Source organism: Halorubrum trapanicum, from assembly GCF_017873555.1.
Lineage (GTDB): Archaea > Halobacteriota > Halobacteria > Halobacteriales > Haloferacaceae > Halorubrum > Halorubrum trapanicum.
Genome location: NZ_JAGGKE010000013.1, coordinates 1 through 57,671, shown reverse-complemented (window position 1 = coordinate 57,671; position 57,671 = coordinate 1). Strand labels below are relative to the sequence as shown.

The following is a 57,671-nucleotide window of genomic DNA, read 5'->3' as shown; positions in this document are numbered from 1 at the left end:
AGTTCGTCTTTGATTGCGAGCCCGTGTGGGTCCTCAAGCCCGGCAATAACATACAGGAGATCGCGCTGAAAGCCAGTGAGATCGTACATCGTTCGCGTCTCGAGTTATATTCATGAAATACTATCGATTTCTGGTATATCGGAAGTAACGAACCATCTGGGGAAGATCTGTTGTGTTTGGTACAGGCGTGAACTAGCGATAAGAGAGAGAGAAGAGTCTGATAGACAACAGACGTACCAACTCGTCACGAGCGTGGTGGAATCCGAATTTCGTCACCAACCTCATACAGATACCCCTTCAGGAGTAGCTGTTTGATTATATCGCGTCCGTCGGCAGGCTTGATTCCGTGATCTTCGAGGTATGTGATAGCTATCTCACGCGTAAGCGGGTTGGTATCGCCCAGTTCTTCGAGATATGCCTCAAGATGATTGAGGACATTTTCTTCAGCTGGTGCGATGGGCCGCCGCGAATTCGCCATTGCCAGTACCTATGAAACGCAGATAGTAGGACATTGGGATCATCGCCAGACCCCCACCTCCACACCGGTTTTCCAGTGTTCTCACTAGATTTCACGACTCTGTAATTTCGGTACACGGTGGCGGATTTCACGGGTATCGGACGCTCCGGCGAAGGTTATAAATGGTGTCTTTCAGCAGCATTTCGCGGAACTTTAGTGACGGTGTCGCGTTGGTAGCGGGTGCGGGGTCGGGGATCGGCAGAGCGACTGCGGAGCGATTCGCCGACGAGGGAGCCGATGTCGTTGTCGTGGATATCGACGACGAGGCTGGCGGAGAGACAGTCAGCCGCATCGAAAACGACGGCGGGAACGCAACGTTCGTCCGCACTGATGTCAGCGACTCCACTGAGGTCAAGGCGATGATTGAGCGTGCGCTTGAAGAGTATGGCCGCCTCGATTTCGCAGTGAACAACGTCGCCACCGGAGCCGATCCCGCGCCAGTAACCGACATCTCCGAGCAGGATTGGGACCGCGTCACCAGCATCTCCCAGAAAGGCGTGTGGCTCGGGCTGAAACATGAGATACCGGCTCTTCTGGACTCCGGTGGCGGGGCTATCGTCAACACTGCCTCACACGCCGGGATACGGGGCAGTCCCGGTCGGACGCCCTACAGCGCGAGCAAACACGGCGTTGTCGGGCTCACGCGGTCGGTCACGCTCGAATTCGCCGCAGACGGTATCAGAGTTAATGCAGTCTGTCCGACAATCGTTAACACACGTGCCCTCCAGTCGATGTCTCCCGAGGAGCAGGATGAAGTCACCGCCGGCGTGCCGATGGGTCGACCGGCCGATCCCGCCGAAGTGGCGAGCGTGATCGTGTGGCTCTGCTCGGACGACGCTTCGTTCGTCACTGGGCACGCGCTTCCCGTCGATGGTGGCCAGACGCAGCGGTGAGTGACGGATCCAGCCGGTCACGAGAGTCGGTACTGTCCGTCGTGCAACTGTTTGAACTCGTCGAGGAGATCCGGCGGAGGGCTAACTGAGGGGTAGTTTTCGTCGGTTGTTGTTCTAAACCAGCAGGGTGGTCGTCGAACCACACCTACGAGCATGCCTCCGGGGAAACATCTACGAAATCACGCTGCAGCGCCGCAACGTACGTCTCCTCAAGGAGCTCAGTCATGGTGATAATTTCTTCCCGGACGTCCGATGCCCAGTGTAGTCACACTCCGTGGTGAATTGCTTGGATGTCAAACCACGTGGCTTTCACCTACACCGTTTGTAATAATCTGCGTCTTTGGGCTTGTGAACATAATTGGCTCACCGTGAACGTCCTCCGGTTCTGATTCAGGGCGACCACTCCCCCATAGCGGATGACTTACGGGGAGCGCTCACCGAAAGAGTAATAGAGCGAATGGAATGGATACGGAAACTCCGGAACTCGCCAGCAACAGCCGTGATTTTCGCGAGTACGCTCGTCGCTGTCATGGGTGTCTCACTCATCAGCCCTGTACTCCCAGCGGTCCAGGAGGCATGGAACATTTCGGAGGCACAGGCCAGCCTCTTGCTGTCGGCGTTCACGCTCCCCGGGATCTTTCTCACTCTCCCGATTGGACTGCTAACTGACCGCATCGGTCGAAAACCGATTCTAATCCCGGCGCTTGTTGTCTTCGGACTCAGTGGGGGCGGTATCATCTTCATTTCCGACTTCACCCTGATCTTGGTCCTGCGAGCCATCCAAGGGGCGGCGAGTAGTGCGATTGCGATGCTCACGGTCACGCTCCTCGGCGACCTCTATTCCGGTGAACAACGACGAGTGCTAATTGGGACCAACGCGGCGATTCTCGCGGTGGGTGCTGCTGGCTATCCGTTACTCGGCGGTGCGCTGGCGACAGTCGCTTGGTCGGCTCCCTTCGCGTGTTTTCTCCTCGCGCTGCTCGTCGCTGTACCCGGCATAACCTTGCTCGAGGAGCCACAGCGCGACGAGAACAATACGAATTCGAGTATCCGTGCATTCCTCACCGGACCCACATCGATGACCCCCTTCGTCGTGCTCTATCTCGCTATCTTCGGTATTTTCGTCATCCTCTACGGCGCGCAACTCACCGCCGTTCCATTCCTGCTCGCCAACGAATATCACCTCTCATCAGCGAGTATCGGCCTTCTCGTGGGATTACCCGCGGTTACGATGGGAGCGACAGCAATGCAAGGTGATCGCGTGCTTCGGTCGCTCACGAGCTTCCAATCGATCGCGCTCGGATTCGTGAGTTACGGGATCGGACTCGTCGGCGTCGCCGTCGCAGACTCTATATACGTAGTTGCTGGTGCACTCCTTCTATTCGGACTTGGTCAAGGACTTGCAGAGCCGATTACGGATACGGCACTCAACGAACGAGCACCGGACGAATTCCGCGGGAGCATTATGAGTATTCGGACAAGTGTTCTCAGACTCGGCACGACGGTCGGTCCGCCGCTTAGTGTCGGGGCTGCAGCACTGTTCGGCTATCGTCAAACCCTGTTAGTGTCTGGTGCCGCTGCCTTCTTGATCGGAGTAACGTGGTTTACGGTGAGACGTCAGTGAACACTCAAAGTCAGCTAACAGATTGGAGACGGAATGTGTTCATTGGTGGGTATCCAGAATTCGACGTACGGTGACCTCGGCAAGCTGTGTGAACCCCACTGTATCCGGCATAACATCAACAGCGATCCCATGCTTGTCGACAGCACGTTTTGTTGTGCTCCTATCGCTCCAACAATCGTCTCCTCTAGCTCGCGTTGGAGTGCAGCGACAGCGTCACGTTCAGTCGCAATTTGAACGAAGTGCTCTATCGTCTTTGGCGAGGTGAACAGTATACCGTCCAGCTTACCGTCTACCGCAAGTGAAACCGACTGTCCCGCAGTCTCCGGTCGTTTCAGGCGATATAAGGCTGTTTCGCTGACAATTCCACCAGCTGCTTCCAGTCCTTCAACAAGTACTTCGCTGCCGTGTGCACTCCGAGCAAGTTCAACGGTTTGGCCCTCGACTTCAGTAGATAACTCGTCGACGAGTCCTGTGGATGTGAACGTCGATGGAACGATATCGACTGAATAGCCCCGATTGCATAATGCGGTTGCAGTCTGATCTCCGACAGCACAAACAGTGGTGCCTCGTTGTTTCCATCCCGCTGTCGCAGCTAGATCGACACCGGTCTCGCTTGTGAAGATACAGTAGTCCGCATGTTGGGGGAACCTGACCGGTCGGTGTGATTGCCAGCATTGGGTCTGGAATCGGGGATACATCGAGTGACTGGAGATACTCGACCGCCTCAACGATACGGCTGTCGTCGGGTCGGAGAACAGCCACCGTCGGCTGGGACATATTGAACAGTTAGCTGATGCTGGACTTGTGTGTATCGAGAATCGGCGACCCGTCTCGAACGATTCAAACCGGCATCCTGCTAATTGCCGGTATGGACGAGGAGTCTCACGACCACGTTGTTCCGGGAAGTGCTGAAGAGTTGACCACGCCAGACGTGCAGGGCTACGACTTCCGTGGCGAATTCGATTTTCAGGAGATGCTGGAAGCGTATGCAACGACGGGCTTTCAGGCGACGCAACTCGCAGAGGCCATCGACATCGCCGAGCAAATGCAAGACGCCGATGCCACGATCTATCTCACATGCACGTCGAATATCATTTCGTCGGGATTGCGTGAAGTCGTCGCCTACCTCGTTCGTGAAGGGTACGTCGACGTGCTTATCACGACCGCGGGATCGCTGGCGGAGGATGTTATCAAAACGGCGAAGCCGTTCAAAATGGGAGAGTGGGATGCGGATGAAGCAGTTCTCCGGGAACAGGGAATCAACCGTCTTGGGAATCTGTTCGTCCCTTCCAACCGTTACGTTTGGTTGGAGGAGTACCTATACGACTTCTTCGAGGAGTTCTTCGCTGAGGAAAAGGTTCGGACGCCGACATCGTTTGCCCGAGAGTTAGGGGAGACACTCGACGATCAGGATTCGGTTCTGAAACAAGCAGCGGACAATGATGTTCCCGTCTACTGTCCGGCACTGACGGATTCCGAGGTTGGGAATTTTCTCTACTATTACCGACAGGGGTACGATTCGGAGGTCGGAATCGAGATTCTCGACGATTACGACTCGCTCATTGAGGACGGAATGCTCGCCGATACGACGGGTCTGATCGCAGTTGGAGGTGGCGTGCCGAAACACCACGCGATTATGACGAACTTGTTCCGCGGTGGGGCCGATTACGTCGTCTATATCTCGACCGGTATGGAAGGGGATGGGTCACTCTCTGGCGCACCCCCGAACGAGGCAGTATCGTGGGGGAAGATCAAAGATGATGACCGGACAAATTATACGCAGGTCGAAGCAGAGGCGACGCTCGTCTTCCCACTGCTCGTGGCGGGTGCTTTCAGCGAGTAGAGATGATACACCCGAACATGAACCACGCAGCCGGCTTGTTGCGTGATCAGTCACGAGACGGATGGGACTTACCAGTATCCTGTACAGTGAACCGACCGGCCATCGGTAGCAAGCCCCTGTGTCTGGATCCACTTGAGCAGTTCTTGAGAACAATATAATAAGGTGGTGGTGCGCCTGTAGGCCGAGCGTCTAACGTGTTTGATACTTGTGCGGCGCTGAATCCTTCCCTACTCGCTCGCTCCACTTGCTCGTTGAGGAAGGGGCCTTAGCGCCTCAATTCAAGTAACCAATTTCTTCCGTATTTCAAACTATTTATTGTTTTTATAGAAGATTACTTACTATCTCAGTGAAATATGCTTGGACGGCTCCGAATGTGACTCGCATGGTAGCGGCCCCAAATCCAAGAGCGATGAAACTCACCACGACAACGAGATCAGCCTTCGAATCGTTGGGACTAAGCAAGAGCGTGAGCGCCACAAGCGTCCCCGACATCGTACTGATGAAGAGCCCTGTTAGAAATGACAAACTCGTGAAAAATGGATCAGTGAAACCCATAACGGAGTACGTTGGTTCATAGATTCCGACGTAAGATAAACTGAAGCCGATGACGACGTATCCGATAAAGCAGATAGTGATGAGGATAGTCCCGGGGCTAACGAGTTGATACAGTCCAAACAGTCCCCGTTCAAACGGGGTAGTTGGCTGTCGGATCCGTCTGAGTGGGCGATAGTCCATCTCCCTACGGCCAGAGCCCCCGTACCTCGTGGGATTCAGCGATCCGTGAGAGCGCAACAATATAGGCTGCATCACGCCACGTGACATCGCGGTGCTCGTATTCGTCTGTGACTGCCTGCCAAGCGGCTTGCATCTCCGTTTCGAGTTCGTCGTTCACCCGTTCGAGCGACCACGATCGGCGATTGATATCCTGGAGCCACTCGAAGTAGCTCACCGTGACTCCGCCAGCATTAGCGAGAATATCGGGGATAACTGCAATGTCTCGCTCTGCGAGAATCGCACTCGCCGTCGAAGTGGTGGGACCGTTTGCGCCTTCAACGACGAGGTCAGCGGCGATCGCACTCGCATTTGCTTCGGTGATCACGTTTCCGAGAGCGGCAGGGATGAGTACGTCAACATCGAGTGTGAGCAACTCATCGTTTGAGATCACGTCGTCTGCGTATTTCGTGACGGCTTCAGGCTCCTCGTCGTGTGACGGGACGGTCGCCGTCTCGATCCCGTCTGGGTCGTACATTGCGCCGTTCACGTCACTGATTGCGACGACCATTGCTCCCCACTCATCAAGCAGCCGGGCGGCGTTCGCACCGACACTCCCGTAGCCCTGGATTGCGACCGTTGTTCCCTCGAGATCGCTCCCATAATATTCGCAGGCCTGCTTGGTGATGATCGCGACACTCCGTCCAGGCGCTTCCTCACGACCTTCACTCCCCCCGATGACTGGTGGCTTCCCGGTGACGACTCCCGGTATCGTTTCACCTTCCTGCATCGAGTACGCGTCCATCAGCCACGCCATCGTCTGTGGATCAGTACCCATATCCGGCGCGGGAATATCGCGATTCGGTCCGATAACATCGCGAATTTCCTGGGCAAACCGACGAGTGAGTCGCTCTTTTTCTCCCGAACTCAACTCTTTCGGGTTGACTGCGACGCCACCCTTGGCACCCCCGAACGGGAGATCCATAACAGCGCACTTCCAGGTCATCCACATGCCGAGTCCGACACACTCGTCTCTACTCACCTCGGGGTGATACCGGAGCCCTCCTTTAAACGGGCCTCTGACACTGTCGTGTTGAGCTCGGTAGCCGGTGAACACATCGACCGTACCGTCATCGCGTTCGACTGGGACTGTTACTTCGTGGACTTTCTTCGGATATCTGAGCCGTTCGACGATACTGGGGTCGATATCCAAGTGACTGGCAGCATGATCCAACTGACGGCGGGCGGTCTCGAGTGCCGACTCAGGCTCGATTGGTTCTGCCGCCTCGTCGTCCGATCCGTTGTGGGTGCTCTCAGATTTTGATGCCATAATTATTCAAGTGACATTCGCCGGTTTCGCATCGGGCCGCCACAGTCGGGACATTGGCCTGGGCTGTCTTCTGCGATGATGATGCTGCCACACTCGAAGCACTCGTACGGGGTTTTTTCGTCTGATTCAGGGTCGACATCTATCATAGTGGGTTCACGAGTGCCAGCCGGTAATATAGGGCACTCTATGTACGTGTAATAAGTGTATAAGGGAATATTCAGCTGTTAACCACCAAACACCCTCTGAAATTTGGAGTTAGTTATTGAACTCTTCGATTCCCGAAATTGAGATATTGTGCTCCTCGAAGAGCGTTTCGAACAGTTTGCGCTGGACAGTCCGAGAGTGTTTATAAAATGCTGGAGGGGAGATTCCGAGTGTCTCCGCAACATCTTCGCCTGTGTTCTCGCGTGGTGACTCGAAGAACCCGCTGTAGTATGCCGTCTGGATCACCTCGAGTTGCCGTGAGGTCAGTTTCTCGAGGAACTTCGAGTACAAGTCGCGTTCCATGGACTGATCCAGCGTCTGCTTCGAACGGAGTTCGACGGTGGAGAACGTCTCTCGGACGAGTTGGGTGATGGTCCGGACATCGATACTGTCCGGAATATCGATGACGAGGCTTGTGGATGTCGGGTCGGCGGTTGCCTCGTGGAAGACAGCACCATGATCGGCCAGCTCGAGAGCGAGAAACGGTTGGGTAAGCCGCAACCGGAGCACACTCCCCTCACCATCCGTACTAATCTGTTGTACGTCGTCAATCCCGACCAACTGCGAGGCGGCGTCTACAACGTCAGTTACTGCTCCGTCGTCGACAGTCACAAACACGTAACTTCCCTCTGTGGATTGTTGGACTCCACCTCGATACGAGAGTGTACACGCTGCGTCTCGAGCGAGCCGTGAAAGGATAAACGCAGGATCATCGATGCCGAATTCGACCCGCGTCACCGATGTCGTGAGCAGTGCATTCTTTCGTTCAATAGCACTGAGCGCAGACGCGATAGTTTCGCCGAGTTCAGCGAGGACAGCCTTCGTCGTGTCGTCGAACGCGTCCTGGGTCGGTGCGTAGACAGTCAACACGCCGTGCGTAAGGTCGTTGTACACGAGAGGGATGCTCAATACAGAGAGGTAGTCACGAGCCAGTGCGGCCTTCCGCCACGGCTCGTCGCGGAGACCAGCGGCGACGTTCGTCACTATCGTCACGTCGCCAGTGGCCGCGGTTTGCCCGGCTGGCTCCCCAGCTGATGCGTCGATAGCGAATGCTTGGCTATCCAGATATCCCTGTTCGCTGCCTGCCCAAGCCCGTGGTTCGACGGAGTCAGTTATCCGGTCAATCGTCCCGATCCAGGCGAATTGGAATCGGTTCTCGCCGGTCAACAGCTCACAGACAGTATGGTCGATTTCCTCCCGTGTTTCCGCTTGCACGAGAGCTTGATCGATCTCCCGGATTGTCTCGTTGATCCGATTCAGCTCGGTCAGCTGTTCGTTTTGTTCCTGTAGTGTGCGATCTTGCTTTCGAAGTCGGGACTCGCGTGTGACGCGGTCAAGGGCTGCCTCGGCGGTTGCAGCGAGAAGATCAGCCAGTTCCCGGGTTACGTCGTCGAAGACGCCGACTCGGTCCGAGCCAGCGACGAACACGCCGTGGTTACCGAGTGGAATGTAGGCTGTACTGCGGAGGTCAGTCACCCGGTTTTCGAGCCGGTCTGCCTCATGAACATCGTCAAAAAACAGCGCTTCGTCCTCGACGAAACTGTAACCCGGAAGTGTTTCGCCGTCGGCGTGTACGGTGGGGAGCGGACCGTTGAGTTCTTTCATCGTCGCCGAGTGCGCTGTGGGTCGAAGCTCGTTGGCATCAGCATCAAAGAGATAGAACGCACTTGCATCCAGATCGAGGACGACAGGTGTGTCGTCGACGACATGCTGGGCGATTTCCTGATGCGTTTCGGCGTACAGAAAATCACGGGCGGTCTCTTGGAGGGTCGCAAGCGCCTCCTCGCGTTGCTTACGTTTCGTGATATCCCGACAGCTGAAGAGAAGCGTCCCGTCTTGAATCGAGACCTCGCGAACGTTGATCAGAAGCGTGTGCTCACGACCCGCTTTGTCCGTCGCGGTCGTCTCGATGTTCTTAAGCACGCCGTCTTCTGTGAGCTCCTCACAGTCGAAGAGGTCCGTACCGAGGAGGTTGTCGATCGTCCCTTGCTCGTGAATCTCGTCGGCCGTGTAGCCGAAGATGAAGTGGACGTTGGGACAAACATAGGTGTACTCGCCGGCCTCGTTCGTGATGAGGACGGTATCGGTCATGTTGTTGAGCGTGACGCGGTGGAGCTCCTCTGATTGTCGGAGGTCGCGTTCGAGATCGACGCGCTCGGTGATGTCTACGCCCTCAACGACGATTGAAACGAGATCTCCACGCTCGTTCTCGACTGGACGCACGGAGAGATCGATGACGCGTGGATCCTCGACGTGTGGCGGCTGTGTGACGACCGCGTTGCCGAATCTCCCATCGAACGCGTTCTCCACGATTTGTTGTACGTCCGTGCTCTTCGTACCGGTCTTTGCCCACCACGGAAGCGTCCAGAACGGTTCACCGACGATCGTTTCAACATCCACATCGCTCATTTCCCGTGCTGTCTTGTTCACACGCGCAAGTGAGCCAGCAGGATCGAGCACCCACGTCGCGGTCCGCGAATCGTTGAATATGGCGTCGAACTGTCTGGCCCGGTCCCATCGCGTGGCTGTCCGCCGTGCGGATCGGACGGCACGCTCGGTTCGTTCGATGAGTTCGTCGGTCATCTCTTCTACCGGCTCCGTGAGCACGATGTAATCCGTGACACCAGCCTTGATAGCGTCGCTGGCAATAGCTTCGCTCCCAGCGGCGGTACAAAGTACGACCGGGAGCGTCGTGGTTTCGGTGCGGATCTCCTTGAGGAGTTCCAGCCCTGTTGCCCCTTCGAGCGTGTCTCCGGTGATGAGACAGTCAATGGTCCGATTTCGGACTATATCACTCGCTTCCGCCTTGGTTCCAACTGTATGTACAGTCGCGTCAGTCCGTGTCTCAAGCGTAACAGCGAATTGCGTGAGCCAGTTATTTGTTCCGACGAGTAGTACCGTCGACGAATTGAGGACTAATTGAGAAGCGACCATTATTCGATCAGTTGAATACAGGGAACGCTTCCCTCGAGCCCGGTTCGAATTCGTCCCCAATTCTGCTGCTGGCCTAGGCCAGAATGAATGTACATTGGTGGTTAACCATCTAACAGTAAGAGAATAAAAGGATTTACCATCTAACCCTTAAAGGTATGCGGAGAGATACATAACATGGATACACTATCGTCAGAATTCGTTACAGGCACCTGTCGATACCCGATTTCCGTGGTTCACCGTCCGTCCACATTCTCGAGTAATGACTACCCAACCGACCCCCCAGCATCAAGAACCCACTAATAGCGATCCACACCAGAAACATCAGTCAACGTGGGGTATCGTCGCCGGCGCGAGCCTCATCTCGACAGGGTTGGCAGCCTACGAGATTGTGCCCGCGAGCGTCTCCCCGCTTATTCGTGACTCGCTGGGTATCGGGCCAACAATCGCAGGCTTCCTCGTTGGAGTCATGTTCGGTACTGCAGTGATTGCAAGCCTTCCAGTTGGTGCGGTGCTTGACCGGACAGACTCTAGAAACGTGATGGCACTCGCCGTTCTCACACTACTTGTCGCCGGAACGTGGGGATGGATCGCTGGACGGCAAGGGAACTACCGATCAGTGATTGCGTCGCGAGCGCTTGGGGGGGTCGCCTACGTCGTCGTGTGGAACGCTGGCATCGATATCGTGAGTCGAGCAGCGACTAGCGGGAATCGAGCAACCGCTGTCGGCATTTTCACCGCAAGTGGCCCGATCGGATTCGCGCTCGGTCAAGGAACCGGGCCACTCATTGCGCATCGATTCGGGTGGCCTACAATCTTTATTGCGTTCACGGGGCTCACAGTCATGGGTCTCATCGTATTCTGGCCAGCAAGTCGAGGGATCGGGACGAGTCAGGGAGATGCCCCCTCGGTTCAGGAGTTTGGTGCAGTTCTTCGGAACCGGGAGGTCTGGTCTGTCGGATTGCTCGGGTTTCTCGGCTATTCGCTGTACTTGTTCGTGAATAGCTGGGGCGCGTCGTATCTCACGACCGAGGTTGGCCTGTCACTCGCTGTGAGTGGACTCCTGGTGGCAGTGTTCCCCGCAATCGGGGTCGTCTCTAGAATCAGTAGTGGCCTCCTGTCTGACCGCGTCTTCGGTGGTCGCCGCCAACCCATCGTTTTCGGGTCCTTCGCAGCTGCTGCTCCGCTCGTATTGGTGTTCACTCAGTTTCGGTCACTTCCATTACTCGTTGCGCTCCTGCTGCTCACCGGGTTCGCGGTTCAGCTTACGCTGGGGCTGTCTTTCACGTATGTCCGGGAAGTCGTCGATTCAAGAGTCGCTGCGACAGCCGTCGCGTTCCAGACGAGTGTCGGGTTAGCGGGGGCGTTCCTTGCCCCGATTGTAGGCGGCGTTGTTGTCGACCGAGCGGGGTTCGATACGGCATTTCTACTCGCTGGAGTCGTCGCTATCTGTGGAATCGTGGTTGCATGGCGAGCTCCAGAGCCAGGTTACTCGTAGAAAGGGTTCAGCAACTGTCTTTCACGCTGTCAAGTCGTGGTACTCGGCGCTGAACAGCTGTTGGTGCTCTTCAACTGGAAAGGATTCTGCGACAGTTCGGCTCTCGGTGATGAACGTCGGTACGTCGGTGGCGCCGTTTTGACGTGTAGGTTGAAACCCTCTGAAGTTGATAGTTTTTCATCCTCAATCGCTCAGTACAGGGGACTCATGAATCGCTCAGTACAGATGAAGTATACAGCGAATCAGGACAACCGAGAAGACATTTCACTTCCCAGTCCAATCAGTCTAATATGAAGCGTCGGAACCTTCTCCAGATGAGCGGGTTGAGTCTTAGTCTTGCGATTGCCGGATGCTTTCGGGATGATTCCGATGAGAGTGAGCAGAGAGAAGTGTTCGAGGATCCAAACCCACAATTGTTCGACGGTGAAGGTCCTACGATAATTGAGGAGGTACGTAACGAAGGTGGCTTCTTTGCAGTCGAATACGAGCACGACGGCGACAGCGATTTCACTGTCGAACTGCGCTCTGAGGAGGCCTCACACTCACTCGTACTCGTAGATCGAGAGGGCGCTGTCGAAGGTCGGTGGGCAGAAGGGACATATGATGCTGAATACGTCATAGAGGTTACCGCAACCGGTGACTGGCACCTTCGTGTTGAGCAACCACGTCCCAGTCAGGAGGATGTGTTCTCTCTTCCGGCATCGCTATCCGGCGAGTGGCCAGATTACGCGTCCATATGAGTTCACTGGACAAACATCGATCAATGCAACGTATTCCGGGGAGGGCCGGTTTGTCGCTCGTATTCTCGGCCCTCACGGCAACCCTCGTAAACCCCTCTTCGAAACGGATAGCTCATTTGAAGGAGAAACGACCGAAACCTACGACGGCGCTGGGTGGGTGTATATCGAAGCGTATGATGAGTGGACACTCGAAATCAATCGATAACTTCACACTATTCAGTAACCGGCTATCTCAGACGAGAACATATCTGAAGAAAAGGATTTCAACAGAGCCACATATCCGGCTCTGTTGAACCCACATTCTTCAGAGATACGATAGGCTGAAACAGCCGGTTGGTGAGAGCTGCGTGTGTTTCGTCGCTATCCGATGACGAAGAACCCGCTCCACACGAGGATAGAGGCGAGGATCGCGGCGATGAACACTACCGCCGTAATCACCTGCGAACCCCGACGGTTGTATTGACGAGCGGCCACGATTGCCGGAATAGCAGTCACCACTACAGCAGGCACCACCGTATAAATCACTGTACTGGGAATGAATTGGTCGAGTCCGATGGTATCGAAGACGATCAGTGAGACGAATTGTACGGGCAGTATCGCGGCGACCGACACGATACACAGGAGGGAGAAACCGACATCACGCAATCCCACATTGAGGGTCTTGGAGGACATCGCCATATGAATAATCCATAGTGCTCCGACAAATACTTACACCCGAGAAAATCGGTCGGCTTTAGGTAGGTTAACTCCCTGTGTTGACCGCAACCGGGCCAGAATATATCATTTGTTGAGGATTTCAACAGAGCCCCAGAAGACGTCCCGAAACGTATCTCCACTGCTGTCTTCCTCGACTGCAGTCGAGAGTGCTGCTTCGAATTCGACGACTGCGTAGTGTAGGGCATCCACGTCACCGTCGGAGAAACGATCAAGCAGGTTATCGAGTTCGGCAACCTCTTTGTTCCGTTTTTGGCTTGGAGATGAGTCAGATTTAGACCTCCCCGAATCGGTCGAGGTCGAGAACGTGTCCGATTGGACATCGCCACAGTCGTGAAGTCGGAGATGAGTGAGTGTCTCGAACGACTCCCCGCAATCGTCGCACTCGTGAGCCATAGTCCGACTAGAGGCATGTGGAGGAAATGTGTTCCCCCTGGAACCGGATTGCGGAACTAATCTCTCTCCCCTAGCGAGTACCGACCTTCCCCAATCTCGATGTCTCTTATCGAGATGGACGAGGACTTCTGCGTGTCCGAGTCAGTATCTCGTAGTGGCTTCGACTCCCGAGTCTCGTCGAACGATCTTTCGACGTATCGCTCAGCGATCGTACGTTGAGTGGCCGGCGTATGATTCGACACCACTGTATGACCGAACGTCGCTCGCGGGACTGGAATCAGATGTTCGGACGATTTCGGAGACGTGGTTCTGCCACGAGTGCCACAACTCGGTCGAAAAGTTCGTCTGTTCGCTGCCGCTCGCTTACTTCAAATTCGAGACCCATGACCGCTATGCGGGATCGACGAGCTACGAGATGGACACCCTCTTTCGAGTGTTCATGTTGAAAGAACTCCACGGATGGGACCACGAGACAGCACTCGTCGAATTCCTCGAGTGCCACCCTGAATTGCGTGAGCAACTCGGACTCGAGAGCGTTCCGAATCAGTCGACGCTCTGGCGTAGCTGGCACGAGCGCTTCACGGGTGAGTTACGCGAGACGGTTGAGACGGCTGCCCGGACGGCCCTGATCAATGCCCAAAACGCGGGTGTGAGCGTTCCGCGTGACCCGGACAGGACGCTCCCTCAGCGAGGAGACAGTACCGGAGACTCCGATCCGGACGAGCAGACCGTGCTGGAACAGGCGGGAACGATCACGGATCACGTCAGTCGCGTTGTCTTCCCGGCGTTCTCGATGGATCGCGGAGAGGGCTGTGAGATCCACGAGAATGCCTACTGGGACTTACAGACCTATCTCGGCCTCCGCGAGAACTTAGCTGCCAATGAGGGGGCTCGGAGCTTCATCTACGAGTCGACGCGTAGTCGGACACCTCTGGGGCACGCCCATCGTGATCAGATTCGTGACCTCTCGATAGCGGAGATTCGTGAGATGTACCGTCAGGCCGTGAAACGGCTATTGGATGAAGTCGCGGAGACAGAGCAGTTCTTCCGAGCCGGAATCGTGGCCATCGACATCACTGAAGCTGAGCCCTTCACCGGTGATAGAACAGGTCACGAGGATGAGATCATCGGGACAAAAGAGAAGACCGACGAATACGCCTATCAGTGGGCGACCGTCCAGCTCGTCGGTAATGCGGTCCCGATTGTCTTAGACGCAAGGCCGGTGCGGCGTGGCGAGAGTCGGCTGGAAATTGTCGAGGATCTACTTGACTCGGCTGAGGACCTCGTCCACGTCGACAGCGTGCTGATGGACAGAGAATTCGACAGCCAACACGTCTTGGAGATGATTAGCCAACGCGGGCTCACGTACGTCGTCCCAAAGCGGATGCACACGAGCGAGAGAGCCCAGGCGAAACGACTCTTGAAGAGTGAGACAGATCGATACGTGAACGACCGTAAGCTCCACTTGGGCAAGAATGAGTGGCACCAGACGACGCTCGTGTACCGTCGAAACGAGAATTCTGAACACACTGACCACCGGCAGTATTCGGTGTTCATGTGCAACGGTAATGTGGGACTGCTGAGTGAGTACGGCTATCGCTGGGAGATCGAGAGCGGCTACCGGAGCATTAAGCGGTTCATGGCCGCGACAACCTCGAAGAACTTCGTACTGCGATTCTTCTACTTCGCGTTCGCCTGTCTGCTGTACTCAATCTGGCGGGCCGTCGACCTCCTCGTGCAAGTCGAGTTGACGGGTGAGTACGAGCATTCCCCGATTGTGACTGCGGACAATACGCTCACACTGTTGAAGAAGGAAACTGGAGTCGGGTAATCGGCGATATTGAGCCAGTGAGAACAGGAGTAACGAGCGGCAGCGCTGTTCTGATCTCTTCAAATACGCAGTTCTAGTTGGGATACTAACTGGAAGTGGTGTCCCGGCCCGAGTGTGAACCGTGTCAAGTTCGGTGGTTCGGCTGATATCGTGCATACCAGCGGTGCTATAGCCGCCGTAGTCTCAACTTCCCCGCCCACGAATTGGTATAGCCATATGAAGTTTATATATCTCCGAATAGCGGAATTGTAGGCTGAGACCGCTGAATTTGGCTAGTACGCCCAAAACAACAACTGGACGTGATTAGTATAGTAATCACGACCAGTTTGAAGTACCCCGCCGCCGTCGGTGAAGCACGAATGCTGCAACCGCCTCACGACGGCGCTTCCCCCGGGGTAGAACTGCCAAGAACGGGGTTTGAGATTTCTCTGACTCTCCTCAGCCGAGGTCGAGGCGATGGCGAAGAAACGCATTCGATATAGAACTAATGACCTCAACCTATATTAAGATAAAGCGCGAACGTTGTTGTATGTCCGAAGACGAATCGAACTCCGAGGGCCTGATGGAACGCCAGACCACGGGTGAAGACCGCGTGAGGATGACCGCCCGGCAGCTTTCGGAGCCTCAGACGGCGAACTGGATCGCCTCGGAAGCGGGCTGGTCACACGAGCCGACCAAACGCGTCCTCGATCGGCTCGTCGACGATGGCATCCTCCACCGTGACGAAAGCGGGACTCACACCACGTATTACCCTGATTACCGCCGCCAAGCAATGCAGGAGGCGATGCGGCTTCGAGACAGCGGGCACACTGTCGAGGAACTCACGGACCGTCTCGCCGATATGAAGACGCAGATTCGCGACTGGGAGAATGAATTCGAGGTCGAGTCACCGAACCAGCTTCGCGGGACGCTCGCTGACGAGTCTCTTGACGCTGAGGAGGAAGATCGTCGCCGTGAGATTGCCCGCGAGTGGGAGCACCTTCAGCGGCGTATCCAGATCGTTGGCTTCGCCATCCGCGAATGGGACTTCCTCGCTCCGACGACAGAGCCCGCTGAGGCCAGCAGCTAACGAATGTCGGTCCCGCATCCAGGTGGTGATCCGAACGCGAACCTCTACACCCAATTGAAGCGGGACGTCCTCGACCGTGTTCCCCAGATCACGGCCGTCGAGTACGTTCCTGACGATATCGAGGCCAAGCAGCTGCGGGCGATTTTCGATCCGGCCCGTCTGGATCCCCCGACAGGCCCTGATTCGCCGGAGCTGACCGTCAAGTGGTATCGGCAGGACCCTCACGATTGGTTCCGTATCAACTACACCGACCCGAACACGGGCTTTCACGCCGGCTGGCACCAGGACGAGGACCATCCCGATCTCGGACGGGCGCATTTCCAGTACTCAGTCGCCGATACGGAGGATCGCTGGGAGATTACATTCGAACACGAGACCCCTTCCCTGGTTCTCTGGGAAATCGTCGAAGAGCTCCTCGAGGACGTCCGTCCGACCTACCAGTACGCGAACGAGGAACCATGACACCCCGAGAACGCGCCGATCAGTCACTCAAGAATTTCTTCGAGCGCTACCTCCAGGATAAGGGGAAAGGCCGCGGTGGCGACGGCGGGAACTACCGACGTAACGCTGCACGCGAGCTCGAGCGGTTCGCCGAGTGGGCCGCCGGCGACCGCGGCGCCGACGACTGGACCGGGATCGTATCCGACGACGTCGACCAGGAGCCCACCTTCGAAGACCTCGATGAACGCGTCTTCCGGGAGTACGCCCGGCATCTCGCCGGCGATCGCGGGCTCAAACAGAATACCGTACAAACCTATTATCGCTATATCTCCGCGTGGTGCGGGTGGTGCGTCAACGAGGGATATCTCGAAGCCCATTACGCGCAGCGGGCGAGTGCGATGGCGCCGCTGCCGGAGGACGACGGTCGCAAGCCCGGTGATCAGCAGGCCTGGACGTCCGAGCAGCGCCACGCCCTGACCCGGTACGTCGACGAGCGAGCCCGTGACGCCATCGAGACGTTCACCACACTCCCGGGGGATACTGACCCTCTTGACAGACAGCGAGCGCGCTACGCGGCGCTGAAGGCGGCTCGTGACCGGGCGCTGGTGTTCGTTCTCGCGTACACCGCTGTCCGCGTCGGGGAACTGCTCCGGGATCCGAACGACCCACGCCGGCGCGGCGTCCGGTGGGAGGAAATTTCGCTCGACGACGGTAGTATGGATGTCTACCGGAAGAAGCAGCAATGGGACGCCGCCAGTCTCCCCGACCCAGTAATCTCTCCACTGCGGAGCTATCGAAGGCTGATGGACCCACCGACGGAACGCTGGCCGGTGTTCCCGACGTTCGACCAACGGACGCTCGCAGGACTCATCCAGGATGAGCTAGCCGAACGAGGGGAACTCCCGGAAGCAATTACTGAGCGCCGTGAAGAATACGCTCGCGATCTACTGCTGGCGCTCGATGAGGACATTCGGCCGCCGTCGATTACGACGGACGGCGCACGGACGATTCTCCAACGGCTCTCGGAGGCCGCAGAGGTCGATATCGACCACCCGAAACACGATTATCTCGCGCCCCACGGTGGTCGACGTGGAATGGGCGAGGTACTTGTCCGCGCGTTTGGGTACACGGTGGCGGCCCGGTATCTCGATAACTCCGAAGAGATGGTTCGAGAACGGTATTCACATATCGAGGCAGGGGAGTTAGGTGATGTTGCTACAGAAGCTCTGGAAGAGGTCGATTCGACTGAGCGCTAACTATACTAATCACTTTTCGATGAGATGCCTAAACGCGGAGAGTGTATTTTTCCCCTCCTCGGTAAGATCTACGTCCGTCCTTCGCCCCACGTCTTTGGTTTCAACGAAGCCCTTCTCGGTTATCATTCAGTGGATCACAGTCTCGTCGACCGCAACGTGATCCGGATTTACCCCATCGAGCGACTGGAGATCTGTCTTCAGTACCCAGTTGTGGATGGTTGACGGACAACGGTTGACCTCACCGTATGTTGTATAAAAACAATTTCCTATATTCACTTAAGCTAAATAGGGCACATACCGAGCTTCATCGCAGGTTTGGGTATTGCCTCGCGCTCCAGAAAATCTAACTCGAAGCAGTCGCTATCTCCTCGAGGCGTGCGATTTCGAGGAACCCGTAATCTCGGCAGGTTCATCATGGAAGACAGGGCTAACCAGCTGGATGAGAAACGTCGGTGCGAGGAACGTCGAAAGGAGTACTGTCACGTCTACAGCTCTGTTCGCGACGATCACCACGCGCAGTATTAGGAGGATCCACTCAGGGGCAACCCCGGAGCTCTCCTGTGCTTTCTCAAGTGTCTTTCGGACATCCACTCTTCGTATCACTTTCCGGAATTTCACTGCCAATTCTTTGGTGGACAGTGTCCGACCGACCGTCTACATAACCCTGCGATAGGCGCATCGTGGAAGTATAGATTCAGTCCTTTCAAAAGACCCCGAGGATGAACCCGATCCCCATCACGATGAGGATCGCTGCCGTAAATGTAGGGAGGTACTCGACATATCCTTCGAGCCGCTCTTCGTACCGCTCATAGCCGGCCACAAGCAGGAGAGTCACTCCGACGAGGGAGACGATGACGGCGAGCGAGTAGAGAAGCATCAACTCGAGACAGTATGCCGAGCCGGTACAGATGGCAATAATGTCAAACTCTTCGTTGTGTGTGAAGCCAAGCGCAAACGCGAGTGCAACCATCCCGTAGAGGCCACGCTCGGGCGTTTCGTCGACGCGACCGTGCGAGTGGTCGTGGCTGGACTCACCGACGAATGGGAGGGCGCGTCGAATGCGAGCCCCCCACGTGGACGTCTCTTCAGTGCGATGTGTGTGCTCGTGGTCGTCCGCGTGATCATGGGCGTGCTTATCTTCCTCTTCTTCTCCGTCGTGATTAAATCCAGTACCGTGGTCATGCCCGTTGAAATACTGCCAGATTCCGAGCCCGATAAGTAGCGCGCCCGCCACGTAATTCATCCAGCTGAGTTGTGTGAGCCCGAAGTACGAAAGCGCCCAGAAGTAGACCACCACCATCGCTATACTACTGATGAGGTGGCCGATCCCGAGGATGAGACTCGATGCAGCGCCGTAGAACCACTTGTTCGGTTTGTCGAGTGCATAGCTCGCCGCGATTGCCCACCCGTGGCCCGGGGCGAGCCCGTGAGAGAGCCCGAGCACACTCGCCCCGAGTGCAAGACCAAGTACTCCAGTCACCATATAGAAGAATACGAGACTGACGGACTGATAGGGGTTGTTATGGCCGATTCGGGGATCCCGTAATAATGAGTTTCATAGGCGTCCCCGGCTAACATTCCCTTAATGCGAACCAGCCTGAATATTCCCGGAGAAATTCTCGAGTCGTTCGACGAAACGTGGCAAGACGAAGGACTCGAATCGCGCTCGCGTGCTGTTCGGGAGGCGATCCAAGAGTATATAGAGCGTCATACCACCCTCGAAGGGCTTGACGGGACCGCAGTCGCTGCGCTCGCCTTCGACTACGAGCACACGCTCGTCATCGGGGATCTCCACACTGTCCAACACGAGTTTGATGATATCATCGGGACGACTCAGCATATGCATCATGGCGAGTGGTGTCTCGAAACAATCTTCTGTGAGGGGTCAGCTGGACGGATTCGCGAACTCGTCTACCAGCTTCGCGATTTCGACGCTGTGGGGAGAGTCAACGTAATGTTCCTTCAGCCGGACCACGATAATCAGACGGCCGACTGATTACACACCAGGAGTGTGGCGTATCTCTGTATTCGTGCGTTGGTCGTGGAGCTGGTCTCCGGATCCGTCAGACTCGACGGGTGAGCCGTCCTCGTCGGCGTCCTTCCACTCGTCCGTTCCTGCCGGATCAAGATGGACGTGTGCGTCGCCGACGGCGGGGAGATCTCGAAGCCTGTCGATAAGCACTGTTTCGATTTCGTGGGCAGTGCGAAGTGTGTAGTCTCCGGGAACCTCGACGTGGAGTTCAACTTCGAGATTAGCCCCCATATAGTAGACGGCAGTGTCGTGGACACCTTCGACGGCAGGGTGTTCACGAACGCAGTCTTCGACGCACTGTTGGACGCCGGCTGGCGGGGCTGCGCCAGACAGATACGTGACGTTCGCCCAGCAGATGACGGTCGTGTTAACTTAGACAGGCTGTGTTGAATCGCTGTAAGGCGTAGTGATTCACTGTTTAACGAAGCGCTTGATGTTATAGACGACACACATCAGAGCGATTTCTCGGAACTCACGAAACTACGTCTGCGCTCGCACGGCGAAGCCGAGCGAGCGCTTCACAGCCGAGTTCACGGTTTCGGTCATAGAGCGCTGATTGTAGCTGTTATCGTCAATTCTGGCGTTGTGTGCGTGGTCGTACGGAGCGAAGATACGGTGCTTGATCAGCGGTCTGATCCCGAGGTCGCGTAATCCTTCACGAAGCGATTGCTTGTCATAGCCTTTATCGGCCGCAAGAGACCGCAGATCGCCCGCGTTCCGGCGGGCGATCTGCTCAGCAAGGTCTGCGTCGCTTCCTTCCCGGTTCGTTGAGCAGTGAACGTCAAGGACGGCTTAAGACGCTGTATCGACTAATTTCGTGACTTTGAGCTTTTGAACGCGGTAGCTAATTCGCTGGCAGTAGTGGCGGCTCGCTGCTGAGCGTTCGTAGAACGTGGCGTCGATCGCGGCGTGTTCAGAGAGATCGTGCAGCTGCGCCGACTGGCGCAGCAGCACTCGACACACGCTCATACTGATCCGGTCGAACGCCTTACACAACGTGGACGGCGCTGGGAGATCGGCCGCGTTGAGGCCGATCTCTCCGGTTATTTGTGGCATTTCTTTGAGCAGGTCGATCGTAATGCGGTACGATGAATCGAGGTAAATCCGCAGACAGTGAAGGGAAACGAGTGCATAGTCGGCGAATCCGCCGCCGCCTTCCGGGGCGGCAGATTCGCCTCCATCGCCAGTAACTCTTTGAGCAACCGGCACAACTTCCCCGATGAAGCGGGAGATTTGTGTCACAGGCAACCGGATCTTCCCGCTTCAACTCCTTTGATTTAGTGGCCTACCCCGCTGCTGTATGGTGATTCAACACAGTCAAATACGGTGACTCCGCCGCTGTCCTCAGAAGAGGTAGAACAGCGGGAAGATGAACACCCAGACGATGTCGACGAAGTGCCAGTAGAGGCCGAAGTACTCGATCGGCCGCTCGTCCTCTAAGTAGTGCCCCTGATACGCCCTGACGAACAGGAAGATGGCGATCACGAGGCCGATAACTACGTGGATCCCGTGGAGCCCCGTCGTCACGTAATAGATCGACGCCTGGATTGGGTCACCGTGGGCGTTCGCCGAAATCGTCACGCCCCGCTCGAAGATCTCTTTGTTCCACTCCCAGAGCTTGATACCCAGGAATGTGAACCCAAGCACTATCGTTGCGCCGAGTGACGCAAGCAGGCCCTGCCGGCTCTTCCGGCGAGCAGCGACCAGCGCCAAGATCACGGTGAACGATGAGGTGAGCAGCACGAACGTGTTGATCAGTCCCGGTAGTGGTTCGGCCAGTGGCTCCCACGTCATCCAGCCGGCGTTGTACCGGACGAAGATGGCCGCGGAGAGGAACGCGCCAAAGACGATCACGTCCGACGCGATGAAGAACCACATCCCCAGCTTGACTTTCTCGACACCTTCGAACGGCCACCGTTCGGCGAACTCGGTCGGTGGGGCATAGAAGTCCTCGAGGCTCCACTTCACCCCGGTCCAGACGAGTCCGACCAATCCGACAACGATGAGTATCGGGTATACCGGATTCGAGATCGTCACGCTCGTCGATGCGAGCGACTCGCCGACCTCGAAGACAACGTTATCGCGGAATCCGGTAAGCCCGAGGAACAACACACCAACTGCAAACGAGAGTGTGAGCGGCCATATGCTTGCGTGGCTCGGGTGCTTGTCCCAGTACGGGTACTCCTTGATGTGCTCGGAGTGGGTGTCACCACCGTCAGTCGCCCCGTTCCCGTTGGCGTCGGTCTTCACTGCCGGACCTCTGTCGGGCACATAATCCTTCACGAATTCGAGCTTGCCGGACGCGTAGGACGGCCGGTTTGGCCAGTTCTGGAGCGGCGGCGGTGAAGAGATGGCCCACTCGGCAGTCCGCGAGTAGTCCCACGGGTTGTCGCCGGCGGGCTCGCCGGAAACGTACGACTTCGCGAAGTTGTAGAACATGATGAAGAAGGAGAATCCGAGTACGAATGCACCGATCGTCCCGAACTGGTGATAGATCTGGAGTTCGGGGTTGTACTCGAAGACACGGCGCGGCGTCTCCCAGCCGAGGAACATCGAGAAGTAGACGGCGTTAAACCCGATGAAGAACAGCACGAAATGGATCTTCCCGAGGAGTTCATCGTACATCTTCCCGGTTATTTTCGGGAACCAGTAGTACGCAGCGCCGATCAGGGCTGTCGCCCCCCCGAACATCACGTAGTGGAAGTGCGCGACCACCCAGTAGGTGCCACGGAACTCGTAGTCGAGGACGATGGCGCCGAGGAACACTCCGGTGATGCCGCCGAGGATGAACAATAGTAGCGCCCCGAACGCGAAGAGGAACGGTGTCGTGAACTGTATTCGTCCCTTGATGAGCGTGTAGATCAGCGAGAACACGATCAGGTCGAAGGGTAAGGAGATCCCGATAGTGGTCGCCATCATCAGCGTCTTGATCTCCAGGTTGATCGTCGTCAGGAACATGTGATGCATCCATACGAGGAACGACTGGACGGAGACAAGACAGATGGCGATGATCACCCACTTCCGTCCGACGAGCCGGCGCCCTGAGAACGTCTGGAACAGCTCCAACATCGCACCGAGAGCCGGGAAGAAGACGATGTACACCTCCGGATGGCCGAAGAACCAGAACAGGTGGCCCCATAGCAGGGACCCGCCCTCTGTTGCGGAGAAGTACACCGACCCAAGCACGCGGTCGGACGCGAGGATGAGTCCCGCAGCGAGCAATGCAGCGAACGCGAACAGCATCATCCACACGGTCGCGAGGATGGTCCAGGTAAACATCGGCATATCCATGATCCCCATTCCTTCGGCACGCGAGTGATGAATAGACACGAGGAAATTCACCGACGAGGCGGTGACTCCGATGGTGAACATCGCGAGTGCCAGTATCGCTCCCGTTGAGCCGATACTCGGTGTGTACGCGGGTATGTTGAGCGGAGCGTATATCGTCCAGCCAGCGCTCAGCGTGCCGCCCTGGAAGAAGCTGATTGACAACAGTACGCCGGAGAACAGGTACATCCAATAGGAGAGCGCGTTAAGCCGTGGGAACGCAAGGTCGTCGGCACCGATCTGGAGCGGCACGAAGTAGTTTGCAAAGCCGAAGGCAAACGGGGAGAGGAACCAGAACACCATTATCAGTCCGTGGGCCGTGACGGCCTCGTTGTACGCGAGCCCAGACAGGATCTGATTCATCGGGTCCCAGAGCTGGACACGGATCAGCAGCGCAAGGACACCGCCGAACAGTAGGAAGAACAGGGCAGTAATCGTGTATAGGATGCCGATGTCCTTGTGGTTGGTCGTGACGAGCCATCGTTTGACGGAAGTCGTTGGCGGGAGTTCGCTCATGCGGGGGCACCTCGAATGACTGCGTTGTCAACGCTGGAGGCATTTCCGGCGCCAGCGCTGTCGACACTAGAAGTGTTTTCACCTTGGGTTCCAGCATACCATTCTTCCCACTCGTCTTGCGGGAGCACCGTGATTTGACCAGTCATCGCAGAGTGGCCCGCGCCGCAGAGTTCGAAGCACTCGACTCGGTAAGTTGCTTCGCCACCCTGTGCTTCAACGTCCTCGGAACTCACGGAGAACCAGGTACTACTGTACTCTCCGGGGATGGCGTCGGATTTTATCCGTAACTCCGACGAGCCGAAGTTGTGCCACACGTCGCGTGAAGTCACGTTGAGGTCGATCCGCTGATCGGCCGGAACGATCATCTCGCCCCTCGTGGAGTAACCGTTCGGATAGATGTACTCCCAACCGAACTGGTACCCCTCGACGGTGATTTCGATATTCCCCGCGTCGCTCGTGTCTGGACCCTCTTCGACGTAGAGGAGGAGTCCGTACGCGTACACGACAAGGCTGATGACGACGATCGCGCTCAATCCGAACGACAGGAAGAGCTTCTTCGCTTTCGGACCGCCCTGTCCGGTCGGGAGTTCACCGACGATCGGCGCGTCAAAGTCCTCCTTCGGTTCACTGCCGTCGTCGCGATATTTGAACACGTTCCACAGCGTGTACGCGACGACGATTGTGCCGACGAGCGTACCGAGCGCGAGGAAGACGAAGAAGATCTCGTCGAAGACCTCCGCCTGCGCGCGCCAGTCGCTCCCCTGTTGCAGGATAATTGGATCTATCATGTTTGCCTTTCGACTCTTGCGCGCCCCTTCACGAGGGTACACTTATTATTTTGTATCGTCCGGCTAGAATGGCCGCACCGAACTCTCGGACGAGACGTTACGGCGACGCCGACAGAGCAAGATTGTAACAGACGATTTGCGCAATCAGACACGCATCCGAAACCGAGACAGATACCCTTCCGTCGCGCGTTCGATATGACTGTATTCCAGCTCATGAACGACGTTCCAACTGTATCAACGACCACCATTTCGACGCGGTCGCCATCGACGAGAGCCTCCACGTGTCTCCTTCTCTCCCCCTCGGTTTTGCGCTCGTGGGATCTTCTGCAGTTGAGACTAATTCACTCGCTACATATGGACCAGAAATGGCCAGTGACTGTCTCACGTTGTCACAAAATTGTCTATTGTATTCCCAATCTATCTCTTTAGTGTCATTACAATAAGCAACATCCTTAGGATGGCTCCCGACACAGACGCAACAGAATGGATTTCGTCGAGAAGTACCAGAGTGTATTCGTTATTATTGCGATTCTGAGTGGGTTAGTGCTCGGTCAGATCGCTGGTGTTCCGCCGATTGCGGACTCACTCATTCTCCCGTTCTTGATGGTGATGCTGTTCGCCGCGTTCACCGGAATCCCACTCTCTCGCCTCCGGGCAGCGTTCGGAAATCGTCGTGTAGTCGGGTCTAGTCTTCTGGTCAATTTCATCTGGAGTCCGCTGTTAGCGGTGGCACTCGGCGCGGTTTTCCTTCGAGATCACCCTGCCCTGTGGGTCGGACTCATCATGCTGATGGTGACACCATGTACGGATTGGTATCTCATTTTCACCGATATTGCGGACGGAGATGTTCCGCTGGCTACCTCTATTCTCCCGTACAACCTCGTTCTCCAGTTGATACTGCTTCCACTCTACTTGTACGTCTTCGCGGGCGAACTGGTCGCGTTACCGATGGAGCTGCTGATCGAAAGCGTCGTTCTCGTACTCGTCGTCCCGCTTGTGGTTGGTGGACTTGCTCGGTGGGCATTGACCCGACAAAAGGGGACGCAGTGGTTCAAGCAGCACTTCCTGCCGAAATTGAGTCCGCTCCAGATTATTTTCCTCAGTCTCGCCATCGGCGCAATGTTCGCTTCGCAGGGGGAGCTAATCCTCGAAAACCCCGGATTACTTGCTCTTCTCGCGGTTCCCGTTCTCGTCTTCTATGCGATCAATCTCGGCATCGGGTTTGGCGTCGGACAAGTACTCTCGTTCTCCTACAAGGAGATGGTCTGTTTCAACAACACGATCCTCTCACGGAACTCACCGACGGCCCTCGCAATTGCCGTCGTCGCGTTCCCGAACGAGCCGCTCATCCCGCTCGCACTGGTTATTGGGCCGCTGTTGGAACTTCCGCTGTTAGGCTTCATTGCACAAATCCATTTGGCGATCCGAAACCGCGAGTGGTGGCCGTTTGATCCAGCAACGGTGTTTAGCAGAGACTGAATGAAGACTGGCAAGAATCATTACTCCCTGATCCTGAGCGGTCTGTGAATCATATGTCTTGACCACTCAGAGTGATCGGTCGATGTTGTGACTGAGACAAGCGATGGTGAGTTCACGGAACTGCTTCCACCATCGTCGTGAGCGGACGAACGCACCGTACTTCCGCTTGAGCGTAGAGTTGACTGTCTCGGATTGACTCCGCTGGCCATAGAGATCAGCATCTAAGCGCGCGTTCCATGCCTTATGGAGCGATGTGAACTCACGATGCTTGATCAGTGGACGAACCTCGTGTTGACGAGCAAGCCGCCTGATCTTCTGGTCGTCGTAGCCCTTGTCACCGAGCAGAATGTCGATATTCTCGGGATTGCGTTTGATCAGTGACGGCGCAACCTGGCTATCGTGTTTCCGGGTCGTCGTCACGTGTAAATCTAGGATTGCGTTCACCTTCGCATCGACCAGCAGCGTCACTTTGAGCTGCTGAATCGTGAGCTCGGCGCGTTTCGTGTAGTGTTTCGAAGCGTGACTGCGGTCGAACCCTGATGCATCAACTCCAACAACTCCGCTCGTCGGAAGTAGCGTCGCTGAGAGAGTCAATATGATACGCCATACGGTCATATCAAGTCGATTGAACGCCTTACAGAGCGTTGAAGGAGTAGGAAGTTCAGCTAATCCAAGAGCTCGACGGATGCGTGGCATCTCGATCAGTTCGTCAAGCAAGCCACGGTAGGTTGTGTTCTTTTGAACTTTGAGACACAACAGAACAACGTGTTGGGGAAGTGTATAGCGGTGTTTAGAAAATTTCGAGGAGTATCGGGAGACCGCTCGACGCGCCAGATGGATCGCCTTCTCAGCAAAACGGAGAATCTGCGACTTCGGGAGGGCCTTCATTTCGTCGAATTACAGGCTAAACATGTAACTCTTTGAGGATTTCAACAGAGCCGCGGCGCTGTATCCCCTCCTTACTCGCTCCCTTCGGTCGCTCGTTGAGGAAGGGGCCATTCGTCTTTAGTTAAGCCCAGTAGTAATACTTGAGTTTAAATTATGTCTAAGAGTATTAGATGTAGTAGAAATCACGGCTGAGATTCTGTTGTTGCTGATATCGAACGACAAGCAACCCTCAAAACCGCCATTTTCCACCTATTGCCGGCACGAACGTGTCGAATCTGGATCGAATATGAAGCTACTAAGTATTACTAAGAGTATTAACTAAAGACGAATGAGGAAGGGGCCTTAGCGCCTCAATTCAGGTAATCGTCGAGAATCCGCGACTGCTCGCTGTGATGGCGATTCCCGTGATCGCCTTTTACGTGATCAACCTCGGTGTCGGATTCGCTATTGGTCGTATGCTTGATTTCTCGTACGAGGAACTCGTGTGTTTCAACAACACTATCCTGTCGCGAAACTCACCGACTGCACTCGCGATCGCCGTCGTCGCGTTCCCGAATGAACCACTCATTCCGTTGGCGCTTGTGATCGGTCCGCTCTTGGAACTGCCCCTGTTGGGGATCATCGCTCAAGTACACATAGCGATCAGCGAGCGAGGGTGGTGGTCGCATATTTCCGAGGATGCTACGTAGGTGTGGATACGACTGATTGACACAGATCCACCACAGAGAGTATCAACAACCACATAAACACGACCCACTTACCGAATCATAAGCGACAGACACCCTATCATCCGAATACGTTCTATAAAAAACATGGTTCATAGTGTCCATTCAGACCGGTGTGCTCTCAGACAGACAGCATGAACCACTCCCACTAATATATGACTGAAAAATGTTATTTGTGTGGTCGAGAGATTCAGTCTTCCACGTTCGAGGCTGATGGTGAACGCTCGTTCTGTTCGAGCGGGTGCCACGATGTACACACGACGCTTGGGGCTCCCGATTCTCTCGATGTCACCCAGACCACAACTGAGAACAAGATTGATGAGGGAGACGACACTGTTCCTCCCGATCAGTATCGTTCTCGGACGTTCCTCCGGATTGACGGCATGTACTCCGCGACGTGTGAGGCGTATCTTGAATCTCTCGCTGAGAAACAAGAGGGAGTGATCAGTGCCGAGGCGAGTTACGTCACCGAGACGATCCGAGTTGAACACGACCCAGACACTGTTTCGAAGGAGTCGCTGCGTGATGTATTGAGTACCCTCGGGTATACGGCGTATCTCCGTGAGGATGCCTCGTCAGACGTGAGCGAAACCGGTGGGACGACGCGCCGAGCACGAGAGATGGGTGGAATTCGAAAGCGTCGAGACGACCAGCTGTTGGGAATGCGATACTCCGTCGGATTCCTCTTCGGTGCGTTTCTGTTGGTCCCGTACGTCGCAATTATCTATCCCGCTCACCTTGCGTCAATATTTGACTGGCAAGCGCTCGAAATATTCGAGGGTGCCTTCCGTCTAGATAGCGAGGGAGCGTTCGTCTTCCTCCGGCTGTATTTCGTGATGACCGGCATTATTCTCCTCTTCACCGGTCTCCCGGTGTTGCGCGGCGCATACCTCAGTCTCAAAATGCGACGCCCGAACACCGACCTGTTGGTCGCGATCACCGCGATCAGCGCGTACACGTACAGTACGGCCGCTGTCATCCTCGGACAAAACGACATTTTCTACGACCTCGCGATCGTCGTCACGGCCGCAGTCACCGCGATGGTGTTCTACGAGTCGTCGATCAAGCAGCGCGCCCTTGATCGCCTCACCGAACTCACGATATCACAAGTCGAGCGCGCACGAACGTATGACTCGGACGGGAAGACTGAGGAAGTTCGCGTGGAGGACCTCAATTCAGGGGATGTCGTGCTCGTTCGACAGGGTGAACGAGTCCCAGTAGACGGTGAACTGGTCGAAGACAGCTGTACCGTCGACGAAGCGATCGTCACTGGCGAGTCGCTTCCGGTGCTAAAACGCGCCGGCAACGAGATCATTGGTGGATCGATCGTCACGGACGGCGCGGCCTTGGTTCGTGTCGGCACGGACGTGACGAGCAGTATCGATCGGATAACCACAGCCGTGTGGGACCTCCAGAGCGCGACTCACGGCGTCCAACGCCACGCCGACCAACTCGCGTCGTACGCGGTACTTCTCGTTGTCGGAGCCGCCGTTGCGATCGGTGGTGCCAGTGTAATCGCGTTCGACATGAGCATCCCGGACGCGATCCTCCTCGCACTGCTGGTCCTCCTCGCCGGTTCGCCGTGGGCCCTCGGACTTGCGACGCCGCTCTCGGTCGCGAAGAGCCTCGCAAGTGCACTCCGTCGGGGGATCATTATCTTCGACGAGACGGTGTTCGAACGACTCCGAGACATCGATACCGTTGTTTTCGACAAGACGGGGACCCTCACGACCGGAGAGATGGAGGTGATCGAAGCGGACGCTCCTGCGGACCTCCTTGACGCCGTCGCAGCGCTCGAACAACGAGCATCACATCCCGCTGCAAACGCCATCACAACGGCTTTCGCCCACAGGAATGCGACCGACCAAGGCCTTGACGATCAATCGAACTCGGACAATAACGGTAATGAGACAGAGAAAACAGGCCAGATAAGCGAGTTCACGAATCACCAGTCCGGTATCGAAGGGGTGATCGATGGAACTCCGTATCTTGTCGGAAACCTCGATCTCTTCGCGGAACAGGGGTGGACCGTGGACGACGACATCCGGTCTCGTGTCGCCGACGCTCGGGGCTTCGGTCAGCTTTCGGTCGTCGTCGGTCGCGACGGGACAGCAGAGGGGCTGATCGTCGTGGGCGATGAGCCGCGGGACGGCTGGGACGACACCATCTCTCGGCTCGGAGCACGAGACACGGACATCGTCGTCTTGACCGGTGACGACGAGGAAGCGACGGACTTCTTCAAGCAGCACGAAGCCGTGACGCACGTCTTCGCGAAGGTTCCACCGGAAGGAAAGACGGCGACGATCCGGCGACTCAAATCAGACGGTCAGGTCGCGATGATCGGGGACGGTACCAACGACGCCCCGGCACTCGCAGCCGCCGACCTCGGTATTTCGTTGGGCGGCGGCACGGCGTTAGCTGCTGACGCCGCCGATATCGCTATCGTCGACAACGACATCCGCTCCGTCGAAACCGCCTTCGACCTAGCGGGTGCGGCTCGTCGTCGCGTGAAACAGAACAACCTCCTCGCGTTCTCCTACAACGGAATCGCTCTCTTGGCGTTGGCCGTCGGGTTCTTCAATCCGCTGTCAGCAGCGATCGCAGTCATTGCCGGCGGCGGTCTAGTCGCTGTGAACACCCGACGAAAGTTGCTTCAGTAGCATGTACGAGCCAAGACGAGAACAGAGTTGAGTCGCTCGGTTGAAATCCTCAGGAGTTGATAGATTTTTCGTGCTAAATTCAGAGGATGACGGCACCGTAGAAAGGTGTATTGATGAGTTACCTGAGTTTTCTATGTGACTTCAATTGAGGTGTCTAAAATAATATTTGTAAGTTATTTACATCAGAGTTTCGTTAAGTCAATAAATTGGGTAATAACGTGTTTAGAGAAAATACTGAACATGAGCAAGAGATGCTCTTTTCGCCTTTGAAAGACCTTTCAGGCAGGATACGAAAGAAACTGCAGAATCACTGGTCTACTCACTTCTGCGAACATGTTTTCACCCAAATTGATGAAACAAAGTTCGAACGGCTATACCACGACGGGTATAGCCGTCCGAACAAGCCAGTCAACGAGCTTGTCTCCTTGGAGATTATCTAACACCTGCCGGTATGTCCGACAAAGAGCTCGAACACGCCTACGTCTTCGACTTTCGCGTCAGGAACGTATTAGGAAAGGAGACACTCGGAGACAATATTTGTGAGAAGACACTCACCAATTTCCGCCGTCGGTTGATGGAATACGAAGAAGAGACCGGTCACGACCTGCTAAACGAGGTTTTCGAGAATCACCGTACCTACTTTCAGGGTGAATTTGAGATTGATGCGAGTACTCAACGGATGGATTCGACGTTCATTGAGGCCAACATCAAGCAACTGTCTCGTGTCGATCTCCTCGCTAAAGTGCTTCACAATTTCCTGTGCGATCTCCTTCGGGAGATCGCACAGGAACTTCCTGCTGGAATGACGAGTTCGCCGACATCGAGAACTTAGAGCTGTCCTATCATCTTGAACCGGGCGAAATTCCCGCAACGATGGAAACGCTCGCCGAGCATACTGCGTGGCTTGTTGATCGATTCGGAGACGAGGATGAATACGCCGGGTTGAACAGCTTCGCTCATCTACAGCGTGTCCTCGACGAACAATGCTATCGCATTCCTGATCTCGAAGACGATGACGATAATCAGGATTCTGCTGATCAGGGCCATCCCGGTGACGAGTCACCGGGCTGGCAGCCACTCCAAACGTACACCTCTTCAAGTGACTCTACAGAGACTGCCGAAGATGAACCCGACTCCGAGTCGTTAGAAAGAGACGCCGAAGACAGACACGATCACATCGGACTGGAAGAGTCCGACGAGATCGACAGCAGCTCACTGCAAAACCCTCACGACGACGAAGCGACGTATCGTTCCAAGGACGCGGAAGATTACTTCGGCTACAAGTCGAATATCGCTGAGACATGCGATGGTGAAAATCCGTTTCGTCTAATTACGGCGGTTCGAGTCGATACGAACAACACGGATGATGGAGACCTCTTGGCCGAAGACGCGAGGAATCTCGCCGAGGAAACGGGATTACGTGACCTGCTCGTAGATGGTGGGTACACGCACAAGGAAGTAGAAAAGTGCTGCCGTGATCAGGAGATCACGCAGCACTTCACAGGAATCACGGGTCAACGGCCTGCGGCGGAGAAGATGTCGCTTGCCGCCCCAGAGTGGGATGGGACGAGAATGGTTGCGTGTCCTGCCGGACACGAACCATTCGAGCAGAACCATTACGAGACCGGCCGTATCTCGGGGAAGATGGACAAGAAGTTCTGTGATGGCTGCCAGCACCAAGAGAACTGTTTCGTCGAGGAACAGCAAGAACACTATAGCTACGGGTTCAGGGAACGGCGGGTAGAAGTGGCTCAGCGACGGAGGCGGTTGGATGATCCAGCGGAACAGGAGTTCCTGAACTTACGTGCCGGAGTTGAGTCATTGATGAACGAGATGTATCACAAAGACGGTGAGAAAACGAAGTTCACGGGGAAAATCAAGGTGAAAAACGCCTCGATAGCGAAAGCAATGGGGAGAAACCTGAAGCGAGCCTCCAGATTCCTGGAATCGGAGGCGAAGCAAGAGAAATCGACAGGATAGCCGGGCAAGAAGTGTCGTTTGTCGCTGTCAGCTGGTCCCTGTGTGGTGACGGCTCCGTTTTGATGAGAGAATCACCGGTGATCGGGCCGGGGTGTTCTCGTCAGAACACCCCTTTCTACGGTGCCATCAGAGGATCTATGTAGCACTCGGCCAGTGTGATTTCACGGCGATAATTGTAAATCAGTTGATCATCAGATTTGCTTTCTTAAACACTTTGTTTGTCCAGCCACCATTCCTGATATGGAATTCGACTTCACGCGCTCGGTGATTCCACTTGCTGTGATCGTCGCCGTCGCAACAGTCGCGCTAACGGTTATGATGACCCCCTCGACGGTCTTCATGATGGTCCTCCCCTCAATGATCGTCTTCTCGGTCATCGCGTTCTTCTTCGGGATGAAGCACGGTGAGTTCCGCGCTAGTCCGTAGTGGTACAGCCCAGTCCGTGAGATTCACAGGGTCGAGATCCATGCTCGCCCTGCGTTGTCTCTATCCGATTGATATTGCTGATCAATACGCTCTTTATTTCAACAAGACCTCGGTGAACAATCACCGACAGAGGATATCAACAGATGTAGTTGAGTCTATCTAATCCGCACTAACCTCAAACACGTCTTTTCGGGTAGGTGTAGCGGAATCGATCGAATAGATGAGCGTCCCGGTGAATAGCGCGATGCTACCCAAGAGGAATATCGAGTTGAGCGGCGACGCCGAATCGACGAAGATCCAGTATATCGGCGCCGCAATCGTGGGACCCGCGGCGATTACTGCGACTTGGGAGACGAGCGGCCCACAGCATCCACACGTACACGCACCGACGACCGTCGCCGTCCCGGCGGTGCCCTGTGTCGCTCCTGCCTCACGATTGAGACGCCAAGAGTGAGCAACGGCGGCCGCATTCAGGCCCACGAGAACGCCAAGCGATCCGAGTACCAGTAGTACTCCCGGAGAGATAGCGATGAAGAACGGAACGTCCGGAAGGAGTATTTCGAGTGTGGGCCACCGTACGATCTGATACAGTACGGATAAGACGGCCACAGTTGTCTCTTCGGGGGCACCTTCCTCACTGAAGAACGACAGATACCCCGATGTCGCCATAAAAAAGATACTCACCATGGCTCCGATACCGAATCCGAACCGACGTGCTACCGGATCCTGAAGAATCACGGACAGCGTCGGGCCCACATCTTTCCAGAGAATATATCCAACGAGCAGTGGTGTTGCGAGGACAATCCCGTAACCTATCGGATTCGTGTAGCCGCTAAAACCCGGAAGTAGGTACGGATACAGTATCCATCCTCCAAGTATCATTCCGAGAACCATGTACCGGGGACATGTTGTCCAACGCACGACCCCGACGATGAAACTCACAACCACGACCGAAAGACCCGTTACGATCGCGAGCGGCTGATACCACGACCGGGGGAACGGCATCGAACTGGCCTGATACGTCGGGTCCGGGGCCAGCCCCTCGAACAGAATCGCTCCGGCGACAGTAATCCCGATGCCGACCGCAATCCCGTACAGAGCGGCTGTCGGAGAGATTCGCCCGCTTCGTTTGAGCAGTACGAGAGTACCGACTGACAGGACGCCGATCAGAACGATCGCCAGTCCGTGCGATTGCGAGAGGCCTGACGCTTCGGAGCCACCGTGAGCGGCCACGGTCGGGATCAGAGAGAGGAGGATAACCCCGACTGAAAACAGGATACATAAGCGGGAGAACCTTCGATGAGAGCCCTCTCTGTCACCGTCTGTATCCTGTTGGCGTCCTCTCGGAAGCATTACCCAAGTTTAGCGATCCGCATACAATTATCTGTCTCTTTCGGCCCTCACGAAATCGTTGAAGTGACTCCGCGGAAATTTCCGTCCGGGCAAAACGTTTTGGAGAGAGCCCGATCAGGTTGTTTTGTGAAAATGTCCGATCTTATCAGTTCGGTTCGTATCCGGCGTACTCCATGAGCTGGCTGAAGATGTCCGAATCCATGACGGAGCGATACACGACTCCGGTAAGCATCCCGCCGGGATAGAACGTCCCATTCATGACGTGGTTGACCTTGTGGCAGTGCATGAGGTAGATGCCGGGGTCCGCGTCGGCCGTGAACTCGATCGTGTGCCGCTCGGCGGGGGCAATGTTCGTGACGTCGATGTCGTGTCGGGCTGCTTCCGGGACGACTCCACCGTCCTTTTCGACGCGCTGGAAGCGGTGGTTGTGGATGTGCATCGGGTGGGACATGTACCCGCCGTTGACGAGGTGAATTCTGACTAAATCTCCCTTATCGACGATGATCGGAGAGCCCTGTTCGGGATGGAGGGTTCGGGGTGCGCTCTTCCCGTTGACGGTGAAGACGTCCGGATTGCGCGAGGCCGTGTCGTACGTGAAGTCCGCTTCACCGGCCCACTTCTTCGGGACCCGCGAGTCCCAGTCTTTGATCGTCATGAAGTATTCCCGGTCCGCCGGTTCGTAGCCTTCGGGGTCGACCCGGAAGATCCCGTACATCCCCATATCGATGTGGCGGTGGGTCTGGAGGTGACAGTGGTACAAGTGCGTCCCCGGAACGTTCGCCGGGATCTCGTACGTGTGTTTCTCGCCTGCCGGGACTTGGATGCCGGTCGACGTCGGAACGCCGTCATTCTTCCACGTCTTCGTGACGCCGTGGAAGTGGATCGTGTGCGGCCGGCGTCCGTTCGTGTTGTCGAGCGTCACTTCCATGTCGTTACCTTCGGTCGTTCGGAGGATCGGGCCCGGAACGCTCGGGTCGTTGTCGTCGGCCTGCCACGCCCAGACGCGCGGGAACTCGACCGGGCCACCCATTGAATCGAGCGGGTGGACGGCGTGTCGCGCCGGCTGCGTCCCCATCGTTACGGAACCTCCCTGCTCGTCGACGTTGACCACCGTTGGAGGACTGGTGTAGGGAAGGTCAGACGACGTCTGTCCTTCGTTCGGGGCGTTCGCGGCCGCCGTCGGCGCGTTAATTGTTTTTGATGAACAGCCTGCCAACGCCGATACACCCGTCACGCCGGTTGCAGCGAGAAATTCCCGCCGGGACAGTCCAGTTCCAGGGGCACCGAAAGATCGGGTCATGGTCCATTTGGACGTTGTGCTGTCGCGATAAAGGGAGACTGCAGAATCTCTGTCTGTGAGAGGGCACGCTAACATGTTCGGTAACAGCCGGACGGATCCGGCAAGCAAACGCTTAGTTCTCCGTCACGAGAGCTAGTATCCGGGGTCAACGGGTAGCAAACAGTTACATTCCACCTGTGGCCGTCAAATATGCGCTCGTAAACTGTATCGCATTATACGCACCGTGAATCAGAGCCGGAACAACGAGGTTATCGGTGTACTCGTAGGTCGCACCGAGTACTAGAGCTAGCACGAATGCGATACCGACGTACACAAGCTTTCCTTCTCCACTCAACGAGAAGAGATGGATCGACGCGAAGAGGGCACTCGCAAGAACGATTGCACGGGTTGGATGTAGCGTTTCTCGAAGTGTTCCCTGAACCAGTCCTCGGTATAACAGCTCTTCGCCCGGACCGACTAGCAGAAACGATAGAGGGATGAGAATCAGAAACGCTGTCGGATTCTGCTGGCCAACTGTTACTACCTGGTTTTCCGCCGATTCCAGTCCGAGTGAGGAGATAACGCGTGATGCGACAATGAGCAATCCGAGAAGTGTACCTATTCCCCCGATGATTACAGCAATATCCCGCCTGTCCGGAATCGAAAGCGAAACGAATTCGAAGTCGAGATCGCGAAATCTGAGATAGAGGATTGAGAGCCCTCCGAATGTTACCCCCTGTAATAGGATCGTGCTCATTACGAGGCGCAACGATGGACGAGCGGTTACATCGACCCCGAATGCGCCCAGCAGTGCGGCAGCGATGGTGACAATTATCGACCCGATAACCGTTGAGCCGTACGTGAGCCCAACTGCACTCCCGACAGACTGAATCCGTGTCGTTGATTCTGTCATTTGAAAATACTGGTCACTGATCGATCTGTGAAAGCGATACGTCGAGTTCTGATACTGGGTTGTGCTTGTAAATTGGGTTTGATCATTGGTTGCGTGGTTTTGTCTTCGTTTGTCTCACAGATACAATTATACAGATAGCTCCTGCGGCTGTAATGAGCGTGAATGCCAGAAGTGAGAGATTCAGAATTGTCATCTTTTCTACAGGAACTGCTATTGTACAGCGGCACACGGTCCTTTGAGGGAGCAGGTGGTTGTCGCGCTTGCAACACTGTGTGATACGTTGCGATCACTCCACCCAGAACTGACAAGGGAATACTAGTCCGCCAAACAGTAGGGCGAGCTTCGATCGCTGCGACACCCATAACCATTACTAGTGGGTACATCAGAATTCGTTGGTACCAACAGAGGTCACACGGTACCAGTCCGAGGCTAAACCAGAGACTCCCAGCTGTTGCGATCCCGGCGATGAGGGTTGCACTACCCAATACGAGCCAGATCCGATCACGATCCATCTGCGAGTTGTTCGATAAGGGTACGAGTTCGTTGTTCGTCACTCAGCGGGTTGACTGTTTCACCATCGATCACAAGGGCGGGGGTTCCCGAAACGCCGGCGTCGGCTGCTGCCTGACTCGTCTCTCGAACCGGTGATTCGTAGGCTTGTTCCTGAATTTTTGTCCGGAGCTGTTCCGTCTCCGTTACTCCAGCCTCCTCAGCGAATGACACGAGTTTGTTAGTGGTTGCCCATTCCTCACCCTCCGGTGGTTGATTGGCGAAGACGTATTCGTGGTATCGCCAGTAGGTTTCAGGAGCTACATTCCAGACACCGAGACCACCTTGAGCGGCACGAGGGGCATCAGAGGCGAGGAATGGCTCACCGTCGATGTAGGCCAACGCACGGAATTGTAGGCTGATGTCTCCGGGCTCGACGTAGTCTGTGACTATATTGCCGAGAAAATCTGTGCTGAAGTCTGCACAGTACGGACATTTCCAGTTCCCATAGTAGGTCACCGTTGGTCGGTCGGCCGCTCCCGCTCTTGCGTATGTGGATGATGTGGGGTCGTCTGGGTCCGGCGCGTTAGCTACCGCATCATCAACAGCAGCATTTGTTGATTCATTATTTTCGCCACCGAGACATCCACTGAGCGCCAATACTCCACTTGTCGCGAGGAACTGACGTCTCGTTAACAGTCTATGTCCTCCACCAGATGATGTGAGCATAGTCGAGATGCGTTCGCTATCGGTCATGCTTCTCCCCATATTTTGGATTTATCGACTCGTGTGTCACGAAGATAGGTCGTAAGGACGGTCATGAGCAGGCTGAGGAGAATGAGAATAGCGACTCCGAGGTGCGTCGTGACTATTATTGGTTCGAGGTTCTCTGTGACAGTCAGTCGTCCGAGTACGACCTGAATTGGAAGCAAGATGAGTGCCGTTGTTGCGGACCACTTGACTAACGTATCGTCTGGGTAGAAAATCCACGCACCAACTGCTGTCCCCGCGATGAAGAGGCCAGCAGTCATCGCAAGTCCCCGGTGGGCCCATTCGGCGAATATCTGCAGGGCAGAGTACGGTGAATTTGCGATGATATCGGGTTGGAAGAAGGGTACCCAGGTACCGTAGCAGCTCGGCCAGTCGGGGCAAGAGAGTCCAGCACCGATTGCACTCGTATAGGCGCCGAGAAGCATCACGATGTACGTCAGAACCAGCGTCAGGCCGGCGATGTGCTCGAACTTAACTGGACCCTCTGAAATCGTCTTTCGAAGGTAGTTTGAGTTCGCTGAATTTTGGGCCATATCTCGATTGATGGGATGCCTCCCAATTACGATAAGGCTGTTAAAGGCATGATGACAAAGGTATAGGTCGGATTCCCCCTAAGTGGGATTCCGCCACTTGTTCATTGCGGAGCCACCCCTCCGAATTGTCAAGAAGACCCACGATTTGGAGGTGCAAACCTGTCCATAATATTATCATTATGTGTCAAAAACAAAGCAACGAACAGTCGTTAGATAGTCGCAAGCGGGTCTCGGAGTGTATCGAGAGCAATGTGTGTCCTGAGTGTCAAGGCCAAATCATTCAGAAGGGCAATGGAGGTGAATCGGCTTGTGAAGGTTGTGGGTTAATTTTCAAGGAAAGCCGAGTCGATCACGGCCCGGAATGGCGTGCGTTCACGTCGGAAGAACGTGATGAAAAGAGTCGTGTTGGTTCCCCGACGACGCATCTGATGCACGATAAGGGATTGAGTACTACCATTGGTTGGCGGGATAAGGATGCCTACGGACAAGCAGTTCCTGATCGCAAACGCGCTCAACTACAGCGCCTTCGGATGTGGGATGAGCGGTTTCGGGCGAAAGATTCCTATGAGCGAAATCTCAAACAAGCACTCGGTGAGATCAACCGCATGGCGTCTGCTCTCGGTCTTCCGAAATCAGTCCGAGAAACTGCCGGCATCCTGTATAAGCGTGCTGTAGAGAAGGACCTGCTACCTGGCCGATCGATTGAGGGGATGTCAACGGCTTCGTTGTATGCGGCTGCTCGACAGCATGGGACGCCACGTCCACTGACTGAATTCTCCGACGTAAGTCGTGTCAAAAAAATCAGAGTCCAGCGAGCATACCGATATCTCTCCCGTGAACTCGGGTTGGAGATCGAGCCGCAAAATCCGACTCAATATCTTCCACAATTCGCGTCATCGCTTGATGTGAGCGATGAAGCAGAACGACGTTCTAGAGAACTTCTTGAGGTGGCAACAGATAATGGTGTCCACAGTGGGAAAAACCCGGCAGGATTGGCGGCCGCCGCGCTGTATGCTGCGACCCATCTCACGAACGAACAGCTCACACAGGAGACTGTAAGTGAAATCGCCCACGTCAGCCAAGTAACGATCCAAAACCGATATCAGGAACTTCTCGAGGTGTATGAGAAGCATGCCTGAATGGGTGGGTCTGTTCGGACAGCAAACAGCTCTTCATTCACTCACAGCCGTAATTCTAATATGAGCAAATTTCAGATAGAGACCAAGATTGATCGAGATACAACAGTTAGTAGCCAGCCACCTTCTTACGTAATAGATATTGTTAATTCAGTTGACAAACATTTGATTGCTGTCGAACAAACATGTACCCACTTTCATAATGACGAGTTCATCAGTTCGCTCGGGCGAGGCTTCTCCGAAATCATTGAAGAAACGGCACAACGATCCGAAACTCAGTATAGGTTATAACACCCCGCTATTAGTATCACTATGTCGACTCTCATCTCGCGATTCTTTCGACAACTTACCTGTTATGAGCTGGATATCGCAACCGGTCTTAGATCCGAACCATCAGGAGCATTCCCGAAGAACAATTGGACCCCATATTCCGCCCAACATATTTAATAGAACAATGCGAGACAATTCAGCGTCATCTGAGGACACACCGGCGTTACAAGATGTCCTCGATGCGTTGGACGATCCTGAGTGTCGATCCATTCTCCGCGAAACCATTGAACCTATGACTGCAAACGAATTGAGCGATGTCTGTGACATCCCCAAGTCGACGTTGTATCGCAAATTAGAACTTCTCAGCTCCGCTGCTCTCGTACGAAAGTGGGATACGATCAATCCCGGTGGCGGACGTGTCACTCACTACGAGCGGTCATTCAATGACGTAATGATTTCCCTGGATGACACGGGTGAGTTTTCGGTGAATATCGAGCGGCTATCACAGTCTACCGACGAGCGACTTGCTGACATCTGGACAATGATGGGGGACGAAATATGAAGGAAGTTGTACCCGCAATTGCGATAGTTAAGTTTGTAATCCTGATTCTCGGGGGTGGAATTACTTATATCGCGTTCAAAGCTTATCGGCGAACTGGTGAGAATTCTCTCCGCGTTCTGGGTATCGGATTTGGTGTCCTCACGCTCGGAGCACTGTTGACAGGTGTAGCTAATCAGTTCTTCTCTGTCTCATTGGCATATGTTGTCCTCATAAATAGTATGTTCGTCGCTTTCGCACTCGCGATTATTATGTATTCTTTGTATATTCAGAAATAGCTCTGATCTTGCCGAGAGCGAATGTACGGTCGAGAAAGCAGTCACGGCGGGTGAATCACCTTCCAGCCCTGAAGCGAGTGGGCGACAATCTCGTCGGCGGAGCGGTCGTCACAAACGGGGCTGCTGTGTTCACGGTGAGTGACAGTGTATCCAGCAGAGTTGACGGCTCATCACGTGGGTCTGAGGTCACCAGAGTGGAGACCACGGCATCCAGCGATGGGTCGATCGATCCGGGTCGTCCGGTCTTTCAGTCGTCGTGGGCGGAGCGGTATTGCTGGCGGCTGGTCGCTCGTGATGGGGGCTGGCGTCTCGATCGCCGTCCTGACGGCGTTGTCAGTGTCTTGATCGGGTGTCCATGGGTACTCGAGTTCGCGACACCATTCTCCGTCGCAACGAGTATCGAGGAAACAGTGATCCGCGGTATCATCGTGTTCGACGAAATCGTCTTCGAGTGTCTCCGAAACGGCGACGTTGTCGTCGGCGAATCACAATTGGGTAGAGATGACACGCTCACGCAGCTGAGCAACCGTGATACGAAGATCATCGTTCTGATCGGCGATGACGAGGATGCCACTGGCTTTCTTGACATCTACCTGCCGTCGACAACGTGCTTGAAGGAGTTCCGCCTACGGTAAATACGACCGTCGCGGTAGCAAAAGCAACCAGACATAGGCTGGTGATTGCAACTAGTTCTACGGAGGTATACCTGCCCAACACGCGATTCTGTGAAGCTAGTCGTGTAGTGGGCAGATATGAGGTCGGCCTATAGAGGGTCGAAGCGGGTTGGAGATGCTCCATCGAGGATTTGAACCTCGGTCCTCGGCGTGAGATACCGAGATGATTGGCCGAGCTACACCAACGGAGCATATTGATCTCACTGGCGAATCCAGTTAAGCCTAATCACTTTACGAAACAGAATTCGACATCCGTAGACGACTCATGGTGTCTACATAACGAGTCCGTGGTCACTCCGACTTTGCGAGTTCGGTACGTCAAATGAGGTCGGTGTCCTACGTATTGGGTATCCTCCTTTGCCTCTTACGCTCTTCGGAAGTAGATTGTTGGTCAGGTAGAGCTGTCGCTGTGGAAGCGTAGCGGGCAAGGGTGACGCGAACGCGTCACCCGAACGCAATGTTCCCATTTGAATTGCTGAGTTCAGAGGCGAGCGCCGCGAGGGCCTCTGTTGCCCCCGCTGCCGGTCTGAGTCAGTGATCAAACACGGCAGCTATCGAGAGTATCAACGGTATCTCTGTAAGGATTGCGACCGCACGTTCAACGACAAGACTGGCACGATCTTCGCGCACGCGAAGATCGGCCTCGACAAGCTCTTGTTCGCGTTCTACTCGTTCCTCCGATTCAACACGAGTATCCGCCAGTTAGATGCTGAAATTGACGTTTCGTATCGTTCACTTCGCCGGCGCGTCGAGCAGTTCGCCAGAACGCTCGACGCGCCAGACATCTCTCTCGTTGGCCCGGTCGAGATTGACGAGTTCTACGTCTCTTCCGGCTTGAAAGGCCGCGAGCGCGACCGCTGGTCGCGCTCTCGCGGCCTCTCTCGACGCGGACGCGGAACGTATGATCAAGACAAACCACCCGTGTTCGTCCTCGTGGATCGCGGCAGCGGTCAGCGATACGTCATTCCGGCGAAATCCGCCGACGAAGCGACGGTGCGACTCCTTCTCGGCAACCACGAGAAGGAGTCGCTGACCGTGTATACTGACGGATTTCGGGCCTACGATCCACTCGACGATGACGAGAACTTCCACCGAGAAGCAGTAATTCACGATGACGGCGAGTACGCTGATGGAGACGCGCACGTGAACACGTGCGAGAGCCACGCGTCGCTGGCGCGACGGTGGCTCTCGCCGCATCGAGGCGTCTCAAAGGACAAACTGACAGCGTATCTCAGACCGCTCCAGCTTCGGCGACGAATCCTCCATAAACCGGGTCGAGAGGCACTGAAAGAGATTGTCCAAGCAGTTCTCTGACTCACCAACAATCTACGTCACAAGAGCGTAGTGCCATTCTCACTACTGCTCGTTGGTCCTGGCGAAGAATTCTTATTCCGAGGGCTTATCCAGGGAACACTACGACAAACCTTCCGGCCAGGGAGTGCAGTCGTTATTGCGAGTGCGATCTTCGCTGTGAGTCACACGACAGCTCTCAGTGGTGATGGCCAACTCACCTACATGGCCGTCGTGTTCGTTCTCGCACTCGTCCTCGGCGCCACCTACGAATATGCGGAGAACCTCGTAACCCCAGCTGTGATCCATGGTGTGTATAATGCCGTATTGCTCTCCGCCCTCTACTTGCAGGTAACGTGAAGTGCTCAGAGAAACCGTGAGTCCCACGCCGTCATCGCTTACTGATGCTCTGGCACCTGTGCATATTCGTTCGATTCACTAGCCATGTCGATAGTCGCGTGGTCAACGTCGAATTCGTCGTGAAGAACGTCGACAGCCTGTGTTTTGAGTTTCTCCCGCTCCTCGAGTGACTGGACATCGTCTTTCAGATGCATCGACGCGACGCGGATCGTACTCGATAACTGCCAAACGTGTACATCATCGACTGCCACGACGCCCTCGAGTTGTTTTAACCGGGTTTCGACTTCGTCGACGGAAACCGGACTCCGCTGGAAGAATATTTTGCCGCTCTCACGGAGTAGTTTCACAGCCGACCAGATAATGATGACCGCGATCAACACTGCCGTGATTGGGTCAGCGAGTGTCGATCCAGTGAACTCAACAACGAGCATCGAAACGATGACAGCGACGGACGCGCCGGTATCCCCGATAAGATGGTAGTACGCACCCTTCTCGTTGAGGTTCATTTCGCCGCCCTGTAAGTAGTACACGGACGCGAAGTTCACGACCAGTCCGCCCGTAGCGAGTCCTGCTGTCATCAACGGATCGATCTCGACGGGTTTGAGGAATCGCTGATAGGACTCCCAGACGAGGTATCCCACCATCGGAACGAGGAGGACACCGTTCAGAAACGCAGTGAACGGCTCGACACGGTCCAGTCCGTATGACCAGTACTCGCCTGGTTCAGTACGTCGTGAGACGTAGGCGGCACCGAAGGCGAGAACGTACGCGAGCGCGTCGAACAGCATGTGGAAGGCGTCGCCGATCAGGGCTACGGAACCGAAGAGGAGACCACCAGCAAGTTCGATCACGAAGCCGACGAGGTTGATCAGGGCGACCACGCCCAATTTCCGGATGCTCCGTTCGCCACTATCATGGCCGTGTCCGCTGTCGTGGCTCTGAGTAGTTCCCAAACGAAATCACCTACATTGTGATTCTTAATCTAGTAGATTAAACACACAGGTTTGGGTTCTGCCGTACGAAGGAAACACTCCAGTGCATCATCTGTAGAAGGAGAAGAGCCTGGAGGACGGATATGAAAGACTAGATCCTTGGACAGAGAACACCTCGTCACAGTAACTATTCCGTTATCAACCTGGATTTCGTACGTCAACGGAGGATTACCCTGATATCTTAATAATTCTATCCGTTGTGGCTCTCCGCTAACTCGATGTGACCTGCCGATTGTGGACCGTGTTGAGTGTTGATGAATCACCGAACGCTACGTCAATTATTACCCGATCTCATCCCATCGACGGACAAGTGCGATCCCGAAGATGAAGACGATCGCCCCCACACCGAGCTGTCGCCCGACCGTGCCGAACTCCACGTTCTGGAGCGCGACAAACCCTCTGATAGCCATGATCGCCGTCACCAGACAGACGAGCACAAGAACGACACGCCGGGTATCCATACGGCGGCGTTATCGGTCGACATAATAAACGGTTCGCCGCTTCCCGGCGAGAAGGAGGTGCGGATATGTTTAACATGATATGTTCTTTAGAATCGGCTGTTAGCCACTCCTTCAGCCATGGTCGATCCACTTATCGCTAGCCGGCTCCAGTTCGCCCTCACCACAATCGTCCATATCATCTTTCCGGTGATGAGCATGGGGTTAGCCCCGTTTCTTATCTATTTTACATGGAAGGACATTCGAACTGGCGAGCCGGTGTACGAACAGTTGCGTCGCTTCTGGACCAAGATCTTCGCCATCTCCTTTGTTGTCGGCACCGTTACTGGAATCGTCCTCGAATTCGAGTTCGGGACGAACTTCGCGGCGTTTTCGATTGCCGCCGGCGAACTGTTTGGTGGCCCGCTAGCCGTTGAGGGGATGATGGCGTTCATGCTAGAGGCGACGTTCCTCGGGATCTTCGTTTTCGGCCGTGAGCGCGTCGATGACACGCTCTACTTCATTTCAAGCGTCGCTGTCGGTCTTGGCACGTGGCTCTCAGCCGTGTGGATTCTCATCGCGAACTCATGGATGCAAACCCCGCGTGGCTATGAACTAGTCACCGAGGGCGGCCAGACGGTCGTTAAGCTCGTCGATCCGCTTGCAGCGTATTTTAACCCCCGATTCGGCTACATGTTTGTCCACATGCAGAACGCGGCCGTCGAATCGGTCGCGCTCTTCATGGCCGGCATCGCCGCCTACTACGTGTTCAAACACCACGTTCGTGGGATCGATGTCGACAACGTGAATTTCTGGGAGATGACCCTGAAGATCGCCCTCGTCGCTCTGCTGATCACGGCCCCGTTTCAAGTCTATCAGGGCGACATGTACGCCCGCTCGGTCGCCGAAACCCAACCGCAGAAGTTTGCCGCAATGGAGGCCGTCTGGGAGACCGACTCCTACGTGCCTGAGTATCTTATCGCCGTCCCGACGAACCTCGATTCGATCACCGACCCACGGGCGAAGGAACTGTTCGGCATCGGGATACCCGGTGGCGCGTCGTGGCTCGCCAGCGGGGGTGATCCGACCGCCGAGATACGTGGATTGAACACCTTTGAGAGCCAGGCGCCGCCGGTCGCCATCGTCTTCTGGGCTTTCCGTGCGATGGTCGGTCTGGGATTTTGGTTCATCCTGTTATCGTTCTGGGGTGGCTACCGATGGTACAAGGGCCAGCTACTGAATGATGGTCTGTTACACAAGGCACTGATGGGCTCGTCACTGCTGGGCATCCTCGCGGTCGAACTCGGCTGGATCGTCACCGAGGTCGGCAGACAGCCGTGGGTCATTCAGGATGTGATGAAGACCAGTGAAGCGGTCTCACCCGGGTTAACGGGAACTGAAGCGACGATCTCACTCGTTGGCTTCGCCGTGGTGTACCTTGCGTTGCTCGGGCTGTATACCTACGTTATCACTCGGGTCATCCGCAACGGCCCGCCCGGTCGCGAACAGCTTCGCGAGCGTCCCGACCGCACACCTATGCTAGACACGTCGGCCGCGGGAGGTACCGACGATGACTGACGTGCCGACGGTCATGGGGAGGTCGACGCAGATTGATACTGCTAGCGGACAGCCGAGAGGTATCATCAATGATTAGCGTCGAGTCGCTCAGTGCTGGACCGCTGTTCGGCCTCCCGCTCTCTGAGATGTGGTTCGGTCTCATCTTCACGCTGCTAGCGACGTTCCTGTTTCTCGATGGGTTCGATTTCGGGGCAGGGGCGATTTACGGTCTGCTCAACACCGACCGGGAACATGAGGCTGTCCTCGCTGCCGTCGGTCCGTTCTGGGACGGCAACGAGGTCTGGCTGGTCGTCTTTGGCGGCACACTCTTTGCCGCCTTTCCCGCGGCCTACGCGAACCTGTTCAGCCGGCACTACCTGCTGATGTTCGGGATTTTGGGTGCGCTCATCCTTCGTGGGCTGGCGCCTGAGATGTACGAACAGCGTCATGACGAGCGCTGGCAGCGGGCGTGGAGTGTCGCCTTCGTTGCTGGGAGCGTCCTCGCGCCGTTCCTGCTCGGTGTCTTCGCCGGCAACTGGCTCGTCGGCAACGAGAGCTCCGTCTCGCTCATCGGCGTCGTCGTCGGCTTCACGCTGACGCTGCTGACGGTCGTCTCCGGGGCGGCGTTCCTCCGGCTGAAAGCGCCACTCGATCTGCCCGAGCGGGTGTCGACGTACGGTCAGTTCGCGGTCGTCGGCTACTTGGTGGCGGTGGTGGCAACGCTAGCGATCCTCGCCGTGCGACTGCCCAGTGGGCTGTTGACACTGCTACATCCGGCCATCGTCGTGTTAGTGGTGACTTCGATCGGCCTCACCGCGGGATACATCGTCGCCATGCGGCGCGGTGAGAGTCTACTGGCACTCGGGGCGGCAGCGGTCCTCACGTACGGGCTGATCGCCGTTGTGGGGATTATTATGTATCCTGCCATCGACCCAGCAACTGGAGCAACGATCAGCGAAACCATTGTCTCGACGCTCCCGCTGAATCTGATGTCAATAGCCGCCGCACTGTTGTTGCCGCTGGTGGCAAGCTACTTTGTCGTGCTCTACTCGGCGTTCAGTGGTCCCATATCCCCCGAGGAGGCTTACTGACAGTGGTCGACGCCAACGTTCCTGACGACGGGGAAGGGCTCACCGTCGCGTCGGACGAGCAATCGATTGATGCCGACCGAACGTGGCTATTGTCGCGCATTCTGCTGACGTGGGCTGAGCTCATCGTTGTTGGACTCGGTGGCGCGGCCCTCGGTGGAACGGTTTCCGGACCACCCGGATTGATCGTCTATCTGGGAACCGTCCTCGCCTCGGTCAGCGTGCTCCTGTACAACGTCGATCAGATGATACAGCAGCGGCTCACGCTTGTCAAAACGAACTAAGAGAAATGTGTCGGAAGGGCGTTACTCCGGGTTGGATCCCGATGGCGATAGATTGCCGATCAATCCTTGTTCTCGGAGCCCGATGCCGAGGAGGACAACCGCATTCGGCAGAAACAGGAGTGCACCGAGTGCCGCCACCGTGTCTTCGGTCTGGACGCCGTAGGTAACGGCGAGCCCAGCGATGACGAACCCCGAGACGCCGAGGAAGTACATCCGATACTCATAGACCCTCGCAAGCGCCTGTTTGAGTAACGTCATGGTTATATTCCTGTATATGAATTCAGATCATATATACAAACGGATCTCTGACGTCGATCTCATTTTCTCCCAGAAGCAGAGTCCGTAATTAGGAACGATGGGAACTACCGATAGTGGATGAGCATATATCAGATAGACTACTGTTAGTGTAGGCACCAATGAGTAGGTTCGAATCAAGTCTCCGAGTGCGTCCCTTGGCTGGCTGTAAATCATCCGCTTTTATTATTCTACACTACAGAATTTAATAAGAATTGTTAATATTGGGGGGTATTATAGCAGCCAGGTTAATAAGTTTGAGAGCATTCGTTTCACATAATGACATCACCACCAGAAGAAGGTGGTCACGACCACGAACACGACCATGACACTAACGGACAGGACACTGATAGCGTATCCTCGACCTCGTCAAATCGGGACGATGTTGCCCAGTTCTCGGTGCCCGAGATGGATTGCCCATCTTGTGCGGGGAAGGTGAAAAATAGTGTCAGAAAACTTGATGGTATTACCACTGTTGACCCACAGGTGACGACTGGAACACTCTCTGTTTCTTATGAGAGAAGCCAAACATCTCCGGACGAAATCGCCGACCGCGTCAAAAAAGCGGGCTATACGGTTGAGTACCAGGGCGAGACAACCGCGGCGTTCACTGTCCCCGAAATGGACTGTCCATCCTGTGCGGGAAAAATTGAGAACGCCCTTGATGATCTCCCGGGGCTCTCGAGTTACGAGACACAACCGACTACTGGGAAAGTAGTGACGACCTACGATGACGACTCCACTTCGCCATCGAAGATCACTGATGCGATCGAGAGTGCTGGCTACGAAGTGACCGACTCGACTGCGAACGACGCAAACACTGCCGAGAGTTCGACTGACGAACGGGAGAACGTTTGGACAAGTTCGCGGGCGATAAAAACGTGGATTAGCGGGGGGCTCGTCGCACTTGGGCTCCTCTTTGAGTTCTTCCTTACGGGCCAGAACGTCCTTGTGGCCGAGCTCGTCGGGCGCGAGTTACTTGTCGCCGACATCCTGTTCCTCGGCGCGGTTGGGATCGCTGGCCAGATCATTTTCCGCAACGGCTACTACTCTGCGTTGAACCGGAATCTCGACATCGACCTGTTGATGAGTATTGCCATCAGCGGCGCCATCATCGCCAGCCTCGTCTTCGGGGAAGCGCTCTACTTTGAGGCCGCCACACTCACGTTCCTGTTCAGTATTGCAGAGCTGCTTGAACGCTATTCGATGGATCGCGCCCGGAACTCACTCCAAGAGTTGATGGATCTATCGCCGGACGAGGCGACCGTAAAACGCGATGGCGAAGAGGTAACCGTTCCTGTCGATAACGTGGCTGTCGGCGATGTCGTCGTCGTGCGTCCGGGTGAAAAAATCCCGATGGACGGCGAGGTTCTTGACGGAGAGAGTGCTGTCAACCAGGCCCCCATCACAGGCGAGAGCGTGCCAGTGGACAAGACACCGGGTGACGAGGTGTACGCTGGCACAATCAACGAACAGGGCTATCTCGAAATCGAGGTCACCTCCGAAGCGGGCGATAACACACTCTCGCGCATCGTCCAGATGGTCGAAGACGCACAGTCCAACAAAACCGAACGCGAGCAGTTCGTCGAGCGGTTCTCATCATACTACACCCCCGTCGTCGTCGGCTTTGCGGTCCTGGTTGCAGTTGTCCCGCCGCTCCTATTCGGGGCATCGTGGCCGACGTTCATCGTCTACGGCCTCACGCTGCTTGTGCTTGCATGTCCCTGTGCGTTCGTTATTTCCACACCCGTCTCGGTGGTGTCGGGGATCACCAGCGCCGCGAAGAATGGTGTCCTCATCAAGGGCGGCAACCATCTCGAGGCGATGGGCGCGGTGGACGCCATTGCAATGGACAAGACCGGCACGATCACCAAAGGCGAACTCACCGTCACCGACGTCGTCCCGTTGAACGACAACAGTGAGGACGATGTTCTCCGCTGTGCCCGCGGGCTGGAATCACGGTCGGAACACCCCATCGGCGATGCAATCATCGAATTCGCCGAGGAGAGTGATATCGGAGCGCCGACAGTCGATGATTTCGATAGTATCACCGGGAAAGGCGTCGAAGCCTCTCTCGACGGCAAGAAACACTACGCAGGGAAACCGGGATTCTTCGAGGAACTCGGGTTCAATCTCGAACACGTCCACGCGACGACCGACGGCGGTGTCGTCACGACGAAGAGTCAGCAGATGTGTGAGCGCAACAACTGTCTCGACCTTCTTGAGGGGACGGTCCCCGAACTCCAATCACAAGGGAAGACTGTCGTCTTAGTCGGGACTGAGGACGAGATTGAGGGCGTGATCGCCGTGGCCGACGAGATTCGACCCGGAGCGAAGGCAGCGATCCAGCGGCTCCACGATCTCGGCGTTGAGCACATCGTTATGCTTACCGGTGACAACGAACGTACGGCCCGGGCGATTGCCGAGGAGGTCGGCGTCGACGAGTTCCGCGCAGAACTCCTGCCCGACGAGAAGGTCGAGGCGATCAAAGAGCTCGACGAACAGTACGACGGGGTCGCTATGATCGGCGACGGCGTTAACGACGCACCCGCGCTTGCGACGGCGACCGTGGGTATTGCGATGGGTGCCGCTGGAACGGATACTGCTCTCGAAACAGCAGACATCGCACTGATGAGCGACGACCTATCGAAGCTACCGTACCTCTACGAACTCTCGCACGACGCGAACAGCGTCATCCGGCAGAACATCTGGACGAGTCTGGGTGCGAAAGGACTCCTCGCACTCGGTGTGCCCTTCGGACTCGTCCCGATCTGGGCAGCTGTCCTTATCGGCGATGCTGGTATGACTCTTGGTGTCACCGGCAACGCGATGCGGCTCTCCAGAATCAAGCCAGATTCGTTACTGAACGAGTAATTAGCTTTATTGGTTATTAACATTCACCAGTTGGGGGGATGAAGCGCAGGTTTGGCGTCGTCGAGCGGTAAGCAACCGAATATTCGTCGAGCTCTGCCGCCTCTGCCGCGGCAGCTATAGCCGTCTCCCTATCTCCGATCCCGTCAGCCAAGCTGTTCTCGACGGCGGCAGCACCAGAGTAGACCTTCGCGTTGCTCAGATCAGTTCGAGACAGTGAGAGCCGAGAGCCACGCTCTGCGTACACGCTATCGATGAACGAGCGCTTGAGCGTCTCTACTTAGGCCCGGATGTCGTCACTAGTGAGGCCACCGACTTTATCAGGACCGATCGCCATAGGCAAGGGTACTCCGTCAGGTTGGGGGACTAGCGCGCGTACGCCGACGCTCCCGACGAGGCTTCCAGGTGTCACGTAGATCTCGTCGCTCGGCAGCACCGTGTAGTAACCTCCCGAGGCTGCGATGCTGCGGACGCTGGTAATGACTGGCTTCACGCGGGCAAGTCGCTTGACCGCCCGGTACTGTGATTCGCTTGCCGCGACGGCCCACCGCCGCTGTTGATGGGCAACACGACTGGATCAATCGAGCTGTTCTGCCGGACTGTACGTAGTTCGTGAGTCACATCGTCCGCGGAATTGCCGCTGATCGGCCCTTCAATCGTTACCACTGCGACGGTCCCACGATCGTCGTCCTCAAACAACGCCAATGAGGCTGTCGGACCGACCGCAGCACCGATCAGAAGAGCGGCAACAATAATAACTGTGTACGAGGTCAACAGCGTCTCGACTCGTTGATCAATCGGATTCGCCACGAGTTTAGATATCGAGTCACACAAGTAAAAAAACCGTGGCAACTCCAGAAATATGGGATTTGATAGATTCTATGTACGTTGCACTAGGAGACTGGCGCAGGGTTAAGGATCGATGGTGCCGATCACAGATCTCCGGCTAACGTCCAATATTAATCCCGTAGACGGTGGCAATACTGAAAATAGTCTTCACATCGTTGGCAAGCAGGAAACGATTACGGCTGTGGTCACCGATAAGGTCGTGGCAGCAATGCGATCATACATCCCGGATCGTGGGTGATTGGGAGGATCTCAGTCACTTTTCGTCGCCGCTTCTGGCTGTTCGACCGCGGGCTCACGCGGGAGATCGAGAGTGGCTTGGAGGTCATGATCCTCACCTGTGAGCAAGTAGAGTATATCCTCTAGGATGGTCAACGGTTCCGGGAGCTCGCGGACGACGAGGTAGGTGATCGCCATGAGCGCGACGACCGCCCCGAGTTGGCTGATGATGCGGTCGGAGATCAGAAACGACATCCGATGAGGGTCGGTTTCGCCGAACACAAACAGGATCGCCTCCGAGAACCAGTCCATCAACTGATTGCCGGTGACGATCGAAATGAAGGCGGTTCGAAACACGTTGATGCTTCTGATTACCGTGTTGGCCTTGGGGCTCGGTTCGGGCACGCGGGACATGCTCCGCGTGACCTTTGATATTTAAGCAGAAGATCGGTGTTCAGTCGTTCGATTGTAATGAATCACTCTTCAGTTACGGCCAATATGACGATTGGTGCGACTCGATTGGCGTCGTTTGTATGCCAACCAGTACGAGATCAGAAGCGTCACGACGAGGATCACGAGCTTCGCTTGCAGATGAGTGCATACTTCCGGAGGAGGCGGCCGGCTCGAAGGACTGCACCGCCGGGCAGATTGCCGACCGATTCGTGGTATCGTTCGAGCGAGTGGAGGAGGCGTAGGATCCTTGTCTCGGCTGCGACATCAGTGACGGCGCTTTCGTCGTTCTGTTCGTATCGACTGGGATACAAACCGTTTAGGGACGGTAGGAAAAGTATCCGAGTAGGGATACCCATGTACACAGAGACGGTGGATCCTAAACCCGTCGGAGGTGTGTGGGTGACTGACACCGACGACGCAGACGAGCCCGTCACGAACGCTACCGGTGACGCCGGCTCGGATCCGCGATTGACGATCGTCGTCCCCGTCGAGCCGTTGCCGACCCTCCGTGCGACAGTCGTGCACATCGTGGAGGCTGTCGTCGAAGGAAGTGAAGCCGACGGCGACGTCCCCCGTCGCGCCCGTGAGGGCACGCCGCGTCCCTCGCTGGTTCTCTATCGGGTGCCGCCCGCGTTACTGGCGATGTTCCTCGTCGCGGTCGCGCTCGGCTTCGGCGGCTACGCGCTGTTCAAGTGGTTCGACCCGGTCCTCATGGAGGTGTTCGCATGACTGACGTACCCATAACCGATCTACGCCCCCTACTGGCCGTCCTCGTCTCGTTCGTCGCGGCGTTCTTCATCGCCGCGTCGCACCGCTCCCCGAACGTCCGCGAGGGGTGGACGATCGCGGCGGCGGTCACGAAGTTCGCGATCGTCGCCTCGATGCTGCCGGCGGTCCTCGACGGCGCGGTGTTCGAGTGGTCGCTCGGCGCGTTCCTGCCCGGCGGCATCGAGTTCGTCCTGCGCGCCGACGCGCTCGGGATGCTATTCGCGTTCCTCGCGAGCGGGCTGTGGATCGTCACCTCCTTCTACAGCATCGGCTACATGCGCGGGAACGACGAGGTGAACCAGACCCGGTACTTCGCCGCGTTCGCGGTGTCGCTGTCGGCGACGATGGGGATCGCGTTCGCGGGCAACCTCGTGACGATCTTCGTCTTCTACGAGCTCCTCTCGATCGCGACGTACCCGCTCGTCGCCCACGACGAGACCGACGAGGCCCGCGCGGCCGGCCGGAAGTACCTCGCGTACACGATGTTCGGCGGCGGCGTGCTCGTCCTCGCCGGGACCGCCCTCGTCTACCTCATCGCCGGCAACGTCTCGTTCACGGCCGGCGGCATCGAGGAACTGGCGAACGCCGACCCCGGCCTCGCGATGCTCGCCTTCTTCCTGCTCGCGATCGGGTTCGGCGTGAAGGCCGGGATCATGCCGCTCCACCAGTGGCTCCCCGAGGCGATGGTCGCACCGACGCCCGTTTCCGGGCTGCTGCATGCGGTCGCGGTCGTCAAGTCCGGGGCGTTCGGCGTCTCGCGGGTCGTCCTCGACGTGTTCGGCCCAGAACTCGTCTTCGACCTCTCGCTCCCGTTCGGCTTCTCGGCCGGACTCGTCCTCTCGACCATCGGAGCGATCACGCTGACGGCGGCCTCGATCATCGCCCTGCGGAAGGACCACCTGAAACAGCGGCTCGCCTACTCGACGGTGAGCCAGCTGAGCTACATCATCCTCGGACTCGGCCTGTACGGCTGGTACGGGCTCGTCGGCGCGCTGCTGCACATCCCGGCGCACGCGTTCATGAAGCTCACCCTGTTCTTCTGTGCCGGGAACCTCCACGTCTCGACGCACACCGATTACATCTCCGAGATGGCGGGGATCGGCAAGCGGATGCCCCTGACGATGGGGGCCTTTACGGTCGCCTCGCTCGGGATGGCCGGAATCCCGCTGCTGGCCGGGTTCGTCAGCAAGTACTACATGCTGATCGGCGGGATTCGGATGGGCGCTCGGCTGACCCCGGTCGCCTACTACCTCGTCGGCGCGCTGCTGCTCTCCGGCGTGCTCAACATCGCGTACTTCTGGCCGGTGATCTACACGGCCTTCTTCGAGGCGGAGGACGCCCACGACGCGAAGCCGCTCGTCGACTTCCGGATGGGCGGCGAGACGCGGTCGACGCTGCCGGCGACCGATGGGGGCCGTCCGAAGGATGCCGACGACGACGTTGACGCTTGTAACGACGACGACCCCGACGTCGACGAGGTCGTCGAGAGTGCCGAGGGCGACTCGGCAATCGATGCCGAGGGAGCGGAGTCCACGGGCGACGACGCCGATGTCCCGGACGACTCGGACATCCCCGACGCGGAGATGGACGACCTCCCGACCGACGAAGACGGCGTGGTATGCCCGGACTTCGACACGAGCGACCGGGACTTCTCCGAGCCCGCAGAGCGCGTCGACACCGGCGATTACGCGGTCGACCAGCGCCCCTCCGACGCCGACGTTCCGTTTGGCGTGGGGCGCGGCGACGGCGATGACGGAGGCGATGAGACAGGGCATGATGCCCACGACACGAGCCATGACGATCACGCAGACCACGACAACCACGGCCACGCGGGCGGGCCGCCCGCGAGCGACTGGGAGCACATCGCGGGGCTCGACGCCCTCTGCGGGGGCGAGTCCACGTGGTTCACACTCGGGCCGATCCTCACCGCGATGAGCCTCGCGGTGCTGCTCGGCGTGATACCCTACGAGATGGGCTTCCTGGAGCTGATCGAGCTCATCGTCGACACGCGACTCCCCGAGGGGATGATGCGGCCGTGAACCCGATTCTCACCTCGGTGCCTCCGTACGTGCTGCTCGCCTTCGCCGCCCTCGCCGTGCTCGCGCTCCCGCGCCGGTCCGGTCACGCAGTGGCCGCGCTGGCGACGGCGTTCACCTTCGCGCAGGCCGTCCTGCTCGGCGACGGCGGCGCGGGGACGTACCTCGCGACACAGTTCCTCGGCTTCGACGTGGTCTTCTTCAACGTCGATCAGTTCTCGCTTTTGATGGGGGTCGTCGTCGGCTTCCTCGCGACCGCGGCGGTGCTGTACGCGTACGGCACCGAGGCGCCCACGTGGGTGACTGCGTTCGCGCTCATCTACGTCGCCTCGACGATCGGGACGATCTACGCCGGCGACTGGCTCACCCTGATCTTCTTCTGGGAGCTGATGGCCGTCACCTCGACGCTGCTGGTGTGGCAGTACGGCGGGGAAGCGGTGCGGGCCGGCTACCGCTACGCGCTGTTCCACGGCATCGGCGGGACATTCTTCCTCGGCGCGGTCGTCGTCCACGGCGCGGCGATGCTCGGGAGCGTGCCGGCCGGCGAGATATTCCTGTTCTCGTCGACGACCGGGATCCACGCCTCCGCGACGCTACTCGCCGCGATCGGGATCGGCGTCAACTGCGGGTTCATCTTCCTGCACACGTGGCTGCCGGACACCTACCCGCGCCCGCACGTCGCGGCGTCGGTGTTCCTCTCGGTGTTCACGACGAAGACCGCGGTGTACGTGATGTACCGTGCGTTCCCGGAGGGCGGGATGTGGCTCGCGTATCTCGGCGGGTTCATGGCCGTCTACGGCGCGTTCTTCGCGCTGCTGCAGTACGATCCGCGTCGCCTGCTGTCGTACCACATCCAGGCGCAGGTCGGCTACATGCTCGCCGGACTCGGGCTCGCGACTGCTGTCGGCGAGTTCGCCGTCACCGGCGGGTTCGCGCACCTGTTCAACAACGTCCTCTACAAGAGCCTCCTGTTCATGGCAGTCGGTGTCGTCGTCTACCGTACCGGCGTCGAGGACATCAGGGACATGGGCGGACTCTGGCGGGAGATGCCGATCACCTTTCTCGTCTACCTCGTGGGTGCGGCCTCGATTACCGCCGTTCCGGGGTTCAACGGGTTCATTTCGAAGGGGATGGTGATCTCCTCCGCCCACGAGGTCCACAACTTCGAGCTGCTGTTCGGCCAAGGGCTGCTGTGGTGGCTGCTGATCCTCGGCGGCGTGGGGACGTTCATGTCGTTCATCAAGCTCGGCTACTATATGTTCTTTCACGGGTCGGCGACGCTATCGCCGAAAGACGCGACGCCGTTCCAGACGGCGGGGATGCTCCTGGCGGGCGGCGCCTGTGTCTTCTTCGGCACGCCGCTCACCTACGGTTACCTCGTCGAACTGATGCCGTTCACTGCCGCGGTCGCGCCGGAACTGCACCCGTACAGCGCGAGCCACCTGACGGAGAGCGCGGCGCTACTCGTGACCGGCTTCGTCGGCTTCTTCGCGCTGAAGCGCCCGCTCGGCTGGCTCGCCCACCATATGCGCGACGTCGACGCGGTGACGTACCCGGCCGCATTCTACCTGAGCCGGGGAACAGTCTGGGGCGTCACGGAGCTGTGGGCTGCCGTCGACCGCGTCGTGATGCGGCTGGTCGCCGGCGTCAAGCGGACCGCGACGCACCCGCGAGCGGCCGTCTCGGCGCTCGGCGCCGACGTCGAGATCCGGGCGGGCATCGGTCGGAGCGTCCTCTTCTTGACGCTCGCGGCTGGTGTCGCGCTGCTCGTGTTCCTGCTCGGGTAGCGAGAGAGTTGAGCCGCCGGTTCGTGCATCTCACTCGTCCTCTTCGACAATTCGCCGATCCTGTTCGCTGAGCGAGAGGAAGACGATCACGCTGATGAACGGAACCACGAATCCGAACATTTCGCCGCTCTCTGCGCTGGTGTAGCGCATGAACAAAACCGAGGTCATACTCACGCAGAAAACGCCGACGTAGACCAGCGAATTGGCATCGGTGGCGTCGTTGTCAGAGCACATACGTCCCGGAAATTCTCGTAGCTCGTCTTGTTCCGTGATCGGTTGTCGTAGATCCGCGTCACTTGCTGTAGCATACGGTCTTCCATACCGTATGCCGCATATCTAGTCTGTTTGAATTCTGACTGCCTGCCATCATCTTCTGGTAGGTGACTTTCGCCGCCACTGATACATATACTCGTGTCCTCCCTTCGTATATAGAGCGTGACTGTAATGGCCGCGAGTGGGTCAACAGTATTACTCGCAGCATGTTTCAACGAAGCCGATATAAGGGTTATTCGAATTTCAAATTGCAACTTTCGATATGGTATAAACTCGCCGGGCCTTACGGTGCGACGGTTGCGGTGTCACCGGCTTCCGGATCAAACGGGAGGTTGATGACGAGTTCGTCAAACCAGACGACCGGACGTTTACTCTGGCCGTCTTCTTCAAAGAAGATGATGCCCAACTGGGCGAGCCGACTGAGTTCCTCGTGGACGTTCTTCACGTCCCGGTTGACAACCCGTGCGGTCTCGTTGATGCTGGATGGCTCTTCCCGACGGATGGCTTCGATGAGATCGAGGACGCGCGGGGTCAGCGTCCCCATGTTCGAGCGGTGGGAAACCGTTTTTGACGCCCCGTTCTGCGTGTTGAGCGTGCTCGGATCGGCATGGTCGTGGTCATGCCTGTGACTAGGCTCGTGAGACCCCTCTTCGTGTTCAGGGGTATGATCTATTGATTCACCACTTCCTGTCGTGGGAATCGTCGTCAGGTGAGATCATCACTAGCCGCTACAAGTTTATTAACTCGGCTGCTATAAATCGCTCATTCACTACCAATGTTTAATATACATACAAAGTTGAACTCTGTGTTTCCCCCATCTCAAACGCAGACCTAGGTACGGTTTGCTCGATACTCACCGTGTTTGGTCCCGAGAAGAGGTGTAAGGACTCCGAACACGATGAGGCCGACACTCGCCATCATGACTATACTGGTGGTCATCGGATACATCATCCGTCTTTAGTTAAGCCTCACACCTCGGTTGTGTAGCGGTAGCGAGCGTCTCTTGTAAGATTGGTCGTTGCTGGTGGATCTTTTGAGCGTC

General features: G+C 56.5%; 51 protein-coding genes, 1 tRNA gene and 8 pseudogenes (1 of these 60 running past the window's edge). 29 read left to right on the top strand and 31 right to left on the bottom strand.

Translation table 11 applies throughout. The features are described from left to right. Together J2744_RS13070 and J2744_RS13065 are read right to left on the bottom strand one after the other, a co-directional pair. Positions 1-89, bottom strand: partial view of a helix-turn-helix transcriptional regulator gene (locus J2744_RS13070; protein ID WP_095638116.1) — the 5' portion only. The gene continues 193 nt to the left of window position 1, outside the view; 89 of the gene's 282 nt are visible here — the first part of the coding sequence; it begins with the start codon at positions 87-89; its stop codon lies off the left edge, out of view. 155 nt (positions 90-244) lie between these two features. Continuing rightward, a complete protein-coding gene (locus J2744_RS13065) occupies positions 245-478 on the bottom strand; it encodes a hypothetical protein (protein WP_095638115.1) in 234 nt (77 codons plus the stop codon). Positions 479-639: 161 nt separating this feature from the next. Here J2744_RS13065 and J2744_RS13060 point away from each other — a divergent pair, with 161 nt between their 5' ends. Both J2744_RS13060 and J2744_RS13055 read left to right on the top strand, forming a co-directional pair. Beyond that, positions 640-1,410: a glucose 1-dehydrogenase gene (locus J2744_RS13060; protein ID WP_144927955.1), complete on the top strand. Its 771-nt coding sequence runs from the start codon at positions 640-642 to the stop codon at positions 1,408-1,410. Between the two features lie 457 nt (positions 1,411-1,867). After that, entirely contained in the window at positions 1,868-3,034 is a 1,167-nt protein-coding gene (locus tag J2744_RS13055) for an MFS transporter (protein WP_095638114.1), read from the top strand. Between the two features lie 39 nt (positions 3,035-3,073). On the opposite strand, the pseudogene J2744_RS15560 reads toward J2744_RS13055, so the two are convergent. Beyond that, a pseudogene (locus J2744_RS15560) lies at positions 3,074-3,811 on the bottom strand (uroporphyrinogen-III synthase). Positions 3,812-3,902: 91 nt separating this feature from the next. Between J2744_RS15560 and J2744_RS13045 the strand changes: the two are divergent. Continuing rightward, positions 3,903-4,877 carry a deoxyhypusine synthase gene (locus J2744_RS13045; RefSeq protein WP_095638113.1) on the top strand — a complete coding sequence of 325 codons (975 nt, stop codon included), beginning with the start codon at positions 3,903-3,905 and terminating at the stop codon, positions 4,875-4,877. A gap of 739 nt (positions 4,878-5,616) precedes the next feature. On the opposite strand, the gene gdhB is transcribed toward J2744_RS13045, so the two are convergent. From gdhB to J2744_RS13030, 3 genes are all read right to left on the bottom strand, one after another. Further along, positions 5,617-6,918: a glutamate dehydrogenase GdhB gene (gdhB, locus tag J2744_RS13040; RefSeq protein WP_095638111.1), complete on the bottom strand. Its 1,302-nt coding sequence runs from the start codon at positions 6,916-6,918 to the stop codon at positions 5,617-5,619. Positions 6,919-6,920: 2 nt separating this feature from the next. Beyond that, positions 6,921-7,064: a rubrerythrin-like domain-containing protein gene (locus J2744_RS13035; protein WP_137691468.1), complete on the bottom strand. Its 144-nt coding sequence runs from the start codon at positions 7,062-7,064 to the stop codon at positions 6,921-6,923. Positions 7,065-7,173: 109 nt separating this feature from the next. Continuing rightward, positions 7,174-10,056 (bottom strand): bacterio-opsin activator domain-containing protein, encoded by a 2,883-nt coding sequence (locus J2744_RS13030; RefSeq protein WP_144927961.1) that lies wholly within the window; start codon positions 10,054-10,056, stop codon positions 7,174-7,176. Positions 10,057-10,315: 259 nt separating this feature from the next. On the opposite strand from J2744_RS13030, the gene J2744_RS13025 reads away from it, so the two are divergent. Both J2744_RS13025 and J2744_RS13020 read left to right on the top strand, forming a co-directional pair. Next, the gene (locus J2744_RS13025) at positions 10,316-11,551 is read left to right on the top strand and encodes an MFS transporter (protein ID WP_210113743.1); all 1,236 of its coding nucleotides are present in this window, start codon (positions 10,316-10,318) and stop codon (positions 11,549-11,551) included. Between the two features lie 290 nt (positions 11,552-11,841). Next, positions 11,842-12,291 (top strand): hypothetical protein, encoded by a 450-nt coding sequence (locus J2744_RS13020; RefSeq protein ID WP_210113742.1) that lies wholly within the window; start codon positions 11,842-11,844, stop codon positions 12,289-12,291. A 360-nt stretch (positions 12,292-12,651) separates the two neighbouring features. On the opposite strand, the gene J2744_RS13015 is transcribed toward J2744_RS13020, so the two are convergent. Next, positions 12,652-12,969 carry a hypothetical protein gene (locus J2744_RS13015; RefSeq protein WP_095638108.1) on the bottom strand — a complete coding sequence of 106 codons (318 nt, stop codon included), beginning with the start codon at positions 12,967-12,969 and terminating at the stop codon, positions 12,652-12,654. Positions 12,970-13,071: 102 nt separating this feature from the next. Then, on the bottom strand, positions 13,072-13,401 hold the full coding sequence (locus J2744_RS13010; protein WP_245203373.1) for a hypothetical protein: 330 nt from the start codon (positions 13,399-13,401) through the stop codon (positions 13,072-13,074). A gap of 154 nt (positions 13,402-13,555) precedes the next feature. Here J2744_RS13010 and J2744_RS13005 point away from each other — a divergent pair, with 154 nt between their 5' ends. The 4 genes from J2744_RS13005 (at position 13,556) to J2744_RS12990 (ending at position 17,998) form a co-directional block, all read left to right on the top strand. Further along, the gene (locus J2744_RS13005) at positions 13,556-15,232 is read left to right on the top strand and encodes a transposase (RefSeq protein ID WP_095638106.1); all 1,677 of its coding nucleotides are present in this window, start codon (positions 13,556-13,558) and stop codon (positions 15,230-15,232) included. 487 nt (positions 15,233-15,719) lie between these two features. Then, on the top strand, positions 15,720-16,301 hold the full coding sequence (locus J2744_RS13000; RefSeq protein ID WP_058365912.1) for a DUF7342 family protein: 582 nt from the start codon (positions 15,720-15,722) through the stop codon (positions 16,299-16,301). Between the two features lie 3 nt (positions 16,302-16,304). Further along, complete coding sequence (locus J2744_RS12995) at positions 16,305-16,763, top strand: hypothetical protein (RefSeq protein ID WP_058365911.1); 459 nt, start codon at positions 16,305-16,307, stop codon at positions 16,761-16,763. Next, on the top strand, positions 16,760-17,998 hold the full coding sequence (locus J2744_RS12990; protein ID WP_144800126.1) for a phage integrase SAM-like domain-containing protein: 1,239 nt from the start codon (positions 16,760-16,762) through the stop codon (positions 17,996-17,998). Before J2744_RS12995 ends, J2744_RS12990 begins: the two co-directional genes overlap by 4 nt. Positions 17,999-18,007: 9 nt before the next feature. Here the strand turns inward: J2744_RS12990 and J2744_RS15595 are convergent, their stop codons facing one another. From J2744_RS15595 to J2744_RS12985, 3 genes and pseudogenes are all read right to left on the bottom strand, one after another. After that, positions 18,008-18,124 (bottom strand): DUF6293 family protein, encoded by a 117-nt coding sequence (locus J2744_RS15595; RefSeq protein WP_379765143.1) that lies wholly within the window; start codon positions 18,122-18,124, stop codon positions 18,008-18,010. 6 nt (positions 18,125-18,130) lie between these two features. Further along, positions 18,131-18,411, bottom strand: a pseudogene (locus J2744_RS15590) (IS6 family transposase); the annotation flags it as partial. 290 nt (positions 18,412-18,701) lie between these two features. Further along, positions 18,702-19,481, bottom strand: coding sequence for a hypothetical protein (locus J2744_RS12985; protein ID WP_058365910.1), 780 nt, complete (start codon positions 19,479-19,481; stop codon positions 18,702-18,704). A gap of 102 nt (positions 19,482-19,583) precedes the next feature. Between J2744_RS12985 and J2744_RS12980 the strand changes: the two genes are divergently transcribed. Next, entirely contained in the window at positions 19,584-19,994 is a 411-nt protein-coding gene (locus J2744_RS12980; RefSeq protein ID WP_058365909.1) for a CopG family ribbon-helix-helix protein, read from the top strand. Here the strand turns inward: J2744_RS12980 and J2744_RS12975 are convergent. The 4 genes and pseudogenes from J2744_RS12975 to coxB all read right to left on the bottom strand — a co-directional run. After that, positions 19,995-20,375: pseudogene (locus tag J2744_RS12975) on the bottom strand (cation transporter dimerization domain-containing protein); the annotation flags it as partial. A 66-nt stretch (positions 20,376-20,441) separates the two neighbouring features. Further along, positions 20,442-21,272, bottom strand: a pseudogene (locus J2744_RS12970) (IS5 family transposase). Between the two features lie 102 nt (positions 21,273-21,374). Continuing rightward, positions 21,375-23,873 (bottom strand): cbb3-type cytochrome c oxidase subunit I, encoded by a 2,499-nt coding sequence (locus J2744_RS12965; protein ID WP_144800188.1) that lies wholly within the window; start codon positions 23,871-23,873, stop codon positions 21,375-21,377. After that, on the bottom strand, positions 23,870-24,661 hold the full coding sequence (gene coxB / locus J2744_RS12960) for a cytochrome c oxidase subunit II (RefSeq protein ID WP_058365907.1): 792 nt from the start codon (positions 24,659-24,661) through the stop codon (positions 23,870-23,872). The genes J2744_RS12965 and coxB overlap by 4 nt, the downstream gene beginning before the upstream one ends. 483 nt (positions 24,662-25,144) lie before the next feature. Between coxB and J2744_RS12955 the strand changes: the two genes are divergently transcribed. Beyond that, positions 25,145-26,140: an arsenic resistance protein gene (locus J2744_RS12955; RefSeq protein ID WP_144800187.1), complete on the top strand. Its 996-nt coding sequence runs from the start codon at positions 25,145-25,147 to the stop codon at positions 26,138-26,140. A gap of 66 nt (positions 26,141-26,206) precedes the next feature. Here the strand turns inward: J2744_RS12955 and J2744_RS12950 are convergent, their stop codons facing one another. After that, positions 26,207-27,028, bottom strand: coding sequence for an IS5 family transposase (locus J2744_RS12950; protein ID WP_080508277.1), 822 nt, complete (start codon positions 27,026-27,028; stop codon positions 26,207-26,209). A 356-nt stretch (positions 27,029-27,384) separates the two neighbouring features. On the opposite strand from J2744_RS12950, the pseudogene J2744_RS12945 reads away from it, so the two are divergent. From J2744_RS12945 to J2744_RS12925, 5 genes and pseudogenes are all read left to right on the top strand, one after another. Next, a pseudogene (locus tag J2744_RS12945) lies at positions 27,385-27,717 on the top strand (arsenic resistance protein); the annotation flags it as partial. Positions 27,718-27,908: 191 nt separating this feature from the next. After that, positions 27,909-30,413, top strand: coding sequence for a heavy metal translocating P-type ATPase (locus J2744_RS12940; RefSeq protein WP_058365062.1), 2,505 nt, complete (start codon positions 27,909-27,911; stop codon positions 30,411-30,413). Between the two features lie 451 nt (positions 30,414-30,864). After that, entirely contained in the window at positions 30,865-31,245 is a 381-nt protein-coding gene (locus tag J2744_RS12935) for a hypothetical protein (protein WP_206664951.1), read from the top strand. Positions 31,246-31,286: 41 nt separating this feature from the next. Next, positions 31,287-32,393, top strand: coding sequence for a transposase (locus tag J2744_RS12930; protein ID WP_206664950.1), 1,107 nt, complete (start codon positions 31,287-31,289; stop codon positions 32,391-32,393). 240 nt (positions 32,394-32,633) lie between these two features. Then, entirely contained in the window at positions 32,634-32,819 is a 186-nt protein-coding gene (locus J2744_RS12925) for a DUF7333 family protein (RefSeq protein ID WP_058365063.1), read from the top strand. Between the two features lie 159 nt (positions 32,820-32,978). On the opposite strand, the gene J2744_RS12920 is transcribed toward J2744_RS12925, so the two are convergent. From J2744_RS12920 to J2744_RS12895, 6 genes are all read right to left on the bottom strand, one after another. Beyond that, a complete protein-coding gene (locus tag J2744_RS12920; protein WP_241659220.1) occupies positions 32,979-34,172 on the bottom strand; it encodes a hypothetical protein in 1,194 nt (397 codons plus the stop codon). Between the two features lie 145 nt (positions 34,173-34,317). After that, positions 34,318-35,472 carry a multicopper oxidase domain-containing protein gene (locus J2744_RS12915; RefSeq protein WP_058365064.1) on the bottom strand — a complete coding sequence of 385 codons (1,155 nt, stop codon included), beginning with the start codon at positions 35,470-35,472 and terminating at the stop codon, positions 34,318-34,320. Between the two features lie 163 nt (positions 35,473-35,635). Then, the gene (locus tag J2744_RS12910; protein ID WP_206668691.1) at positions 35,636-36,208 is read right to left on the bottom strand and encodes a CPBP family intramembrane glutamic endopeptidase; all 573 of its coding nucleotides are present in this window, start codon (positions 36,206-36,208) and stop codon (positions 35,636-35,638) included. A gap of 152 nt (positions 36,209-36,360) precedes the next feature. Further along, positions 36,361-36,876 (bottom strand): disulfide bond formation protein B, encoded by a 516-nt coding sequence (locus J2744_RS12905; protein WP_343771647.1) that lies wholly within the window; start codon positions 36,874-36,876, stop codon positions 36,361-36,363. Beyond that, entirely contained in the window at positions 36,866-37,609 is a 744-nt protein-coding gene (locus J2744_RS12900) for a DsbA family protein (protein WP_206664949.1), read from the bottom strand. Before J2744_RS12900 ends, J2744_RS12905 begins: the two co-directional genes overlap by 11 nt. Further along, positions 37,606-38,157, bottom strand: a complete 552-nt coding sequence (locus J2744_RS12895; protein WP_080508279.1) for a COX15/CtaA family protein — start codon at positions 38,155-38,157, stop codon at positions 37,606-37,608. Before J2744_RS12895 ends, J2744_RS12900 begins: the two co-directional genes overlap by 4 nt. A 179-nt stretch (positions 38,158-38,336) precedes the next feature. Between J2744_RS12895 and J2744_RS12890 the strand changes: the two genes are divergently transcribed. The 4 genes from J2744_RS12890 (at position 38,337) to J2744_RS12880 (ending at position 41,035) form a co-directional block, all read left to right on the top strand. Next, positions 38,337-39,296 carry a transcription initiation factor IIB gene (locus J2744_RS12890; RefSeq protein WP_080508280.1) on the top strand — a complete coding sequence of 320 codons (960 nt, stop codon included), beginning with the start codon at positions 38,337-38,339 and terminating at the stop codon, positions 39,294-39,296. Positions 39,297-39,747: 451 nt separating this feature from the next. After that, positions 39,748-40,125, top strand: a complete 378-nt coding sequence (locus J2744_RS12885; protein WP_080508281.1) for a winged helix-turn-helix domain-containing protein — start codon at positions 39,748-39,750, stop codon at positions 40,123-40,125. Beyond that, entirely contained in the window at positions 40,122-40,400 is a 279-nt protein-coding gene (locus J2744_RS15355) for a DUF7521 family protein (RefSeq protein ID WP_080508282.1), read from the top strand. Before J2744_RS12885 ends, J2744_RS15355 begins: the two co-directional genes overlap by 4 nt. Before the next feature lie 50 nt (positions 40,401-40,450). Further along, positions 40,451-41,035: a hypothetical protein gene (locus tag J2744_RS12880; RefSeq protein WP_210113741.1), complete on the top strand. Its 585-nt coding sequence runs from the start codon at positions 40,451-40,453 to the stop codon at positions 41,033-41,035. 155 nt (positions 41,036-41,190) lie between these two features. On the opposite strand, the gene J2744_RS12875 is transcribed toward J2744_RS12880, so the two are convergent. Further along, positions 41,191-41,265 (bottom strand) — tRNA-Glu (locus J2744_RS12875). A 266-nt stretch (positions 41,266-41,531) separates the two neighbouring features. Between J2744_RS12875 and J2744_RS12870 the strand changes: the two are divergent. Both J2744_RS12870 and J2744_RS15555 read left to right on the top strand, forming a co-directional pair. Then, positions 41,532-42,388, top strand: a pseudogene (locus tag J2744_RS12870) (IS1595 family transposase). A 30-nt stretch (positions 42,389-42,418) separates the two neighbouring features. Beyond that, positions 42,419-42,724: a CPBP family intramembrane glutamic endopeptidase gene (locus J2744_RS15555; protein WP_080508283.1), complete on the top strand. Its 306-nt coding sequence runs from the start codon at positions 42,419-42,421 to the stop codon at positions 42,722-42,724. 38 nt (positions 42,725-42,762) lie between these two features. On the opposite strand, the gene J2744_RS12860 is transcribed toward J2744_RS15555, so the two are convergent. Both J2744_RS12860 and J2744_RS12855 read right to left on the bottom strand, forming a co-directional pair. Continuing rightward, entirely contained in the window at positions 42,763-43,611 is an 849-nt protein-coding gene (locus tag J2744_RS12860; protein WP_280921423.1) for a cation diffusion facilitator family transporter, read from the bottom strand. Between the two features lie 386 nt (positions 43,612-43,997). After that, a complete protein-coding gene (locus J2744_RS12855) occupies positions 43,998-44,177 on the bottom strand; it encodes a hypothetical protein (RefSeq protein WP_058365068.1) in 180 nt (59 codons plus the stop codon). Positions 44,178-44,294: 117 nt separating this feature from the next. On the opposite strand from J2744_RS12855, the gene J2744_RS12850 reads away from it, so the two are divergent. The 3 genes from J2744_RS12850 to J2744_RS12840 all read left to right on the top strand — a co-directional run bounded on the left by J2744_RS12850 (position 44,295) and on the right by J2744_RS12840 (position 47,082). After that, a complete protein-coding gene (locus J2744_RS12850; protein WP_144800185.1) occupies positions 44,295-45,731 on the top strand; it encodes a cytochrome ubiquinol oxidase subunit I in 1,437 nt (478 codons plus the stop codon). 68 nt (positions 45,732-45,799) lie between these two features. After that, positions 45,800-46,801, top strand: coding sequence for a cytochrome d ubiquinol oxidase subunit II (locus J2744_RS12845; protein ID WP_144800184.1), 1,002 nt, complete (start codon positions 45,800-45,802; stop codon positions 46,799-46,801). Positions 46,802-46,803: 2 nt separating this feature from the next. After that, positions 46,804-47,082 carry a hypothetical protein gene (locus J2744_RS12840; RefSeq protein ID WP_241659219.1) on the top strand — a complete coding sequence of 93 codons (279 nt, stop codon included), beginning with the start codon at positions 46,804-46,806 and terminating at the stop codon, positions 47,080-47,082. Positions 47,083-47,103: 21 nt separating this feature from the next. On the opposite strand, the gene J2744_RS12835 is transcribed toward J2744_RS12840, so the two are convergent. Next, a complete protein-coding gene (locus tag J2744_RS12835; RefSeq protein WP_058365397.1) occupies positions 47,104-47,340 on the bottom strand; it encodes a hypothetical protein in 237 nt (78 codons plus the stop codon). Between the two features lie 315 nt (positions 47,341-47,655). On the opposite strand from J2744_RS12835, the gene J2744_RS12830 reads away from it, so the two are divergent. Further along, entirely contained in the window at positions 47,656-50,250 is a 2,595-nt protein-coding gene (locus J2744_RS12830) for a heavy metal translocating P-type ATPase (protein WP_058365396.1), read from the top strand. A 16-nt stretch (positions 50,251-50,266) separates the two neighbouring features. On the opposite strand, the pseudogene J2744_RS15550 reads toward J2744_RS12830, so the two are convergent. Further along, positions 50,267-50,740, bottom strand: a pseudogene (locus tag J2744_RS15550) (S49 family peptidase). A 605-nt stretch (positions 50,741-51,345) separates the two neighbouring features. Then, positions 51,346-51,669 (bottom strand): archaeosortase A, encoded by a 324-nt coding sequence (gene artA, locus J2744_RS12820; protein WP_241659218.1) that lies wholly within the window; start codon positions 51,667-51,669, stop codon positions 51,346-51,348. Between the two features lie 450 nt (positions 51,670-52,119). Between artA and J2744_RS12815 the strand changes: the two genes are divergently transcribed. Genes J2744_RS12815 through J2744_RS12805 form a run of 3 tightly spaced genes read left to right on the top strand, consistent with a single transcriptional unit; the run spans position 52,120 to position 56,356 of the window. Beyond that, positions 52,120-52,494, top strand: coding sequence for a hypothetical protein (locus J2744_RS12815; protein WP_144800182.1), 375 nt, complete (start codon positions 52,120-52,122; stop codon positions 52,492-52,494). Then, positions 52,491-54,572: a cation:proton antiporter gene (locus J2744_RS12810; protein WP_144800181.1), complete on the top strand. Its 2,082-nt coding sequence runs from the start codon at positions 52,491-52,493 to the stop codon at positions 54,570-54,572. Before J2744_RS12815 ends, J2744_RS12810 begins: the two co-directional genes overlap by 4 nt. Next, on the top strand, positions 54,569-56,356 hold the full coding sequence (locus tag J2744_RS12805; RefSeq protein ID WP_058365967.1) for a Na(+)/H(+) antiporter subunit D: 1,788 nt from the start codon (positions 54,569-54,571) through the stop codon (positions 56,354-56,356). Before J2744_RS12810 ends, J2744_RS12805 begins: the two co-directional genes overlap by 4 nt. 30 nt (positions 56,357-56,386) lie before the next feature. Here the strand turns inward: J2744_RS12805 and J2744_RS12800 are convergent, their stop codons facing one another. From J2744_RS12800 to J2744_RS15655, 3 genes and pseudogenes are all read right to left on the bottom strand, one after another. Next, positions 56,387-56,590, bottom strand: a complete 204-nt coding sequence (locus tag J2744_RS12800) for a hypothetical protein (RefSeq protein WP_058365968.1) — start codon at positions 56,588-56,590, stop codon at positions 56,387-56,389. 322 nt (positions 56,591-56,912) lie between these two features. After that, positions 56,913-57,173 (bottom strand): annotated as a pseudogene (locus tag J2744_RS12795) (HVO_A0114 family putative DNA-binding protein); the annotation flags it as partial. A 287-nt stretch (positions 57,174-57,460) separates the two neighbouring features. Beyond that, positions 57,461-57,568, bottom strand: a complete 108-nt coding sequence (locus J2744_RS15655) for a DUF7333 family protein (protein WP_449405220.1) — start codon at positions 57,566-57,568, stop codon at positions 57,461-57,463. Positions 57,569-57,671: the final 103 nt, after the last annotated feature.

Coding starts and splice junctions, on each gene's coding strand:
- J2744_RS13065 (WP_095638115.1), bottom strand. CDS start 478: ATGGCGAATTCGCGGCGGCCCATCGCACCAGCTGAAGAAAATGTCCTC.
- J2744_RS13060 (WP_144927955.1), top strand. CDS start 640: ATGGTGTCTTTCAGCAGCATTTCGCGGAACTTTAGTGACGGTGTCGCG.
- J2744_RS13055 (WP_095638114.1), top strand. CDS start 1,868: ATGGAATGGATACGGAAACTCCGGAACTCGCCAGCAACAGCCGTGATT.
- J2744_RS13045 (WP_095638113.1), top strand. CDS start 3,903: ATGGACGAGGAGTCTCACGACCACGTTGTTCCGGGAAGTGCTGAAGAG.
- gdhB (WP_095638111.1), bottom strand. CDS start 6,918: ATGGCATCAAAATCTGAGAGCACCCACAACGGATCGGACGACGAGGCG.
- J2744_RS13035 (WP_137691468.1), bottom strand. CDS start 7,064: ATGATAGATGTCGACCCTGAATCAGACGAAAAAACCCCGTACGAGTGC.
- J2744_RS13030 (WP_144927961.1), bottom strand. CDS start 10,056: ATGGTCGCTTCTCAATTAGTCCTCAATTCGTCGACGGTACTACTCGTC.
- J2744_RS13025 (WP_210113743.1), top strand. CDS start 10,316: ATGACTACCCAACCGACCCCCCAGCATCAAGAACCCACTAATAGCGAT.
- J2744_RS13020 (WP_210113742.1), top strand. CDS start 11,842: ATGAAGCGTCGGAACCTTCTCCAGATGAGCGGGTTGAGTCTTAGTCTT.
- J2744_RS13015 (WP_095638108.1), bottom strand. CDS start 12,969: ATGGCGATGTCCTCCAAGACCCTCAATGTGGGATTGCGTGATGTCGGT.
- J2744_RS13010 (WP_245203373.1), bottom strand. CDS start 13,401: ATGGCTCACGAGTGCGACGATTGCGGGGAGTCGTTCGAGACACTCACT.
- J2744_RS13000 (WP_058365912.1), top strand. CDS start 15,720: ATGACCTCAACCTATATTAAGATAAAGCGCGAACGTTGTTGTATGTCC.
- J2744_RS12995 (WP_058365911.1), top strand. CDS start 16,305: ATGTCGGTCCCGCATCCAGGTGGTGATCCGAACGCGAACCTCTACACC.
- J2744_RS12990 (WP_144800126.1), top strand. CDS start 16,760: ATGACACCCCGAGAACGCGCCGATCAGTCACTCAAGAATTTCTTCGAG.
- J2744_RS15595 (WP_379765143.1), bottom strand. CDS start 18,124: ATGATAACCGAGAAGGGCTTCGTTGAAACCAAAGACGTGGGGCGAAGG.
- J2744_RS12985 (WP_058365910.1), bottom strand. CDS start 19,481: ATGGTGACTGGAGTACTTGGTCTTGCACTCGGGGCGAGTGTGCTCGGG.
- J2744_RS12980 (WP_058365909.1), top strand. CDS start 19,584: ATGCGAACCAGCCTGAATATTCCCGGAGAAATTCTCGAGTCGTTCGAC.
- J2744_RS12965 (WP_144800188.1), bottom strand. CDS start 23,873: ATGAGCGAACTCCCGCCAACGACTTCCGTCAAACGATGGCTCGTCACG.
- coxB (WP_058365907.1), bottom strand. CDS start 24,661: ATGATAGATCCAATTATCCTGCAACAGGGGAGCGACTGGCGCGCGCAG.
- J2744_RS12955 (WP_144800187.1), top strand. CDS start 25,145: ATGGATTTCGTCGAGAAGTACCAGAGTGTATTCGTTATTATTGCGATT.
- J2744_RS12950 (WP_080508277.1), bottom strand. CDS start 27,028: ATGAAGGCCCTCCCGAAGTCGCAGATTCTCCGTTTTGCTGAGAAGGCG.
- J2744_RS12940 (WP_058365062.1), top strand. CDS start 27,909: ATGACTGAAAAATGTTATTTGTGTGGTCGAGAGATTCAGTCTTCCACG.
- J2744_RS12935 (WP_206664951.1), top strand. CDS start 30,865: ATGTCCGACAAAGAGCTCGAACACGCCTACGTCTTCGACTTTCGCGTC.
- J2744_RS12930 (WP_206664950.1), top strand. CDS start 31,287: ATGGAAACGCTCGCCGAGCATACTGCGTGGCTTGTTGATCGATTCGGA.
- J2744_RS12925 (WP_058365063.1), top strand. CDS start 32,634: ATGGAATTCGACTTCACGCGCTCGGTGATTCCACTTGCTGTGATCGTC.
- J2744_RS12920 (WP_241659220.1), bottom strand. CDS start 34,172: ATGCTTCCGAGAGGACGCCAACAGGATACAGACGGTGACAGAGAGGGC.
- J2744_RS12915 (WP_058365064.1), bottom strand. CDS start 35,472: ATGACCCGATCTTTCGGTGCCCCTGGAACTGGACTGTCCCGGCGGGAA.
- J2744_RS12910 (WP_206668691.1), bottom strand. CDS start 36,208: ATGAGCACGATCCTATTACAGGGGGTAACATTCGGAGGGCTCTCAATC.
- J2744_RS12905 (WP_343771647.1), bottom strand. CDS start 36,876: ATGGATCGTGATCGGATCTGGCTCGTATTGGGTAGTGCAACCCTCATC.
- J2744_RS12900 (WP_206664949.1), bottom strand. CDS start 37,609: ATGACCGATAGCGAACGCATCTCGACTATGCTCACATCATCTGGTGGA.
- J2744_RS12895 (WP_080508279.1), bottom strand. CDS start 38,157: ATGGCCCAAAATTCAGCGAACTCAAACTACCTTCGAAAGACGATTTCA.
- J2744_RS12890 (WP_080508280.1), top strand. CDS start 38,337: ATGTGTCAAAAACAAAGCAACGAACAGTCGTTAGATAGTCGCAAGCGG.
- J2744_RS12885 (WP_080508281.1), top strand. CDS start 39,748: ATGCGAGACAATTCAGCGTCATCTGAGGACACACCGGCGTTACAAGAT.
- J2744_RS15355 (WP_080508282.1), top strand. CDS start 40,122: ATGAAGGAAGTTGTACCCGCAATTGCGATAGTTAAGTTTGTAATCCTG.
- J2744_RS12855 (WP_058365068.1), bottom strand. CDS start 44,177: ATGGATACCCGGCGTGTCGTTCTTGTGCTCGTCTGTCTGGTGACGGCG.
- J2744_RS12850 (WP_144800185.1), top strand. CDS start 44,295: ATGGTCGATCCACTTATCGCTAGCCGGCTCCAGTTCGCCCTCACCACA.
- J2744_RS12845 (WP_144800184.1), top strand. CDS start 45,800: ATGATTAGCGTCGAGTCGCTCAGTGCTGGACCGCTGTTCGGCCTCCCG.
- J2744_RS12835 (WP_058365397.1), bottom strand. CDS start 47,340: ATGACGTTACTCAAACAGGCGCTTGCGAGGGTCTATGAGTATCGGATG.
- J2744_RS12830 (WP_058365396.1), top strand. CDS start 47,656: ATGACATCACCACCAGAAGAAGGTGGTCACGACCACGAACACGACCAT.
- J2744_RS12815 (WP_144800182.1), top strand. CDS start 52,120: ATGTACACAGAGACGGTGGATCCTAAACCCGTCGGAGGTGTGTGGGTG.
- J2744_RS12810 (WP_144800181.1), top strand. CDS start 52,491: ATGACTGACGTACCCATAACCGATCTACGCCCCCTACTGGCCGTCCTC.
- J2744_RS12800 (WP_058365968.1), bottom strand. CDS start 56,590: ATGTGCTCTGACAACGACGCCACCGATGCCAATTCGCTGGTCTACGTC.
- J2744_RS15655 (WP_449405220.1), bottom strand. CDS start 57,568: ATGACCACCAGTATAGTCATGATGGCGAGTGTCGGCCTCATCGTGTTC.